This window comes from Bacillus sp. AK25, assembly GCF_048270685.1.
Taxonomy (GTDB): domain Bacteria; phylum Bacillota; class Bacilli; order Bacillales; family Bacillaceae; genus Bacillus; species Bacillus altitudinis.
The window spans coordinates 2,823,491-2,880,620 of record NZ_JBLUWC010000001.1; the positions used below are offsets into that span (position 1 = coordinate 2,823,491).

Genomic DNA, 57,130 nt, shown 5'->3' on the forward strand with positions numbered 1-57,130 from the left:
TTTGTTGAGATAATATTTGTTCGCTTCCACATACGCTTCTTGTTTCGGCATGGCGAAAAAGAACGTGTAAATGGTATACACCAATGCAGGAATCAAAAGAACAAGGAGACCAAGTCCAATGTATCGTTCAATCTTCCATTTCTTTTTTGGAATGGTTAAGAGCGTCTTTTCTTTTGCTTCAATGGCTTCTATTTTTTGTTGAATCAAAGCAGACAATTCTTCCAGCGACTGTGTATCACTTATTTCCTTTGCCTGCTCAGATAATTTCAACGTATCATGATAAGCCAAATATTCTTGAAACTGATATTCATGGTCCACCACTCGAAGAATGACGGCTTTGACCTCTTTTAACAAACGTTGTTGGTCGGTTTCATATGGCGGGATGCTTTCTTTGACCCCGTAATGCAAAAATGCAGGCGCTAAGCCTTGATGAAAAACAATGTTTTCAGGAGAAACAATAGGATGCAGCCGCTTCACGTCGTGTTTGCACACTGCATCGACAAGCTGGTATGAAAAAATCCATTTGCTTTTTTCATCCTTTGCATGGATGAAACGAAATTCCTGATAGGCAGGAGGCGGTTGAATCGAAATGATGACCTCACCTTCGGTTAATTGGATCTCTTTTTTAAATGAAGGATTGATGTCTTTAATCGGTGCCGCTTCTAAACCGTCTAAGAGTTTAATTGTCTCTCTTTGAAAAATGAAGGTGTAAGTGCCTTCCTCTTTTTTCATGACTGCTTCTAATTGTTCTTCTAAATAGGAACTCTTTTTATCTGCCATTTACAAAAGTCCTTTCATAGTATTTCCAGCCTGTCTCCTGTGGTGATTCCACAGTCTGACAGCTTATATTCGCCTGAAAACACAGCTTTCTTATTGACTACACGCACCCATCCGCCATCTCGTTTAGGTAGTGAGATTTGTTTTGCCTGCCAGGCGATATGGATGACTTGTTTAATATGTAAATAATTTGATAGTCTCAAATCAAACACACTGCCATCATAGTTTTTTAAGTCGATGGTAATATCGATATACACAAATTTCCACCTCACAAAATAGAAAGAGCGCCGGCATCAACTGACAGACTCGGCGCTTTTTCTGCTTTTCACACTTAGAAAGGAAATCCCTTTGATTAGCCGCGGATTTGGCTAGCGATGTCTTGGTCAGTGCTTTCAAGTGTATTTGCAGTTTGATCAAGCTGATTGCTGACATCTGTTAATAGATCAGACATTTTGATGAATGAAGGTTTAAGCTGCTCGTATTGATCAGCGAATGCTTCACTAGAAGCACCTTCCCACATTCCTTTTAGGTCAGAGATCATTCTATTTAGACGATCAACTTGGTTTAACACTTCTTGACTTTCAACACCATATTGCTTAGCGGTCGCTCTTAGTTCTTCTGGGGTTACGCGAATAATTCCTGACATATTCCTCATTACCTCCCGTGCATAGCCGCCATATAATGGGCTAATCCACTTATTTTTTGACGTTATTATTATAAAAACAGAAATGATACACAGTCAAACAAATCTGTTTTTATTTTACAAAATGAGTCTATGGAATTACTGTTTTTTCGCTCTTTATCTAGTATTTAACAATTTTTTGGTCATATATTCTTAATAAAAGGGCGTGCACTTCGATGAATCTTTCCGCCTATTGATTTTTTACTACATTATTATTGTACTATTTCTTTTTGTGATCAACGCATGACCAATGTGCTCATTTCTCAAGCTTTTTGTTTTTTTAATGATTATGGCATTTTCTTGTTGATTTACGTACCTGATTCTCTTCATAATGTAAGTACGTGAAATATTCGAAAAAGCAGGGGTTTTTTATGACAAAAAAGACAGATCCATTTAAGTATAGCCTTGATCGTTTAGAGGATGTGGCAGACCAAATAAGTGATGTGCTCAATTGCCCTATTACTATAGAAGATACTCATCATCGATTATTAGCCTATAGCACACATAATGATTTCACTGATCCCGCCAGAACTTCAACCATTATCTCCCGCCGTGTACCGGAAAAAGTCATTAATCGGCTTTGGAAAGACGGTATCATTCCTACACTCCTTAAAACAGATGAACCGCTTCGCGTACCTCAAATTGCAGAAGTCGGTCTATCCAGCAGGGTTGCCATTTCCATATGGAAAGACAAAGAGGTGCTTGGCTTTATCTGGGCAATTGAATCCACGCAGCCTTTTTCAGATGAAGAAATGGACCTTCTCAAGATGGCAGCACATGCCGTGAAAAACAAATTACTCAATTTACAAATTCGAAAAACGAAAACAGAAGAACGCAATCAGGAGCTATTTTGGAAGATGCTCACAGGACATATTCATGAAAAGGATGAGATGCTTGATCTCTTCTTGAGACTTGGGATGAGGTGTCCAGACACGTATGCGATTATTATTTTTCGCCTTCGTGATGAACTCACAGAAGATACGGAAAAGAAGCTCTCCTATCTGCTTGAAACAACGCAGCAAGTGCAGGTGCTTTTAACGACTGTTGATTTTAACGAATTCATTATTCTTGTCTCTCCAAAAACAGAACATCCGCTTCAAGATATTAAACAATTCACAAGCGGCATGCTAAAGCAGTTGTCTGATCGGTATCAGCTCCATGACGTTCAAGCGGCCATTGGTGGAATTTACGATCACATTACTCATATTCAACCATCCTATAAAGAAGCATTGGCCGTCTTAAAAACAAAAGAACGCTTTCCTGTGGAAACAGAACGATTAAACAGCTTTTCTGAACTGGGTATTTATCAATACTTAGATGTGCTGGCTGAAAAACGAAAGGGATCGTCTTATTCTAGTTACTCTTTATCAAAGCTTGAGGATTACGATCTCAGGCATCATTCCAACCTTGTCGAGACCCTTGAACGATTTATTGATTGTGACAGCAACGCCAATATCGCCGCAAAGCAGTTAAATATTCATATCAACACACTGAATTATAGACTGAAGCGGATTACAGACATTGCAGAAATTGATTTAAAAAACATGAATGAGAAAATGACCATTTATCTTGATATGAAGCTAAAAAACGTCCCTTTGTGAAATTTCACAAAGAGGCGTTTTTTAATTTTTTCATTCAACCGAAGAATTTTCTAAACTTTCAGGATACACTAGACATACAATATCAATAGATAAGCATAGGAGGAATTGATATGATCATCGGCATTCCGAAAGAGATTAAGAACAATGAAAACCGGGTCGCATTAACACCAGGAGCAGCATCTCAATTGCTTTCAGCTGGACACCAGATTTTAATCGAAACGAACGCTGGTTTTGGAAGCGGATTCACTGATGACGATTATGTATCTGTTGGTGCAGAGATTCTTGATCAAGCGAAAGATGTGTGGGCATCTTCTAATATGATTATGAAGGTAAAAGAACCATTACCAGAAGAATATTCATATTTCAGAGAAGGTCTGATCTTATTTACGTACTTGCACCTTGCAGCAGAGCCCTCCTTGGCTGAAGCATTAAAACAAAAAGGTGTAACAGCCATTGCTTATGAAACGGTAACGGACGGAAAATCACTCCCTCTATTAACGCCAATGTCTGAAGTAGCAGGTAGAATGGCTGCTCAGATTGGTGCTCAATTTTTAGAAAAGCCAAAAGGCGGAAAAGGCATTTTGCTCGCCGGCGTGCCAGGAGTATCGAGGGGGAAAGTCACCATTATTGGCGGCGGTGTCGTTGGAACAAATGCAGCGAAAATGGCGATCGGACTTGGCGCAGATGTCACCCTTATTGATGTAAATGCAGAACGATTACGTCAGCTGGACGATCAGTTTGGTCATCAAATGAAAACGTTAATGTCTAATCCTGTTAACATTGCAGATTCAGTGAGCGAGGCAGACCTGCTCATTTGTGCGGTTCTCATCCCAGGTGCTAAAGCACCAACCCTTGTCACAGAAGAAATGGTGAAACAAATGAAGCCTGGTTCTGTCATTGTCGATGTAGCCATTGACCAAGGCGGGATTGTGGAAACAATCGATCATATTACAACACATGATCAGCCTACTTATGAAAAGCACGGCATTTTACATTATGCTGTTGCCAATATGCCAGGAGCGGTTCCGAGAACATCGACAGTTGCTTTAACAAACGTCACGGTCCCATACGCACTGCAGATTGCAAATAAAGGCGCTGCAAAAGCGATCAAAGAAAACAAGACGATTGCTGAAGGCGTCAATGTGATGAACGGACATATCACCTATGAAGCTGTCGCTCGTGATCTCGGCTATGATTATGTGCCTGTTAGTAAAGCCCTTGAAACCTCTTCCATGACCGAAGCTTAATATCTAGCCCGCCCTTTTCAGGGGCGGGTTTTATTGTTAACCTAAAATAAAAATGAGTTGACAAAAGAACCTCTTCCCCTTAATCTATTTGTACAGATAAGACAGGGGGAAATATCATGCAAAAGAAGACAAGAACAGCTGACTTTGTGCTCGTCGGGATGTTTGCTGCGCTCATGGCTATCGGAGCCAATATCACATCCATTGTGCCATTTTTACAGGTCGGCGGAATCCCACTTACGATGCAGCCGTTTTTTTGTGTGCTTGCTGGTCTTTTGCTGGGCAAACGACTTGGCGCATTGGCCATGATTGTCTATGCTCTTGTTGGGATCGCTGGTGCACCTGTATTCGCACAGTTCTCGGCGGGTCTCGGCGTTATTTTAGGAAAAAGCGGTGGCTTTGTGTTATCATACATTCCTGCTGCATGGCTTGCCGGATTCATTCTTGAAAAAAGACAAAACCCTGGTTTTGGCCGCTTTTTATTTGCAGCCATTGCAGGAACGACCGTGATGTATGTGATCGGGACAACTTATACGTACATCGCATTAAATGTATGGCTGAACGCACCAATCTCTTATCAAACCACATGGTTCTTCATGATATGGTTTATGGTAAAAGACTACGCGCTGACCATCCTCCTTGCGATGCTGGCACCTAAAATTTATCGATCTGTTTCAAAAGCTACATCCTTTCGTAAAGAACAAACAGCTTCCTAATATCAGAAAAGGTTCCTCTACTCTACGAGTAAGGAACCCTTTTTTCATTTTATAAAATAATTGCCGCAAGCCAGCCGAACAAGACGAGCGGGATATTATAAAAAGCGAATGTTGGGACACATGTACCCCAAATGTGGTGATGCTGTCCATCCATATTCAGTCCAGATGTTGGTCCGAGTGTACTGTCGCTTGCAGGTGAACCTGCATCTCCTACCGCCGCAGCTGAACCAATAATCGCAATAGTCGCCATTGGGCTGAACCCTAAGTGTAAACAAAGCGGGACAAAGATCGTCGTAATAATCGGAATCGTTGCAAATGATGAGCCAATGCCCATTGTCACTAGCAGACCCACCAGTAGCATTAAAATAGCCGCTAAGCTTTGGCTGTTTCCGATTAATTGGGATGATGCCTTGACGAGAGATTCAATATCTCCCGTTTTCGTTAAAACATTGGCAAATCCAGCAGCGACAAGCATAACAAATCCGATAAATGCCATCATGTTCATTCCAGATGTAATGAGCGCATCTGCTTCATCTCGTTTCATCATTCCCGTTACAAACAAGACAAGCAAGCCTGCAAGCGCACCGAAGATCATCCCTTCGACTCCAAGGCTTTGAGAAAGATATAACTGAACGATAAGTGATACAAGGATCGCAAGTCCAGCAAAGAACAAGCTTTTTTTCGTATAAGCCGATTTTTCTACATCCGTAATGTCACGATTTTCATATGTTTTTGGCTTACGATATACAAAAAGTGAAACGATCAAACCAAGAAACATGCCCCCTACAGGAATCAGCATCGCATACGGAATGTCTGCTAAATTCACTGTCAAACCTGCATCTTTCATGTTGTCACGAAGCATTCCGTGAAAAATCTGTCCAAAACCGACCGGAAGCAAAATATATGGTGCAGTAAGTCCGAAAGTCATCACACATGCTAGCAGTCTGCGGTCAATTTGAAGCTCGTTAAACACCTTTAATAATGGCGGGATTAAGACCGGAATAAAGGCAATATGAACAGGAACAACGTTTTGAGAAAAACAAGATACGATCAAAATGACCAGAATAATGAGCACTTTTGATAATGTTTTTCTTCTTGAATCGCCTTCTTTTCCAAGAAGCTTCACAGCTCCTTCGACCATGGCATCAGGAAGACCCGTTTTCGTCAGTGCGGCTGCGAATGCACCTAATAGTGCGTAACTAATCGCCACTGTCGCATTTCCGCCAAGACCGTCAGTGAACGCTTGAACTGTTCCCCCTAGACCTAATCCACCTGCAAGTCCGCCCGCTAAAGCGCCAAGTGCCAGCGCAATCACGACATTGACCCGCAGCAAGCTTAATATCAACATTAAAACAACCGCTAAAACAACTGCATTCATGGTGAAACCTCCGAAATCCTTTAGTTTACTAATGTAGTAGATAATTAAAGTACCAACGTATGTTACCATAGAAAATTTACTTCGTCAAATGGCGTATGTCCTACATAAAAAGCTCTGCCAGTTGGCAGAGCTCAGATTGTTGACAAAGGGCTAAAATGAACTTGATTTTAGCCCTTTGTCTTCTTTTCAGCGTGATAGAAAACCTTTGCAGTCTAGGAAGGACGAGCATCGGCGCGGAGCGAATTTGACATTCGTGAGCACCGAAGCGCAGGACTGACACCGAATGCGAGGGTTTGTCTACACGCTGAGCTCTGCCAGTTGGCAGAGCTTCTGTCTTTATTTCTTCGGTTCAAATCGTTCCACAAATGTTGCTAATGATCTGACCATCACACCTGTTGCTCCTGTTGGACCAAAGCATGAAGGCTTTTCTGTCGTGGCTGTTCCTGCAATATCTAAGTGAACCCAAGGGGTGTCTTCAGCGAATTCCCCAATGAATGCACCTGCCATGATCGCATGACCATCACGACCTGGTGAGTTATTCAGATCAGCCATTTTGCTGTTTCTTACTCGTTTTTTATCTTTTTCGGTGATTGGCAGCTGCCAAATCATTTCCCCGCATTCTTCTGATGCCTCTTTAAACTGGGCATACAGTTCATCGTTATTGGTCATCACGCCTGTTGTTTCATTCCCAAGTGCCACAATGACACCGCCTGTTAATGTCGCAACATCCACAAGCACAGAGGCGCCATGCTGCTTCGCATAGGTCACACCATCTGCTAAAACAAGACGACCTTCTGCATCCGTGTTAAGCACTTCGATTGTTTTGCCGCTTAGTGAGACAATGACGTCATCTGGCTTCATCGCATCTGCTGAGACCATATTATCTGTTGAGGCGATGACCGCAATGACATTCTGCTCTGGACGAAGTTCACCGATGATTTCCATTGCGCCTAAAACAGAGGCTGAACCGCCCATATCTGTTTTCATCCCCACCATACTTGCTCTTGGCTTTAAGGAATACCCACCTGTATCATACGTAATGCCTTTACCGACAAGGCCGATGACGTCTGTCCATTCTTCCTTGCCTTGATATTTCAATACAATCAGCTTCGGTGGTTCTGTTGAGCCTCTATTAACGGCTAGAATACCGCCCATTCCGAGCTCTTCCATTTGTTCTTTATCTAAAATTTCAATCTCGAATTCATATTTATAAGCAAGCTCAGCCGCATAGGAAGCAAGATCAGAGGACGTGAGCATGTTCGGGGGCATATTCACAAGTGTACGAGCCGAATTGACCGATTGTCCGTAGACTTCGCCCACTTTCAGACTTGCCTGAATTTCGGCAGCATCATGATCCGTTGTTGCATAAACAAATTCGATAAAGCGATCCGGTTCATTCGTTTTATGTTTAAAATCTTGTAATTCATATGTAGCTAAAAGGCAGCTTTCAGAAAGGGCATGGGCTGCATCTTGAACAGGCAGATCCTTTCCTGTGAAAGTATCAAGCATAACCGAAACTGCTTGCTTTTTATCTTGATGAAGCTTTTTAAATAAATGCGCAAACACTTCCTTTGCCTCTTCAAACGTGTAATCTGACTCCTTCCCAAGCCCGACAAAATAAATGCGTTTAATGCCGGTTTCAGGGGATGGGAAAAATTTCGAAAGCTGATTTCGTTTAGATGAAATATCGCCTTCTTTTAGTAATTCAGTGATTCTTCCTCCATGTAACTCATCCATTTCTTTTGCTTTTCCTGATAATTGGCTCTTTTGAAAAAGTCCGATGGCCAGTGTATCTTTATGTTGCAACTCATTTGTCGAGAAAAACATATTTATCACACGCTCCTTCAATGAACTCCATATTTCACATTGGAACTTCTATTATATCAAAATTTATGTGCTGATACGATCATTGCCAGCCTGTCTTCCCTTGAAGAACATTTATATTTTGGCACGCGGAAGGGTATCATGAAAAAGCGGCAGCGATCCATAGCAGCTTGTCCATGGTCTCCTCGTTCCACATCTACTTTCTTTAATGTTATAATGAACATGGACTTGGCAACAGTTCTTACTGCCATCATTTTTTTATCTTACTAGGGTAAATACTTTATCATTTCGCACGTTATTTTTTCTTAAAGAGAGGATGTTTCTTGTTCATGAGCGTACTGACGAATTTTCCGCTGCTTGCCAGCCTTGCAGCCATCTTTTTTGCACAATTTGTAAAAGTACCGATTCAATTTATCATTTCTAGACGACTAGATTGGTCGCTCATTACAAGCACAGGCGGAATGCCAAGTTCACACTCCGCAGCAGTAACAGCACTCTCAACAGCAGTTGCTTTAGAGCACGGGCTAGGAACATCTATTTTTGCCATTTCCGCCATCTTTGCCATTATTACGATGTTTGATGCGACAGGTGTTCGCAGACAGGCAGGAGAACAGGCAACTGTCCTGAACAAACTGGTCACAGATTTTAACCGGTTTGTTGCCGAGGCAAAGAACTTCCCAAATGCGGAAGAAAAAGAGAAGCAAAAGAAATTGAAAGAGCTTCTTGGGCATAAGCCGATTGAAGTCTTCTTCGGCGGCTTAACAGGAATCTTGCTCACACTCATCTTAGATTATTACTTCATGTAGAAACGAAAAAGCTTTGGACCTTTTGAGATCCAAAGCTTTTTTATTCTTTATTGGCTTGAAACTGCTGCCGGAACACTTGCATCGATTCTGCTTCATTCAACTGATTTAAGTCTTTTTCTGTCAGCGTCCCTTCACCCTTTTTAATCACATAAACGTCCAGCACTTTTTTACCCCATTCTCTATACACATCATCAACCGTTTCATAATATAAATCAAGCTTATGACCTTTAATCGCTTTCCCAGTATCTGCGACTACACCATAGCCATAATTGGGGATAAACAGGACAGTTCCTATCGGAAAGACAGATGGGTCCGCTGCCACGGTTGAATATAAATCACGTTTTACTTTGACGCCTGAATATGTAATGCCATATGCATGATGTTCTTTCGTCTTACCTGTTGATTCTACTCCTGCTGTATAACCTGTGGCGACAACCTTTTGCTTCGGATAATCGTTCCAATTAAATGCTTCTTCGAGAGAAACAGCACGCAAATCATCACTTTTCACCGCCATCGTCTGCCTTTTTGGATGCTTTAAAAAAGAAGATACGTGCTTACCGGCATCGGTCTCTTTCACCCATGCAGCGAGATCACTTGGTTCTACGCCAGATATGCCCGTAAAGCTTGTCATCAAGGCAAGCATAAACAGACCTGTCATGAACAATCGTTTCATCCATGTTTTCATTTCTATTTGTCACTCCTCTACCCATCTATTTGTTTCCAAACAAAATGGAAACTATGCAAAGGAGAAACAAAAAAACCCACTTGCGTGTAGACAAGTGAGTTAAAACATTTGATAGCCTCTTTTACGAAGGGCATTGATGACAAAACCTGAGGCAATGGCACCAATTAGACCACTTAATAAAATGATGATATCTGCCGCAGCAAGAGAAACGATGCGGTCTCCTATCCCGGAAAAAGCAATGCCTGGTTCTCTTACATAAGCGATCATCTTTTGATTATTGATAATGAAAAGGCATACAATTGGATATAAAATTGCCATAATCCATGACATTCTCAGCAGCATATTCAGCAAAAAGCCAATGCCGAAGAATAACACGAAAAATAAAATAACTGAAATGATAACGACTGGTAAACTGATCACTTCATCTCCACCCCCAAATATCCCATCATTAGTTTAACTTGGAAATAGAGATGAAGTCAATCAATGGAAAAAGCCGTAAGATTAATGCTTCTTTCCTGTCCCTTTACATTCCTCACATGTTTCTGATCCGCCGAGCAATAACTGAAAATATCCTTTTCCTGAACAATACTGACAAGTTGACTTTTTTTCTTTCGTTTGTGCATTCATATTGCTCACTCCTTAATCTAAATTTTCTGATAATTCATCATAACATATTTTTCTGTCCAGTACCAAGTGAGAAAATATTCCGTCAAACATGAAAAAACGTGTACCACAGGGATACACGTTTTTGTCTATATCGGTTTAGAAGAACTTGAATTTTCCTTTTTTCAGAACAAGTCCTGGTCCGCCAACCATGAATAATGAACGGTTGTCGATGATTTTTTTCATTGCAGAAGCTTTTGTTCCTTGAAGTTTTTTACCAAACGCAACACCTACAGCGTCGTGTTCACCAAGAGAAGCAACTGTTCCTTTGATGTCTGGCTTAAAGCTTTCAAGCGTGCCACCTTTTACTAGTGCTGCAAGGTTTTTCGCTACTGTTTCACCTTGCTGCATCGCAATTTGTGCAGTAGGTGGGTATGGACGATTAATTTCTTCATTGATGATTAATGAGCAGTCACCGATGATGAATACATCTTCATTTTCTGGTACACGAAGATCTGGAGACACTTTTACGCGGCCGCGCATGTTTTCAAATCCAGCTTCTTCAACGATTGGGTTACCACGTACACCAGCAGCCCATACAACAGTTTCAGCTTTGATTTCTTCTGTATCATCGTCTTTTCCAACAATGATGCCCTCAGGCGTACATTCTTTGATCGCTGTACCGATTTTGAACTCAACACCTTTACCTTGAAGGTAGTTCATCGCATAGTCGATCAATTCAGGATCAAATCCTGGAAGAGCTGTTGGTGCAGCTTCTACACAGATAATACGCACGTCTTTTTGATCAATATCATACTCTTTGCAAAGCTCAGGTACACGGTTTCCAAGCTCACCAAGGAACTCAATACCTGTGAAGCCTGCACCGCCGACAACGATAGTTAGACGCTCTGGGCGCTTTTCAGCATCTGTATTATAAGTCGCAAATTGAAGCTCAATATGCTCACGAAGCTGACGAGCAGAGTTGATGTTAGAGATTGAGAATGCATATTCTTTCAGTCCTGCAATACCAAATGTTTCAGGAACAGCACCAAGCGCAACAACAAGGTAGTCATAAGAAAGTTCGCCATCTGATGTCACAACTTTCTTCTCTTCCTTATTAATGCTTTCAACTGTTGCTTGTACAAAGTTGACACGGGAACTGTTAATCACATCTTTGATTTGATAACGACAACGGTCATGATGAAGAGTACCTGCACTTGCTTCATGTAACCATGTTGTTTCGTAATGATAATTATGCTTGTTCACAAGAGTAATGTCCGCATCATTTGTGCCAAGCTGTTTTGTTAATCTTGTTACAGTCATTAATCCGCCATAACCTGCACCTAATACAACGATTTTCGGTTTATTCACTGGAATCACATCCACCTTTTTTAAATTTGCTGTAAAACGGATAAAGAATTACATATCGTTATTCTCAACCGCTTTGCGGCATTTTATGAAATTTAAACAAAAAATAAGTATGTGAAAATCTGAACTTTCACCTACAAAAAACGAAAGCATTTGACCGTTTCCGACAAAAATTCATAAAAAATTAATATTTAGTTCCCTTAACAATAATAGCGAGTTCTGCTCCTTTTTTCAAGGCTTTAAACTGAAAATCCTTAGGATAAACGGTCTTTCTCTCTTTTTTCCCCTTTTCACAGCATCGGCATCAAAAAACGACAAGTTTTTCAAAACAAGTCAAACGACGATATGTGTTATGATATGATATAGTGATAACAATTTTCATTTGGGAGGATTAAGGAATGCAAGAAGATTCTAAGGTATATGACATTACCGTTATCGGGGGCGGCCCAGTCGGATTGTTTACTGCGTTTTACGGAGGCATGAGACAGGCAAGTGTGAAAATCATTGAGAGCCTTCCTCAGCTCGGCGGTCAACTATCCGCTCTTTACCCTGAAAAATACATTTATGATGTGGCTGGTTTCCCAAAAATCCGCGCACAAGAATTAGTTGATAATTTAAAGGAACAAATGGATAAATTTGACCAAACCATTTGCTTAGAGCAAGCTGTGGAAACGGTTGAAAAACAAGCAGACGGTATTTTCAAACTCGTTACGAATCAAGAGGTTCATTATTCAAAAACAATCATCATTACAGCTGGTAACGGTGCATTCCAACCGAGAAAGCTTGAGCTAGATGCAGCAGAATCATTTGAAGGAAGCAACCTGCATTACTTCATCAATGACCTGAACCAATTCGCTGGTAGACGTGTTGCTGTTCTTGGCGGCGGAGACTCTGCGGTCGACTGGGCACTGATGCTTGAGCCAATCGCAAAAGAAGTATCGATTATTCACCGTCGTGATAAATTCCGTGCACATGAGCACAGTGTAGAAAACTTGCACAACTCGAAAGTCAATGTGCTGACACCATTTGTGCCAACTGAGCTCATTGGTGAAGAACGCATTGAACAAATTGTGCTTGAAGAAGTGAAAGGCGATAAAAAACAAGTACTAGATGTGGACGATGTGATCGTCAACTTCGGTTTTGTTTCCTCCCTTGGACCAATCAAACAATGGGGCCTTGAAATCGAAAAGAACTCTATCGTGGTCAAATCCACGATGGAAACAAACATCGAAGGCTTCTATGCGGCAGGAGACATCTGTACGTATGAAGGAAAAGTCAAATTAATCGCAAGCGGATTTGGTGAAGCACCAACTGCTGTGAACAACGCCAAAGCTTACATGGACCCGAAAGCCCGTGTACAGCCGCTTCATTCCACAAGCTTATTTGAAAATAAATAAGAACGGATCAAAAAAAGGAGTCCCATCTGCGGAACTCCTTTTTTGTTTATTTAAAAATCCCAATATAGGCATTCGCCATTCCAAGTACCATTGCAGCAAGTAGCACCACAACAATTCCTGCCACAACCAAAATCACCCGATCCTTCACACGTTCCTTTTTCGGAAGCGGCTTGTCTATCCCGCAAGATGGACATGTTTTGGACCGATACGGAATCAGTTCATGACAGTTCCTGCAATTGATTTGTTCACTCAAACCTCAGCAACCTCTTTTCTGATGACAGTTTATGTTTGGTTCTCATGATACTCTTTTCGAGTGGAAATAGCCAGTTGTGAGGACAAGCTGTAACAAAATTGAGCGATTTACAAATTGTTTAATAAGGAATTGAATCAATGAAGGTTTGATTGGTTCAACCGATATAAGAAGGAGAAGATCGTCATGAAGGATAGGTGGAAAGATGATAAAGCGTTTCATGATTAGTTTAAGCTTGTTACTGATAATTGGTGGTTCAGTTGAAGTGTTTGCAAAAGACTATAACAAACATTATGCTCAATTCGCTGCCGGATCGAATATGGATGTTGATCAGCTAGAACCTTTTTTAACACATGTGTCCACTTCCATTTTAGATGCTGGTTTGAGTGATCGAGAAATCAAACAGATACTCACCAACGTTCAAAAAATGAATAAAAACAATGAAACAAAAAGAATGGGCATCTTTGAAGTGGTTTATCTTGGAGAACGAGCCAAGATGAAAATTGAGGTTGAAGTCCATGTGGAAGATGGCAATAAAGAAGTGGTGATCTATATGTTTAGCACCCAAGAGTTGGTGGATGTCTTGGATAAAGAACTATTGAATATAGAAGAAGCCATTTGAGAAAGAGACGCTGAATGAGTGTCTTTTTTTCATTTTTTACACCTTCATTGATCCCTTTCTATTGACCCTCACGTAACGTCATACTTTATAGTGAATATCATAAGGAGATGTGTTGAATATGAAAGTAAAAGAAGTCGCTGAATTGTTTGATATTAGTATTCGTACACTTCATCATTATGATCAAATTGGTTTGTTGACCCCAAAAGAAGTCACGGATGCTGGTTACCGGCTTTATTCAGAAGAAAACCTTGAAACACTACAGCAAATATTATTTTTCAGAGAACTGGGATTTAACTTAAAGGAAATAAAAGAAATCATAAACAATCCGTCATTTGATAAACATGAAGCATTTATATTACAACGAAAAATGTTGATGGAAAAACGAAATACACTCGATAGAATGATTGAAAATATTGACAAGACGCTAAAACATATAACAGGAGAAATTCACCTAACAAATAAAGAGAGGTTCAAGGGAATGAACATGAAATTCAACCAATATGAAGAAGAAGCTCGCTGTCGCTGGGGGAATCAGTCCATTGATAACGTGAACTTCAAATTAAGTCGATTGTCGAAAGATGAACAACATGATTTATCTTTGAGATGGGATAGAGTTTTTCAAAACTTAGCATCCCTCCGCAACCTCACTCCTCAATCCAAAGAAGTACAAGCCGCCATCAGAGAATGGTATGAATTTTTAAATCATCACTTTACTCAATACTCCCTCGAGGCATTTTATGGATTAGGTCAACTTTATATTCAAGATGAACGATTTACAAAAAAGATAGATCAATCTGGTGAGGGCTTGGCTTCATTCATGAGTGAAGCCATGAAAGTATTTGCTGATCAACAGAAAAGAGGTCCCAGCGATGAACATCATCATTGAAGATACAATCGCTCAATACGAAAAATTGTTTTCGCTAAAAGAAAATAAAGAACACTTTTTTCGATACAACATGATGAGGCCTTTTGAAAAGATGTGGAATATGATAAACGTTCCGTTAAGAGCTACTCAAAAAAATGGCTATGATGTCATCATGGCAACCAATATGCTTGGCTATCTTGATGTTTCACAAACACAAACTGGTAAACAAGCGTTAAAAATACTACAAGAAATTCAAGCTCTTCAAATGGCAAATACCACCTTGAACTATTGTATGAATTTTATCAAAAAACACAACCTTCATATAAATTCTGATGAATTGAGATTTGGTCTATATATAGCTGATCCGAAAAAGCTAGAACAACAAAAAGGGTATTGTGGCTTTGGAGGAATTCCGGGATTTATCCAATGCTCAATATATCCGAACTCTTATAACATCCCACGGATCCCCGCTCTAATTGCGCATGAATTCCATCATAATATTCGTTTTTCCTATTTTGAATGGGATTACGGAAATGTAACGGTTGGAGATTACTTAATTATAGAAGGTTTAGCTGAATCATTTGCAAAAGAACTTTATGGTGAAAAGATGCTAGGGCCTTGGATCACTTCTTTTGATCAACAGGACTTAGAATATTCAAAAGAAGTGATTAAAGACGCTTTATATACGAAAGGGTTTGCTGAGGTCAGTAGTTATATGTTTGGTGATAACATTGCAAAAGAACAAGGATATCAACCTGTCGGATTATCACCCTTTGCAGGCTATGCAGTAGGTTATCAAGCTGTACAATCTTTTATGAAAATGAATAATATAGGAATTGAAGAAGCAACCGTACTTGATACAAATGAAATTTTAAAAAATTGCGGATTATTTTTTACCTAAACATTTTAATGAATTTCAAAGCAAATCGGTGTAATAATGAATTCTAATTATCGTACGAAACATACTGTATGTTCATGCTATATCTAATCATTTCAAATAGACTTGTTGAAAACCTTGCTAGAATTTCAAGCACTTTTAAAAAAGAACATAAAAAAACCTCCTCAAATTTATGATCTAATTGAGGAGGTTTTTATTCAAAATGGATTTACAGAATTCATTGATACTGAAATTCTAACATTCTTCCGGCGTACCGGTATTGGTAGCTGTTCTGAACGAAGAACCGCATCCGCATGACGCAATCGCGTTCGGATTGTCAATCGTGAAACCGCCGCCCATTAGTGATTGTTTGAAATCAATGATGGTGCCGTTCATGATGTCAAGGCTTTCGGAGTCGACAAGAACCTTGATGCCGTGCTGTTCGAACTGCGTGTCTTTCTCTGAGACTTCATGGTCAAAGCCCATCCCGTATGAAAGACCGCTGCAGCCGCCGCCTTTTACGCCCACTCGCAGGAACGCACTTTCTTCTTCATGTTCTTTCATCATATCTTTAATCTGCAATGCAGCAGCTTCTGTAATCGTTACTGGTGTACTCACGATCATCCCTCCTTTTGACTGGATGTTTCTTTTCAATTATAAACGTGATGTTGCCTTTTCTCAAATAAATGGTTTAGAGATAGAATGTGCCGTCACAAATTGTTTCAGCAGGTCCTGTCATCAGCACATGGTCATTGTCTTTCCAGCGAATGATGAGGTCTCCGCCAGCTAGATGAACGGTCATATCCGTTTCTTTTTTCGCATGTCCATTGACAATCGTTGATACAGCCGCAGCACATGCTCCTGTTCCGCACGCTTGCGTAATCCCTGATCCTCTTTCCCACACGCGAAAATGCAGTTCCGTTTCACTAACACGTTCCACAAATTCTACATTGACGCCTTCTGGAAACATGTCATGCTTTTCAATGATTGGCCCAAGTGAATCAAGCGGCGCCTGTTCAATGTCTTCTAAATAGAAAACGATATGGGGATTCCCCATTGAAACAGCTGTTCCATTTAAGGTCGTCGTGCCAAAATCAAGCGGTTCATTAATCGTTGTACTGGCCGGTTCACCAAGCATCGGCATCGCTTCTTTTTCAAAACGAGGTTTACCCATATCAACTGTCACTAACTGAACGTGACCATCCTGCACATGAACGGTCGCTTCAACGAGTCCTGACAATGTCTCAATCTGGAACGTTGTGGCTGTTACGATTTGATGCTCATACACATATTTTGCCACGCAACGCAGACCGTTACCGCAGTTTTTCCCCTCTGATCCATCATTGTTGAAAATGCGCATCTTCACAGGCGCAACATCTGATGGGCAAATGAGGATCATTCCGTCTGAACCGATACCTGTATAAACAGAAGAAACGCGGATCGCTATCTCTGACAGCTGCTCTTCTGGAAGCTGTTCCTTCATCTGATTGACGTATATATAATTGTTTCCTAGTCCGTGCATTTTCGTGAATTGAAATGATGTCATGAGCGTCCTCCAAAAATGTTGTTTCTTTATAGTATAAAAGGAGTCGATTCAGGAGACAATCTTATCATCCCCCGTTTTTCATACATAGAAGCTCTTTGCTGCCATGGCAAAGGGCTTTTATTATGCATATGCCTTTTTTTCTTTCGTGTGATGCTTCATTTTGATGATATTTTATTAGCATAACATATTGGATGCGCTTTCTACATTTTCTCCTGAAAATGGAAACTGAATATATGAAAAAAATGCACCTCATGACCCATGTGGTGCACTTAAAACATGTCGTTTTCCTCTATAAAAGCATAAATACGCTCGACTAGCTGCTCTGCATTTTCTCCAGAAACAAATTCTCCATTCACAAGCGCAAATGGGGAGTCCATACATTTGCCGCAGTAGCTTAAACAGCCGTATTCCATTACATCTAAGTTTGGGTCTTTTTCTAGCTTCTCTTTTGCTTCTTGAGACCCTTGTGCAAGATTACTTACACAAAATTCGATCAGTGGAAACACTGTGCTTCACCTCACATTTGCCTTACTATCCTACCGAAATTCCTTCTATTAGTCAAAACATGAGCTTCAATAAATCATTACGCCTATTCCCCGTAAAATGTTTTACTATTTAGGACTAAGTAATGAATATGTAGGTTATTTTGAAACAATTATTGTGGTTTCACAGTAAATTCGATATAATTTTATTTGGTATTTTAACTTAAAGTTTTTTAGTATAAGTGTTTTTCAATGTCTAGGGGGAAAAGGAGAATCGTCATGAAAAATTTAGTCTTGATCGGCGGAGGTTACGGGAATATGCGGGTTCTCCACCGCTTATTGCCAAATCAATTACCTGATGATGTTACTATCACATTAATTGATCGAAATCCTTACCACTGTTTAAAAACAGAATATTATGCACTTGCTGCTGGAACGATCTCTGATCATCACATTCGAGTATCTTTTCCAGAGCATCCGAAGCTGGATATTCAATACGGGGAAGTAGAAAAAATTGATATTGAAAACAAACAGATCTTATTTAGCGACCGTGAACCGATTCCATATGATGATACGGTAATCGGACTCGGCTGTGAGGACAAGTATCACAATGTCCCTGGGGCGAAAGAACATACATACAGCATTCAAACCATTGATCAGTCAAGGCTTGCGTATAACAAATTAAACAATTTGAGCGCAGGTGCAACAGTTGGCATTGTCGGTGCTGGACTTAGCGGGGTAGAGCTAGCCAGTGAACTGCGTGAAAGCCGCTCTGATTTAAACATCATTCTTTTTGACCGCGGAGAACTGATTCTTTCCAGTTTCCCAAAAAGATTAAGTTTATATGTACAAAAATGGTTTGAAGAAAACGATGTAAAGATCATTAACTGCGCCAATATTACAAAGGTTGAAGAAGGAGTTGTGTACAACCATGACGATGCCATTGAAGCAGATGTCATCGTGTGGACAGCAGGAATTCAACCAAGTAAAGTCGTGCGAGATATGGATGTTGAAAAAGACGCCCAAGGCCGTGTCGTCTTAACTCCTCATCACAATCTCCCTGGAGATGAGCATGTCTATGTCGTAGGTGACTGCGCAAGCTTACCGCATGCACCAAGTGCACAGCTTGCCGAGGCACAGGCAGAGCAAATTGTGCAATCTCTACAGAAACGCTGGAAAAACGAGCCACTTCCTGATGCTTACCCGCAGTTTAAGTTAAAAGGCGTACTCGGCTCTTTAGGGAAAAAAGCCGGCTTTGGCTTAGTGGCGGATCGTCCACTTGTCGGTCGTGTTCCAAGACTCTTAAAATCTGGACTTCTTTGGATGTACAAGCATCACAATGGATAAAATGATGTGAATTTTTTCTCAAAGCTCCTTCTAATGAAGGAGCTTTTATTATGAAACGGCATGTACCGATGGATGGTTCACTTTGATAGGAGCAAGCGCAAGGATGCAGTCTTTACGAAACGTTCTGATCGTCTTCTTCGATAAACAATACGCTTGTATGAACTGTTCAGTTTGACGATGTACAATGATTTTTCGTTTCGAGCACTCTCCAGTTTTCTTCATATAAATCATATCAATCGGTATTTGTTGATGAAGAGATTGTTTTAGTAAATAATTCATGATGCTCACGCTCCTTTCCTCTCATTATAACCGAACAAACGTTCTAATTCAACCTAAAAAGGAACGTTTGTTCTATTTATTTTTCTAAAAAAAGAACAGCTCATTCACTGCTCTCTTCGTACCCGTATTTCTCCATTTCTTGATAAATATCTTTTAATTTCGGATTGCCCTCTCCTACAATTTGATCCTCAACAAGGACAAGCGGATAAAAGAATTCATCATCAAGAATTCGTTCAGATAATTCTTTTTGGCGTTCGTTTTCAGGCGGGTGCTCAATATCGATATATGTGATGCAAAACGGCTGATTTGGATATTTTCGTTTTAATGCTGCATCTAACCACTCAAATGTATCTTTTGAAGAAGGCAGATTCACGCAGCTAGCGCACAGGACATCTCTTCCATATACATAAAGGTCAACGGTTTTGTTCATTTGACAAGCCCCCCATTCTTTCTTTATTTTAGCTGAATTTTCTGTATGAAAAAAGTCAAAATCACTTTTTGTTTCAAGATGAGATTGTGCTATAATGAGAAGGAAACTTTGAAACCAATCAATAGATTTTTATCGTCCAGATGAATATAATGGTGATATGTTGTGAAAGGAGCGATTATATCTAATGACTGAAGTCGAAATGAAAGACCAAGTACAGGAAGTACTGGACAAACTTCGTCCATTTCTATTACGTGATGGTGGAGACTGTGAGCTTGTAGACATTGAAGATGGCATTGTGAAATTACGCCTTCTTGGTGCATGCGGCAGCTGCCCAAGTTCAACCATTACATTGAAAGCCGGTATTGAGCGCGCATTATTAGAAGAAGTACCTGGCGTTGTAGAAGTTGAACAGGTTTTCTAATTCATATATGACATGAAAACGACCCTTACTGGGTCGTTTTTTGATTAGAATAATTTCTCTCTAAACCATTCTTGAATAAAAGTCAGTCTTTGAATACGCTGCCCAGGGTGGCCGCTTCTCGATAAATCATGAGAAGCCTTCGGGAATTTGACTAATCTCGTGTCTTTTCCAAGTTCCTTCAATGCCACAAAAAGCTGTTCTCCTTGATCGACTGGACAGCGGTAGTCTTCATCACTGTGCAGGATGAGAAGCGGTGTATTCACCTGTTTTACATACTTTAGCGGCGAACGATCCCATAGCTTATCAACAGAGTCATAAATATCCCCATCAATCTGCCATTTTGTAAAGAAATAGCCGATATCACTGATGCCATAAAAGCTAATCCAGTTCGAAATGGAACGCTGTGTAACAGCTGCACGGAAACGGTCTGTCTGTCCGACAATCCAGTTGGTCATAAAACCGCCATAGCTGCCGCCTGTTACGCCAAGCCTTTTTTCATCAAGGAAGTCATAGGCTTCGAGCACATGATCAACAGCCAGCATGACATCCTCATAATCAACGTCTCCATAGTTGCCTCTTACCCGGTCTGTAAACATCTGTCCGTATCCATGACTGCCATGAGGATTGATGTACACAATCGCATACCCTTCAGCGGCGAGCATTTGAAATTCATGAAAATACGTATGACCGTACATCGCATGCGGCCCACCATGAATTTCTAAGATTAGTGGATATGTCTTCCCCTCTTCCATCTGAGCAGGCTTCATCAACCAGCCATGTACAATGTCTCCTTCTTTTGACTGGAAAGAAATTGGTTCAGGTTCGGATATGACATGTTCCTTTAGAAAGTCATCATGCTCAAACGTGATTTGCTTGAGTGAGGATTCCCCTAAAGTCAGCTCATACAGCTCACTAGGCGAGACAGGTGAAAGACGGCTGATCAGCATTTTTGATTCGTCTGGATGAAGACTGAAATTCGTCACATGTTCTGCCTCTAAACGAACGGGATAGGCTAAGCCTTCAATAGAGAAATAATAAATTCCGGTACTCCCTTGATCAGAAACAAGCGCATAAAACCCCTGACTATCCTTTGTCCATTGTGGAAGCTGATTGGCCTCACCCATAACACTATCCCCTGCCATACAGTTTCCTACATACATATCGAGCATTTCTGACAATTGAGCGGTCTTTTTCTCCTTCAGATCATGCAGCCACAATGACAGGAAGGTCGCATTTTCAAATTCACGTTCGTGTCCAATGTACAAAAGGCTTTCTCCATTTGGAGAAAATGATACAGTCGTGTAAGCGCCTGTTGATTGGGTGATTTTCTTGGATGTACCGTCCTCTAATGACAGGAGACAGATATCACTTATGTAAAACGTCTGAGGATTTGATTGAATATACGCAAGCCACTTCCCGCAAGGAGAGATGACATGATTCACATGATGATGCGGCTCACTCGTAAGCATCTCTACCTCGCCGGAACGGACATCGATTTTTACAATTTGCGTCAGACGCCCGTCTAAAAAGCCTCTGCCATCTGCTTTATAAGTCAAATCATCATATACGGCCGGAGCAAAGTCATCGCACTCTTCCTTTTTTTCATCATGAACAGATTCATCTTGTTTTAATGAGACCGCTGCATAAATGAACGCTCCATCCGGTGAAAATACAGGTTGAGAGACGCCGTACGGAATATTCGTTAAGGTACGAATTCCGCCGCCATCGCTCTGAATGAGTGCGAGCTGAGGAACTTCCTTTGGCTTCTGCAAAATAAACGCAAGCTGCTTTCCGTCTTTTGACCATGCTGGTTGATGATGCTTTCCATCATCAAATGTCCATTGAGACAGCTCCCCTGTCTCTTCATCTCGAACCCATAAATGAATATTGTAATCATCCTTTTTTTCATTCACCGATACTTTTGTAAAAACAGCCTTTTTTCCATCTGGTGAATAAACTGGATGAGAAACAGACACGATTTGCGTTAAATCCTCTGCTGTTATCAATTTCTTCATCAATAGATCGCCTCCTTTTATGTATCAAAAAATAGTTCGCTTCTCTAAATAATAATCCCTGCTTTTGTTATGAAAAACAAGGATAAAAAAAGAACGTGCGTCTTCACAGCACGTTCTTCATTTGATTCACAGAATGATGCTCGACGACGACACCTTCTACTGGCACCGTCAGCACATCCACTTCACAATGCGGGAAATTTTGGGCAAGCTGCTTTTTCAGCGCTTCTCCCTTCCCTTTTTCCACTAAGGTCAAAATAGTCGGCCCAGCACCGCTTAATGCCGTTCCATACGCGCCTTTTAATGAAGCAACGTGCTCCACCTTGGACAGCTCTGGGACAAGCATCGTGCGGTATGGCTGATGAAATAAATCTTTATTCATCATTTCCCCTACAAGCGGCCAGTTCTGCGTCATTAAGGCGGCGACAAGGACGTTACTCACTGCACTCGCACTCACGGCCTGTTTATAGGAAAAATCCTCTGGCAGGACATCACGGGCATCCTTTGTGAGCACTTCATAAAAAGGAATCACGACGACGACATCTACATCCACATGCTGCACTTTAACGGCATGTGTCTTGTCTTCTTCATGAAGACCGATGAGTAAACCACCGAATAAAGAGGCACCCGCATTATCGGGATGACCTTCTACCTCACTTGCAAAAAAGAGCTTCTGATCATCGGTCATCTTTAATTCAAGCAACTGATTGGCGAGCTCAATTGCGGCGACAATGGCAGCAGCGCTGCTGCCCAGCCCCCTTGCTAATGGAATATCACTCCACACTTTGACATGAACAGGCGGGAGTGTTTTTCCAAAGTCATCTGCGACCTTTTTAGCTGTTTGGTAGATCAGGTTATCGGTGCCTGATGGAATACCAGACACGACATCAGTTTCTGCTTCAAACAGCCAGCTATCGTGGTCATAGACCGATAGCTTTAAATAGCGGCTAAGCGCCATTCCGACTGAGTCAAAGCCTGGTCCTAAGTTGGCAGTGCTTCCCGGTACTGTGATTGAAAAAAGCATGGAGGCGTTACTCATACGCGTGCGGCCTTTTCTAAATGTTCCAGAATTTGATCTTCATCTGCATCCAGTGTGACCGGTTTGATGTGCGAAATATCAATCGCAGTATTTGGATCTTTTAATCCGTTTCCTGTCAGTACAGCGACGACTTTACTGCCTGGCTTAATTTCTCCAGATTTCACTTGTTTGAGTACACCTGCAATTGATGCACAAGACCCTGGCTCTGCAAACACACCTTCTTCACGTGCGATCAATTGATAGGCATGAAGAATTTCTTCATCTGTCACTTCATCAATTTTCCCGTTCGATTCATCTGCCGCTGCTACAGCTTGTTTCCAGCTTGCAGGGTTTCCGATGCGAATGGCTGTTGCAACTGTTTCTGGCTGCTCAATGACTTCATTTCGAACGATGGCTGCAGCACCTTCTGCTTCAAAACCACGCATGACTGGCAGTCCAGTGCCTTTTTTCTCATGATATTCTTTGAAGCCTTTCCAGTACGCTGTAATATTCCCCGCATTTCCAACAGGAATCGCCAGTACGTCCGGTGCGGAGCCTAGCTGCTCACAGATTTCAAATGCCGCTGTTTTTTGTCCTTCAATTCGGTATGGATTGACGGAGTTAACAAGTGCGATCGGTGCTTTTTCACAGATGCTGCGGACAATTTTCAACGCATCATCAAAGTTGCCGTCAATGGCAATGATTTCTGCTCCGTACATGACAGCCTGCGCCAGCTTACCGAAGGCAATTTTTCCATCTGGAATGATGACAATACATTTCATATCAGCGCGCGCCGCATAAGCTGCTGCTGCTGCAGACGTATTCCCTGTCGATGCACACATGATCGTATCATTGCCTTCTTCTTTTGCCTTTGCGACGGCCATGACCATCCCGCGATCCTTAAAAGAACCTGTAGGGTTGACGCCTTCTGTTTTCACGTGAAGCTCAATCCCTAGCTTTTCTGAAAGCTTTGCGAGATGAATCAGCGGTGTATTTCCTTCATTTAATGTTAGTTTAGGTGTTTGCTCGTTTACTGGTAAGAATTCTTGAAATTCTTCAATAAGTCCATTCCACTTCATCAGCTTAAACCGTTCCCTTCTACTCGATACGTGCTCTTCACTTGAACCACCACGTCGAGATCGTTTAATGTTTGCAGGATATTTGAGAAATCTTCTTCTGATGTTTGATGTGTAATAATCACAATTTCAGCCAGCTCATCATGCCCTTTGACAGGAAGCTGAAGGATCTTTTCAAAGCTGATGCCTCTTTCAGAAAAAATCGATGTAATGCGGGAGAAAGCTCCGACTTGATCTCTCACATGTATTCTTAAAAATTGCTGAGCAAATACTTCGGATGATGATTTGATTTTCTTCTCAAATTGCGGTGCAATAAATCCACTGCCGTTCACACCAAGACGCATGTTCTTCATAACAGCGACTAAATCTGAGACTACAGCTGTTGCCGTTGGCAGGCTGCCTGCTCCAGGTCCGTAAAACATCGTTTCTCCGACAGCACTTCCGTAAACATAGACAGCATTAAATTCATTGTTGACGGAAGATAACGGATGATGATCAGGAAGTAAAGTTGGCTGTACGCTGACCTCCACTTTCTCTCCGTCCCTTTGGGCAATTCCAATCAGCTTCATTGTATAGCCAAAACGTTTACTGAAATTAATGTCCTCATCCGAGATGTCCGAGATGCCTTTCACTTTCACATCCTCTAAGTCTACATTCATGGAAAAGCCAAGTCTTGCCAGGATGGCCATCTTTCTTGCCGCATCTAGCCCTTCTACGTCCGCCGTCGGATCGGCTTCTGCAAAGCCAAGATCCTGCGCTTCTTTTAATACATCTTCATACGCACTTTTATCGACATTCATTTTTGTTAAAATAAAGTTCGTTGTCCCGTTCACGATTCCCATCATTTTTGTGATGCGGTCAGAGGCTAAACCTTCCTCTAGTGTACGCAAAATTGGAATCCCACCTGCGACACTTGCTTCATAGTATAGGTCACAGCCGTTTTCTTTTGCTACATGTAAAAGCTCTGTGCCATATAGCGCCATTAAATCCTTATTAGCTGTAATGACGTGTTTCTTCTCATTTAATGCATCTATTAAATATTGTTTTGTCTCTTCAATGCCGCCCATTACTTCAATTATGACGTCGACCTCTGGATCTCGAATCACATCGTATACTTCAGTTGTGAAGACCTCTCTTGCCACATCCACATCTCTTTTTTTATCGGGATTGCTCACAAGCACTTTTTGTATTAATACCGGACAGCCGATCTGGTGCATTAATTTATCCTGATGATCTTGAATAATCTTAACGACACCGCTCCCCACTGTTCCTAATCCTAGTAGTCCAACTCGAATTGCCTTCACCTGAAATTCCACCTTTCTCCGTAAATGTCCTCTCTAAAAAGACATTTGTTAACCTAACACAGACATTCAATGTACACACATTATAAAGGGGTATCCTCATTTTGACAAGGTAATAAAATAAGAGAATATGAGAATGAAACCGCTTAACAGCTATTTATATCAAGATTCTATATTTTCAAAATATTTTTGTGAGAAAAGCTCCCGAAGCCGGGAAGCTTGAGATTACGCCTGAACTGGCGTTTTGGCTTGCTGACCTTGCAGGACAAGCGCAATATTTTCAGCACATAAATGCATCATGTTTTTTCTCGTTTCAACACTTGCACTTCCGATATGAGGAAGCACTGTCACATTTGGTAATGTCGTTAACGGGTGATCTGGGCTGACTGGCTCCTTGCTAAATACATCCAGACCTGCTCCTGCAATTTTTCCTGTCGTGACAGCATCATATAAAGCATCTTCGTCTACCGTCTTCCCTCTTGAAACGTTGATGAAGTAAGCCGTGTTCTTCATCTGCTCAAATGCTTTCTTATTAAACATTTCTTTCGTTTCAGGCGTTAAAGGCGTCAAACAAACGATGAAATCAGACTGCGTAAGCAGCTCATCAAATGCGGCATAGGTCACACCTAGCTGCGCTTCTGCTTCTGGCTTTCTTGAACGATTATGATACAGAACATTCATATCAAAACCTTTTGCCCGCTTGGCCAGTGCGGTTCCAATACTGCCCATTCCGACAATCCCTAACGTTTTATGATGAACATCAGCACCGGCTAGAAGAAGCGGTCCCCAGCCTGTCCAGTTCCCATCCTTAATCCAATCACTCGCTTCGACAATTCGTCTTGCTGACGCCATCAAAAGCGCAAAAGCTAAATCAGCCGTCGATTCTGTTAAGACGTCCGGTGTATGACATACCGTGATCCCGTGCTTTTTAGCTGCCTTTAGATCAATATTGTCATAGCCGACCGCGAGATTCGCGACCACTTTTAGATTTGGAGCATTTGATAAAAGTGCCTCATCTACTTGATCTGACAGCATCGTGAGCAGCCCATCTGCTTGAGCCGCTTGTTTTTCTAACTCTTCTCTTGGACACGGCTCATCCTCGCTCGTCCACATGTCAATATGAGCGACTTCTTTTAATGGTGTAAGTGTTGTTTCATCAAGCTTTCTTGTGATATAGACATAAGGTTTCGTCAAGAAGAACACTCCTTTGGTTGATTTCTTTAAGCATAACGAAAAACGCCTCAAGAGAAAAGAGACGTTTCGTCTGTTCACTGAAACTTCAAATCAGCGGATTGATGAATCCATCCAACAGGAGGAATGAGATGCCCACCGCTGCGCATGGCACTCAATTCTTGAAACACCTTGAGAAAATATTCGTAGCGGTTCGCATCATTTAAAACGTAATCTAATCGTTCTTCATAATAAGATTTTTCATTTTCTCCTGACATATAATAACCTTCGACAATTTCAAAATAATGAAGCGGAAACAGAAGACGGCTGTACAGCAGACGCTTTGAAAATGATGAAAGAGGCGTAACCTGCTCATATTGCTGCAAAAAGGAGAATCCCTCTTCAATTAAATCCTCCTTATGCTGGACAAAGGTTTCTCTTAAATATTCTGCGATGTCTCTTGTTGGATGGTCAAATACCCAGTCAACAGGTAAACGAAGCGGCTGCTCATGTGGCCAGGTCATACGTGAAAAGCGCTGATGACAAACAGTACCTGAATCACATTCTTTTGGTTCATCATCAAGCTCTGTATCCACTAAATATTGAATTGCATTTTCCGTTAATCCGAGATAATACGGAAAGGATTCAATAAATTTCTTTTCAAATCGTTCAAGTGGTTTTTGATGCATTTGCTGCATCCAAAAGCCTTCCAGCTGGTCTAAGCGTTTTGCCCATAATTCCTTCCAAGCTCCGACACGTTTTGTTTCAGACACCTCATAAGGAAACCCTCTCCCCCTGACATGAAAGGCCGCCAGCTCTGATGCGTGCTGAAATGAGCGGCTTGTAACCCGCGGTGCTGCCTTTAATAGAGCGTACAGTTCTTTTCCATGGGTAAAAGTCGGTTTCTCTTCGTTTGTTAATTCAAACACGGCAACGTATGGGTCACCGTCATTCAGTAAATACTGACTGATATGATAAAGCTCTGTGAGTTCTTCTTCTCGCAAATGAGACACGGGAACAATGATGAAGAGGGCTTTCGCCGTTTGAAAGCTCTGATAACTGCCATATGGCATAAATTGACGCACATCAATACCAAATGTGTGATAAATGGTTTCTTTCATGATTTCACCTGCGTTCATAAAATCAGTCTCTTATCATATCGTAGTCGCAGGTTGAGGGATTTATGAATACTATTTACTATCCGAAGCTTTTTCACACGTTGTGGACAAATTACGAGGATTGGGTGAGGAACATGCCGCATCATCATGAGATGAACGAAGTAGAAAAAACAGCAAGACGCCGTTTACAAGAACGAGGCGTAACCATTCAAGATATAGCAGACCTTGTCTTCTTTTTACAGGAAAAATATCATCCTGGCTTAGACATGACAGAGTGCATCCACAATGTGGAACGTGTCATCGCAAAACGTGAAGTCCAAAATGCCATCTTAACAGGCGTTGAACTAGATGTTCTCGCTGAGCAAAAAAAGCTGACAGAACCGCTGCAATCCATTCTTGAAACAGATGAAAGTCTATATGGTGTGGATGAAATTTTATCCTTTGCCATCGTTAATATTTATGGCTCCATCGGCTTTACGAATTACGGATATATCGATAAAGAAAAACCAGGGATTCTTGGGAAACTCAACGATAAATCCTCAGGCGAATGCCACACCTTTTTAGATGACATTGTCGGTGCTATTGCTGCGGCAGCATCAAGCAGACTGGCACATAGTGCGAGAAATGCAGAATAAAACAAAAAAGAGGACGTGCGTCTGACGCTTGTCCTCTTTTCATTAAAATAATCGTTCAATCCACTCAGATAATGAATCAATGACATAGGTTGGCTGTTTGTCATATTTCTGAAGCAGCTCTTTTGTCGTGACGCCTGTATGGACAAGCAGTGTATCCATCCCTGCATTCATCCCTGCCATAATATCGGTATCATAATTATCGCCCACCATGAGCGTCTCTGACACATCTGTCCCGAGCACCCGCATGGCCTGTTCCATAATGATAGACTCTGGCTTTCCGATAAATGTTGGCTGCACTGTTGTTGTAACCGTCAGCACAGATGTTAACGATCCATTTCCAGGTAACAGCCCTCTTTCTGTCGGAATGGCAATATCTCCATTTGTTGAAACAAATTGTGCACCTTGACGGATCGCAATGGCTCCTACCGCTAGTTTTTCATATGTAATACCGCGGTCTATTCCAACGACAACGAAATCAGCGTCTTCTTGACCAAACGACAAGCCTTTTTCTTTGATGGCCTGCTGAATGCCTTCTTCTCCGATCACATACACCGAGGCATCTTTCTTTTGTTCTGCGATATAGTTTGCCGTCGCCATACTTGTTGTAAAGACTTGTTCTTCCGTTGCTGGAATATCGAATGAAACCAGTTTCTCTGCTACTTGCTTCGGCGTGCGTGAAGAGTTATTCGTGACAAACAAATAAGGGATGTTCAACTCATTTAACTTGTGAACAAATTGCCCCGCCTCTTCAATCTTTTCTGTTCCTTTATACATCGTCCCGTCTAAATCAATTAAATAGCCTTTGTATTTCATGCTGCTTACAACTCCAATGGTTTATTTAAACGCTGATACTGGTCCAAGCTCCTGCTCCAAGTAAGTGCGAATTCGATTCGGGAAGACTTGCAGCGCCTGTTCTACCTCACTGATGACCTGCAACAAATCGTGATGAACCACTTCTTGGTATTGCTGAACAAGTGTTTTACGGCACGAGACCAGTTTTTTCAGGTGAGTGCCTTCTTCTGTTGGTACAACTTTTTCGTCCACAAGAATATCCATGATGTCGTCATAGCTTCCTGGGTCCCGCATGATAAAGCCGTCAATCATATCATTTCCTGTATCAAGAATACATTCGACGAGCAAATGAACAATTCGTTCCAGCGCTTTTTTTTCTAAAGGGCTTGACCATGTTTGATGACTGCGCATCAAATTATATTGCTCCTCAAAAAAACGTAATGTCTCTTCAATCTTCTTTCTGTCTACGAAATACATCATGACGCTCCCCTTTGCGTTATTTTCTAATCCGCTTTAAGACAAAATAGGCACAGCCAAAATTACAGTATTCATAAATGTATTCATCGAGTGTACTGATTTTTGTATCGAATGTGGCCTTTTGGTTTTGGTCATCAAAGAACCCCTTCAGCCTAAGCTGGTTATAGCCCCAATCCCCCACAATATAATCATACTTATTTAAAATATCTGAGTACCTTGCTTTAAACGCTTCCTCATCAAAGCCGTCTTTGATTTCTCTGACAAGATCAAAGGTAGCATTCTGAATGACGATCATCTTCTCACCTCTTTTTAAACGATCCATCTTTAATGATAATTCATTGGAACAACTCCATCAATTGCTAAAGCATGTTTTTTCCGATTTAGCCGAAGCTAAAGAAAAAAGGAGGTCACATTTATGATGAAACAACTGACAGCCACTATTCTCCTATGCATGCTTTTAGGCGGGTGCGGCTTTCAATCAGGCATGAACCGGCAAGTGGATGAAGATTCTTCCAGCAAGACAATCCGCCTGTCTGATCGTCATGAAGGAAATAATTCCAACATGCCAGAAGCAGATACGAATCGAGCAGGCTATGTTCGTTATCAGCGCCAGCAAGTAACCGATCAGAAGGAAAGAACCCCTGCTTTAAATCGTGAGCATCTTGCCCACGTGATTACAAGTTTAGCCATCCAGCTGCCAAATATAAAGGATGCAGCAACACTTGTCACAGACGAGGATGCCCTCATTGTGTATCGAACAGGCAACAAAAACCGAGATGAATCAGCCGATCAAGTGAAAAAAACAGCGGTTTCTGTTCTCCCTCGTTATTATCATGTGTACGTCTCTGATAACCCAGAGCATTTTCAATCCATTGCCAATTTTTCACGTCTTCAAACCAATTCACGTGATTTTGATCAAATTTTAACGAAAACGATTCAACAAATGAAATACTCTCCTCAAGGCGGAGATATTTCAACGAAAGAAGATGCCAATGGTATGACGAATTCCGATCGGACCATGAGACGAAACGCACCTTACGGCCAAAATTAATACGAGAAAAAACGCCAGAGAGCTCTGGCGTTTTCTTTGTTATGCTTGCGCTTGACGCTTCTTAGACGCTTCGTTTACTTGTTCGTCTGCATGATAAGAAGAACGGACAAGCGGTCCAGCTTCACAGTGGCTAAAGCCTTTTGACATGGCAATTTCCTTCAGCTCTGCAAACTCATCTGGATGGTAGTATTTTTGCACTTTCAAATGCTTTTTCGACGGTTGTAAATACTGACCAATTGCCATGATGTCAACGTTATTAGCAAGAAGATCATCCATAACTTCAATGATTTCTTCCTTCGTTTCACCAAGTCCAATCATAATGCTTGATTTCGTTGGAATGTCAGGCTGCATTTCTTTTGCACGACGCAAGAATTCCAATGAACGATCGTATGTAGCCCGTGCACGAACTCTTGGTGTTAACCTGCGTACTGTTTCAATATTGTGATTTAAAATATCAGGGCGTGTATCCATTAACGTTTTCAAATTATCATAATTGCCACCCATGTCTGAAGGGAGAACTTCAATTGTTGTGAAAGGACTTTTTCTTCTAATGGCACGAACAGTTTCAGCAAATACGCCTGCTCCGCCATCTTTTTGGTCATCCCTTGCAACCGCTGTTATAACAGCGTGCTTTAAATTCATCAAAGCCACTGAATCTGCCACGCGTTCTGGCTCTTGCAAGTCTAACTCAGTAGGAAGTCCGGTTTTCACCGCACAGAAACGGCATGCGCGCGTACAAACAGATCCGAGGATCATAAATGTAGCAGTTCTTCTCACTGCCCAGCATTCGTGAATATTCGGACATTTCGCTTCCTCACAAACGGTATGCAGGTTGTTTTCCCGCATCATTTTTTTCAAACCGGTATAGTTTTCATTCGTATTCAGCTTAATTTTAAGCCAGTCCGGTTTTCTTACGTGCTCTTCCTTCTTTGCCAATTCCATCATCTCCATATGAATTCGTTAAAGGTGCATATACAATCATCTTCCTGCTATATACGATGGATGCAGCTGTTGCCGCAAAAAATTGAATCTTCGGCCTAAGGCCTTTTCTTTAGACACTTTAACATAGTACAGATTGAACAACAAGGGAATGAGCTGCAAAAATACCCAAAAGACTCCTAAAATAACAGAAGAAAATTACTAACATTTTCTTCTTATGAAATAACGTGATCAAACCACACTAAACGGTAGAAGAGATGTTCGAAGAAAGGAGATGGACGTTTGTGAAAGTGGTTTTAGCGATCATCATCGCTCTTTCAATGATTCCCGCATCAGTCCATGCACAAGGGACAAACAAACAGCCCGATGAATTAAAACAGCGAATGGCACTGTATGAAAAGATCGCCTTCACCACACAGGTCCCGTGGTATGTACTTGCTGCGGTTGATCAGTATGAACACAATATCCGCAAAAGCAGAAGAGATTTACCAAAACAAACAGGTGTGATTGGCATCTACATTCCCCGGGAAATGTGGATAGGACCAGAAAATCCAAATAAGCAGGATACCTCTCCATTAAGCATTAAAGTGTTCGACGGTATTGGGCTTGATGGTAATGGGGATGGAAAAGCAGAAATCGATAACGATGAAGATGTCCTGTTCACGTTTGCTCAATACTTGCTCCATTACGGCAGCAGCATCGATCAATTAAAAATCGCGCTGTGGGATTATTACGGACGTGATCAAACCGTTGGAATCATTTCATCTTTTATGAAGCTCTATCAGCATTACGGCCATCTTGATCTCGGAAAGCATGCATTTCCTCTTCCGGTTGGCGCTGACTACAGCTACAGGAGTACATGGGGTGATGCGAGAGGCTTTGGAGGCAGAAGAATTCATGAGGGCACTGATCTTTTTGCTCATTACGGTCTTCCTGTTCGTGCGACATCGTACGGCGTGATTGAAATGAAAGGCTGGAATCGCTTTGGTGGCTGGCGGATCGGCATTCGAGATATTCATAATCATTATCATTATTTTGCCCACTTAAATGGCTTTGCAAAAGGACTCAAAGCTGGGCAGATTGTTGAACCTGGTCAAGTCATCGGATCAGTCGGAAGCTCCGGTTACGGTCCACCTGGCACAGCAGGAAAATTCCCGCCACACCTCCATTACGGCATGTATAAAGACAATGGACGAACTGAATGGTCGTTTGATCCTTACCCTCATTTAAGGGCATGGGAAAGAGCCGAGCGGAAACGTCGATAAATAAAAGGAGAAGTTTAGCGATACCGCTTGCTTCTCCTTTTGATATGTATCAACATTTCCCCAGTCATCACTTGTCTACTGTTACTGCTTATGCTTTTCTTTCAATCCTAAAACTAAAAAAAGAATACCCATGATGAAAAAAAGGAGATACACAACTGTTACTTCAAGTGGAATCATGTCAAACATCCCTCTAAATAAGTCGACACTCAAACTGTCACTCCCAGCTAATAATATCGATGCTGACATATATTTAGCACTAAATACAATGGCAAATACTAAAAAACAAAACCCGCTTACATGAATTTTCTTCATATCAATCAAATCCTCCTCTCACTTTAAAATAACTGACGATCATGAAAAATCAGCCTTCAGAATAGCTACACTATTCAAAAAGTAAAACATTGAACATTTATCATGGCACGTGATCCGTATGGAATCAAGTGGTTAATTAGGATAAGATGAACAGATCACATAAAAAGTCTAAGCATCGCAGCCAATGAAAGATTACTTCACAAAGAGTTAGGGGGTTGTTTTTTGAAAAGAGGAATGACCTTTACCATTCCAAATGAATACGGAGTCTTCCTTGGAGAAGTGCTAAAACCGATCGACATCACCAAATTCAGCTGGCGAATCGATACCGAAGACTCGAATATACTAGTTGATAGCGAAAAAGATGAAGAACTTTTTCCTGAAGGTAAAACAGAAATGGACGGTATAGAACTCAAACACCTCATTGAAAACAAGACGTATTATATGATTTTCGCCGATTTACAAGCATATCCAAAAGGGACATTGTCTCATATTAAAACCTATGAAGAATTTATTGAAAGCCAATGCGAGCTTGTTCTTTTAGTGGCCGATTGCTCCTATGTCACGATCTATTGCAAAAATAAGGGAACACTCGAATGGCTATACAAGAATGCAGTCGAATGTGGCTTTGAAGACGTGACCTATATCACCGATGAAAATGATGCAAGGACAAGACTGTCTGTTTCGTAACAACAAAACGTTCATCACAAAAACACTATATGCAATCACAGCGTATGAAAAAAACAGCCCAATTCGTCCATTGGGCTGTTATTCTTTCTTCTCCTTTTTCTCTGGCAGAACAATCGATGGAGCGCCTGAATTTGTTCCGCTGCCATTATAATAATCTGGGACGTCTCCTTGAACGGCTTGGATGGAGACAGGCACGGAATTTTTGACGACGATGGTTTCTGAGGCGAATGGGATGATGACTCTCACCTTCACCTCAATGAGCACACTAATATCAATCAAGGCATTGTTAATGCCGTATGGCTTGATGTTTTTTTCAACGTCTGTATGCGGGTCACCAATGACACTAAATCGTACAGGCACTTTTGGTCCTAGGTTGGCGATAAGTGCATTTCCGGACGCTTGCCCAAGCGGAATGTTATATATAATGCCGTCATGTCCATCTGTTTGATCCTTTAATGCTTCTTTTGCCTCTTTTTGAAAATTCCCCTTTTCAATGTCCTCTAGATTTTTTTGAAGGTGACGTGACAGGTCAGCCATTGCTTTCGATGTTGCTTGCGCATTGAAGTCGATAGTTGTCACTTTTCCGTTCTCACTTGTATTCATCACAACCATATCTTTCATATTCTCCTGATCATCTGCAAAATCCTGAACAGAATATTGGATGAGATGATTGGCGATTCGTTCTGTTTCTAGTTCAGCAATGTGAATCAACGTTGGTTTAATGGAACGATTGATGAAAAATAGGCTAATGACAGTTGAGAGCACAAAAAATAATACGGCAAGCAGCATGACGTAACGAAATGGCAGAGGGCCCTTTTTATAGGGGCGATAACGGCGGTTCAATCTCAATAAAAAATCCCCCCTTCTCCATTACAAGTGTATGCAGACAGGCGGGGGGATAGGAATCATCTGTACATTTTATTTCACCATTTTTAATAATGCATCTCTTCCAATTGTGCCAGCATGAATGCCGAGTGACTCAGCGGCATATGTCACAGATTCTAAAGGTGCATCCAGCAATTGCTCGATGGTTCTTACACCGACTGCTCTTCCTGCGATGATTCCTCTATCTGCAAGCTTTTCATTTAGGAGCCCGACATCAAGTGCACCGCACATAATATAACCATGCTCATTTGTCACTGCCATGAAATTGGTCTTTGGCAGTTTGACGGTGACGGCTGTAAAGGAATGGCCATCAATTGTAATAGGTGTTAAATTCACCATATCCCTTCACTCCCTTCAACACAATCTATGTGAAGGGAGGGCAAGTGTTGTTAGGCTGGAGCGGATTTCACTTTGCGTCCTTCAATCGCCAGCTCAGGACATCACGTAAAAATTCCGGCATGAAATATTCGATGTGTCCATGGTCACGTATATGAGGAAAAAGAGAACCAAGTGTATACATATCCACTGTGCCAACCGTATAGGAATCATCTTCTTTGACGAGTTGATCGTTTACATAGACCTCTTTTACTCGTTTGGTTTCGCCCTCTTCTAATGAATAAGTCAAACCGCTGTATAGCATTTTCCCCATCAGTTCGCCTCTAAAGCCAAAGCCTTTGATGCGTAGCTGTTCCATTTTTTCTTCACAGCCACGAGACACTGTTTCGACCAATTGCTTCCCAGTAAGCGTCACCCGGATTGGATTAATTGGGTGCGGGCATATCCGGTGAATGTCTTCTCTAGTGACGATGCCAGCCTCTAATGAATCAAGCACCATCCCTGCATTCATCATGCCGATATCTGCCTCGCACCATTCTTTAATGGCATCTGTTAAAAGTTGCGGAAGCTGGGAGTCATCAAACCACTTTGTTTCGAGCTTTGATTTAATGGATGTCACTTTTTCCTGCATGAGTGACTTCGCTCTTCTTTCAGCTTTCTGTAAAGTCGTGATCGCTTCATCGGATTCACTGATCAGCTGGTCGACTGATTGCACCGTCGCTTTTTTCTCGATGAGCTCGCTACTCGCTGTATCAATGGTCAGCTCGACACAGCCAATATAATGCCCATACTTTTCAGCACATGCAAGAAGAACGCCATTATCCATCTCGCCCTGTTCTAAAAGATGATGCGTATGTGAGCCTAAGATGATGTCGATTTCCGGAAAGTCATGGGCTACCTCTCGATCATGGATGATGCCAAGATGGGAAAGAAGAACAATGACATCGGCTTGTCCTTTCACTTCTTGCAGCATCTCCCGTATGCTCTCAAATGGGTCTGTAATGTCCCAGCCCAGCTTTTCATAGACAGGTGTATACGCAATGGTCACCCCTAAGACGGCGATCTTCAGTCCATTTTTCAACGTGATCACTTCATAAGGCTTTGCCCACGATGGTCTTTTGCCTTTTTCAAATAAATTAGATAAAATCACCGGGAATTGCGCTTCTTTGTACAATTGGTCGAGCTGCTCATGAGGCAACGTAATGCCTTCATTATTACCAATTGTGACGCCATCATAGCCAAGCTGATTGAGAAGTTTGACATTCACTTTTCCATAATCAGCTTCTGATACAAGGTTTACTCGATCCATATGATCGCCAATATCAAATAAGAGCATCTGATCGTGAACTTGACGCTTTTCTTCAATATAAGCTGCGATTTTTGGCCAGTTTTCAAAGTGGCTGTGCAAGTCGTTTGTATGATATAACCATAGCTTTTGCAGCATGTTGATCTCTCCCTCAAGTTGTCACTGAACCGTCTCGTTCAAGTTGAAAGCCGCAGCTCTCGTTTAACTAAATAAATCTAACTGCTTTGGCGATAAGCTTGAATACGTCAAATCCAGCAAATCAATCATTTGCTGGCCATTCGTCGCCGCATCTCCGCCTGAGTTATTATTAAATACGACATATACATCTTTCGACTGCTGATGCAGGATGTCGAGGTTCTTTTTCCATTCCTTTAGTTCAGCTTCATTATATAAATATAAGTAACGAACTTCACGCCAGTTCTCATGATCTGCCGGGTAAAGCCAGCCTTGTTTATTTCTTCCGTGGAAACGGACCAATGTTTTGTCACGGTGTGTGGCTTTTATGACTGGCGGTATAGACCCTTCTCCGACTTGCGGTTCATCACAGACGGAATGAATCCACCCTTCTTTCTCCATAAAGGATAAGGTTTGTTCATAAAACTCGTCTGAAAACCAAGTTCGGTTTCGGAATTCGAGTGCACAAGGAATGTCCCCCATCTTCTCCTTACACCATCTTAAATAGTGGACATGCTCCTTTTTGCAATCAAACCATGGTGGAAATTGAAACAGAACCATCGCCAGTTTCCCTGCTCGAATGAGAGGAGTCAGTGAAAGAATAAAGGCATCAAACATTTCTTCCTTTGAAGCAAACGGGATCTCGCCTCTTTGATGCCCAGTCATTCCTTGATATGCTTTCACAACAAATTGAAAGGCGTCTGGCGTATCTTTTATCCATTTTTCATGGTTGCGCTCAGGCTGAACAGCATAAAAGCTTGCATCCAGTTCCACAATGGGAAACGTTGATGCGTAGTGAAACAGCTTTTGAGAGCTGCCGATTCTCGGCGGGTACAGACTGTCATGATCTCCCCAGCCAGTTAATCCGATATAAATCATCTATCTCACCTCTTGCCGCTTGCTTGTCTAAACGGATTTTCCCATTGAAAGTCTTTGTTTCTTGGGATACCCATCTTTCTGAAAGAAATTCTTCTGTCTACAACATATCATATTTACCCATTTTTCTGAATGAAGATGACTGATGTGATGTTGCCCTGCCATCTTTTTTGTGATATTACATCACAACTTTCTATCTAAATTGAATGAAGCTGATAACATAAAATTGATATCAGAGACTTTGACAGCGATTGTCCATTTTTTTATTCATCTTCACCAAAGGCTTCAGCTCTAAAAAAGGAGAATGAGTGGATATGAACATTGTCGATCATCATGTTGAAGCATTGCAAAAAGTGGCCCAAAGAATTCATCAGCCTGTCTATTTGATCAATCAGTATGGACGTATTCTTTTCACCTCACCCCAAGGTATGACAAATCCAGATTGGATACAAATGCTCCGCTTGTTTCACAGTACGCAGCAGCATTATTTTTCTATGATTCATTCAAAAGAAAGCGTTTCTGTTTTTCCTATCTATATACACGAACAAGCTTGTGATTATTTAGTCGTTCCCGCCTTCATTCATCCTCAAGACGATATGGAGCTACATTTGACCATTGTACAAGCTGTAAATGCCATGTCCATTTTGCGAATCAAACAACATGCCATCAAGCAATCGACAGAGCGAGCCAAAAATGAATGGTTTCGCAAATGGATGGAGGGCACGATTTCCTCAGAGCAAGATGTCACCCGCCTAGCACGCATGTTTGGATTAAACACAACGATTCCCTATCTATGTATTGTCTGTCAACTTGATCAGAGCAGTCATTTCTCTTGTTTCCTTAAGCAGCAAACCCTTGTAGATGATGTGTTTGCTTTACTTGAAAGCACCCTTTCGCACTGTCCATTTTCCGCCTTTCTTTTTGTCAAAGGAGATATCGGCATCTTCCTTATAGAAGAGACTGGCGGGTGGCAGGCAATGAACAAATCGATCTGCTCTTTTTTAAAACAAATGCAGATCCTTATTAAACAGCATGTGAATGCCACCATTTCCTTTGGGGTGAGCTTAAGCGATTATCTCATCACCGATCTGCCAAAAGGATTCAGTGAAGCTGTCCATGCTCTGCAATCAGGCCAGCTCTCATTACGAGCTGAATATATTCAGTTCTATCAAGCAAAAGATGTGTCAGATTTACTGAAGCTCATCCCACCAAAAGATTTAACAACATTCTATGAGCGGTATCTCCACCCATTATATGAACAACCACAAGTCGATCCAAACCTTCTCCACACCTTATCTGTTTATGTCGAAACACATTGCCATATTTCAGAAACAGCCAAACGTTTATCTGTTCATCGCAACACCGTGATATATCGACTGGAGAAATGTGAAGAACTGCTCCAGATCAGCCTAAAAGATCCTGACGCAACATTGCGCTTGCGCTTAGCTTTGCGGATTCAAAAGCACCTTTCATCCGATTCCAATTGAATCTTTTTTTCTTACGCCTCATATATTTTGGAGGAGAAATGTGAATGACAAGGAGTGGTGTCAAATGGATGAGGAGATTCGTCACATCCCGCAACCGATTCGAGACGATGGGGCCGGCGCAACCGATTTAGGCCCGCGAGACGTTCTGCGCGATTTGGAGAACCCAGATATGTTCGTTCCCCCTAAAACGGATGCGGGGACGATTCCCAATTTAAAATTTTCATATTCTGATACACATATGCACTTGAAGCATGGCGGCTGGTCGAGGGAAATTACCGAGCGAGAGCTGCCTGTTTCAACAACGATTGCTGGTGTGAACATGCGGCTTACGCGCGGAGGTGTTCGTGAGCTTCATTGGCATAAGCAGGCGGAATGGGCATATATGATTTTAGGCAAAGCCCGGATCACATCTGTTGATGCAGAAGGACGGAATATGATCGCTGATGTAGAAGAAGGAGACTTGTGGTATTTCCCGCCCGGTATTCCGCACTCCATTCAAGGTCTTGAGGATGGCTGTGAGTTTCTCCTTGTGTTTGATGATGGTGCTTTTTCTGAATTTGATACGTTCACCATCACAGACTGGTTTGCTCATACACCAAAAGACATTCTTTCTGCTAATTTCGGCGTGCCAATCAAGCTGTTTGACCGCATTCCACATAAACAACGCTATATGTTTCAAGGCTCTTCACCGGCATCCATTGAAAGCCAAACAGTCTCTGATCCATACGGCGGCATCAAACCGCCATTTACCCACCAGCTCCTTCGTCAAAAACCAATCGTGACCTCTGGTGGAACCGTACGAATCGTCGACTCACGCAATTTTCCAGTATCTAAAACCATTGCTGCTGCACTTGTGGAGGTAAAACCTGGCGGGATGAGAGAAATGCATTGGCACCCAAATAATGATGAGTGGCAATACTATTTAACTGGTACAGCTAAAATGACGGTTTTTGGAGCAAGCGGGACAGCTCGTACCTTTAATTACAGAGCAGGTGATGTTGGTTATGTTCCTTTCGGGATGGGGCATTACATACAAAACATCGAGCAAACGAGCCTTTGGTTTCTAGAAATGTTTAAAAGCGATCGATTTGCTGATATTTCATTGAACCAATGGATGGCCTTAACCCCTCCTCAATTAGTGAAGGAGCATTTGCATGTAGACGATGCATTGATTCATGCGTTGCATAAAGAAAAATCACCAGTTGTGAAGTATGAGCGATGACGAAAAAAACCGATCCATTTGTGCTGATCGGTTTTTTCTATGCTGTCTTTACGATACGGCATGGGAAGGTTGCTGCGCTTTTTTCGCCCATAAAATAGAAGCAATGAAACTCATACAAAGCACCAGCGTTCCAAACATAAATGGCAGCTCAATATTCACATCAAATAAAATACCCGCAAGACTTGGCCCGACGATATTCGCAAGGCTCATAAAGGAGGTATTGAGGCCGCCTGCTACCCCCTGCTGATTCCCTGCCATTTTAGAAAGTAATGTATTGAGAGCTGGACGAACAAACGAGGTGGCTGATAAAAATAAAATGGAGCCCGTAAAAATGAGCCAAAAGGAAGGAGCAAAGCGGCAGGCGATTAGCATAAATGCCGCGGCTAAAAGGGCATAACGGACGACACGCATTTCGCCAAATCGTTTCACAAAGGTATTTACTAAAGCACCTTGAACGATGACACCCGCAAGTCCAGCTACCGTAATGACAAATGCAATATCCTTCGGTGTAAAGCCATGTTTTTGGTCCACATATAAGCCAAAGATCGATTCAAAATGAATGATTCCGAAATTCAAAACAAAGGCCAAGATAAACAAAAAACCGTATGGTGTTTTTAAAGCCTGAATCATCTGCGTAAAAGGATTGAAATGAAGCTCTTTATTCAATCGTGCTTCTTCCTGCTTTTCCTTTGTTAAAGTTTCAGGTAAGAACAAGAAAGACAACAGCGTCGACAGGGCTGCAAAAGAACCAGCGATGAGGAAAGGAAAAGCAATCCCAAACTCAACCAAATAACCGCCCACACCCGGCCCAATGACAAAACCAAGTGTCATCGCCGCACTAAAAAGCCCCATCCCTTTCCCTCGGTCCTTTTCACTTGTGATATCAGCAATGTAGGCAAACATGGCGGGCATCAGCAGCGCACCAGCAGCTCCGCCTAAAAACCGAGACACAAACAGCATCCAAAGCTGATCGGCAAATGCAAAAATAAATTGAGCTACCGTAAAGCCGGCAATCCCGGCAATAATCAGTTTTCTGCGTCCAAACCGATCAGTCAGCGCTCCAGCGACGGGTGATAAAGCAAATTGTGTGAGGCCAGTTGCAGCAACGAGGAAACCAAGTGTTTTCCCAGTTGCGCCAAAGGCTTCAATATAACTTGGCATGACAGGAACGATCAGACCAAATCCAAGCATGGCAATAAAAATATTGAGCATCAAAATGTACAATCTGCCCATTTTTTTCATATTAAAACCTCTTTCTTCAAAATAAATGAAAATGATGACAAAAATGATAAGAACTTCTTCAGTATAGCGATATCGCTCTCTATAAGTCTAGTTTTTCAAAAAACAGCGTTTTTTCCCAAATAAAAAATACCCGCTGGTGGCGAGTATTTTGAGAATCCCTTTTTTATTCAGCTTGTTCATAGATGGAAAGAGCCGCCTGTAACCCAGCGCCACAATTGATGGCTGCACCGTATTTCATCAAGATGGCTTCAAGGCCTGCTAAAACAAATAGAATATTTTCCTTTCGGCAGCTATAGCCCATTGACCCAATTCTCCATATCCGTCCTGCAAGCGGCCCAAATGAACTCGCAATTTCAATTCCAAAATGATGAAGAAGATCAGCCCGGACCGCTTCTCCGTCGATATCACTTGGAATGACGATACACGTCACGACCGGCATTTTGCAGTCTGGATCACCAAATAATTCAAGCCCCATCGCTTCAAGGCCTGCCATTAAAGCCTTCTCATGAAACAAGTGGCGCTGAAAACGTTCCTCCAGACCTTCCTCTAGCACAAGTCGAACCCCTTCTCTCAGTGCATAAAGCATCGTTGTCGCTTCTGTATGATGATTTAACCGTCTCGGGCTCCAATAATCTTGCAGCTGGCTTAGATCAAAGTAATTGCTTTTGATTGGAGAAATGTCTACCTGTTTTTGCAGTTCGTCCTGTGTTGCAATCCCTTTTTCTACTTTCTTTCTCGATTGTACGACGTCTGCCATTCGTTCATTATATGTGATCGGTGACATCCCTGATGGAACAGACAAACATTTCTGCGATCCCCCAATTGCCGCATCGATTTTCCATTCGTCTACCTTGACCTCGACACCACCAATTGTCGCCACAGCGTCTACAATAAAAAGCGCATCAAGCGCTCGGCATGCTTCACCAATTTTCTCAAGCGGCTGTAATCTTCCGGTAGATGTTTCACCATGAACCATCGCAACAATTTTCGGCTTGACTTGATGCATCTCTGCGATGATGTCGTCTTGATTAAAAACCGTTCCCCATTCACATTCCATTGTATGTACCTCAGCACCATAGCGCTGTCCAATTTCAATCAGCAAATGACCGAAGCGTCCAAAAACCGGAACGAGCATGACATCTCCGGGCTCGATCACACTGGCAAGCACAGCTTCAATTCCTGAGCGGGACGTCCCATCAATTGGATAAGCCCATTCATTTTCTGTTTGAAAAAGCGATCGTAATAAGGTCATCGTTTCATTCATGATCTCTGTAAATGCAGGATCAAATTGACCAAGAATTGGTGTACTCATCACCCGAAGGACTCTTGGATCTACTTCGACAGGTCCTGGTGTCATAATGGTTCTAATAGGTGTGTGTAGTTCTTTCACGTTATCCATCCTCTCCCTTGCTGTGTCCATCCTTATATGCCCACTTATACAGCAATGCTGATAAAATAGCAATCTCTTTTCTTACGAATTGGTTACATAAAATTTACGATAAATCCATTTATTTCTTTATGGCAATATGATAGAACTAAAGAGTATACATTCCCTATGAAGGAGGAAATAGAATGAAAAGATCTTTATTTGGAACTGTGGCCGCCGGAATCATGATTTTCGGTACATTTGCCGCTCCGCTGCTTCCCGCTGCAAGTGCTCAAGGCTTTACTCTGAATGAACCGAGTCAAACCATCACCTTTTCCCCGTTACAGCTACAAACCGAAACATCTGCTCAACATGCGAAAACAACCGCTTCAAGTCAAATTGATTCCTATTACCAATCTGCTGCTGGCAAATCTGGGCCTGCTCTTAAGAAAGCATTACACGATATTATTGATGATCATACGCAGCTATCCTACAGCCAGGTTTGGGATGCATTAAAGAAAACGGATGAAGATCCAAAAAATCCAAGCAATGTGCTCTTGCTCTATAGCGGTATCTCCAGGTCAAAGCAAGCAAATGGAGGAAACGTGGGACAGTGGAACCGGGAGCATGTGTGGGCTAAATCTCACGGCAATTTTGGGACGAGCCAGGGACCTGGTACAGATCTTCATCACCTTCGGGCAACAGACGTACAAACGAATAGCACACGAGGAAATTTAGATTTTGATATAGGCGGAAATGAATACAAGGGAGCGCCGGGCAACTTCTACGACAGCGACTCATTTGAACCTCATAGCCGGGTGAAAGGAGATGTAGCAAGAATGCTCTTTTATATGGCCGTCCGATATGAAGGCGATGACCGCTTCCCAGATTTAGAATTGAACAACAAAGTGAATAATGGAAGCGCCCCTCTTCACGGCAAAATGTCTGTCCTCTTGAAATGGCACAAGCAAGATCCAGTCGATCAAATCGAACGGAATCGTAACGAAATCATCTATCAAACGTACCAGCACAATCGCAATCCTTTTATTGATCACCCTGAATGGGTAAGCGATATTTGGGAATAAAAAAGAGAGGCACTGCTATGAGCAAGCAGTGCCTTTCTTTTTTTCAAGCGGACAGACGAGACAATAATTAAGGCTCTCTGATTTTTTCTCAAGCTTATAATACATACAGCAAGTCTTTCGATTTGATGTGTCTAGCAAACTTTCATCTAAATTTAAGCTGTGCTGAAAAGGATTTTGCTTCGCTCCGAAAAGATCACCCGATGCCTTCTTCAGAAACAAATAATCCTCCCGTACGCGCTCTTTCATTTTAGGCTCTTCCGTTTCTCGCATCATGCTACGGTAAAGAGAATTGATACGTACCGCTATATTTTCCCATAAAATCGAATACGGAAGTCTTGAAGTACGTTTCAATACATCTAAAAGTGGTGTGACACACTGCGTAAATAGCATGCGGACGACCTGTTCTCTCCACTCATGACGATCTCCTTCTAACTGAACAAATGAACAGAGCGTTTCATCTAGCTCAATTTTACGATCTTCTCTAAAGACACACGCCTCTGGTGAAAACCGGTAGACAGCATCATACATCGTCATCAAGTACAAAGTAGAACTAACAGCTAAATAGGCATAGCGTTTTGAAAACATGGACGCCGCCACTGCTATATTCGGTGCATGCATCGCTTCCTTTTCAGCTTCTAATAAACGTCTGATAGATGCTTCTGAAAAAAGCGCAGCAAGTGTGCGATCAGATGTCATTGGTCCATTTGTGATGTGTACCCCGAAATCAAGTAATTCTCTCTCAACCCACTCTGGCTTCATATCAAAACCCCCATCTTTCGTTTAACGATTTCGCTGTTGATATAACAAATAAATAAAGAACGGTGCGCCAATCGCCGCCGTAAACACACCTGCCGGGACATCTAACGGAAGAAAGGCCGTTCTCGCAACTAAGTCTGCCAGCATCACGAGAATACTTCCAACAAGCGCAGATGCTGGAACAAGCGCAATAAAGGAACGACCGATGATCATCCTTGCAACATGCGGCGCCATCAGTCCGACAAATTCAATACCACCTGCGAATGCAACGGCAATACCGGCTAATGTCACACTCATCAGTAGAAAGAATAACCGCTTCGCCTGAACCTTGACCCCGAGACCTGTTGCAAGATCATCTCCAAGCTCCTTCACATTCATCGTTCTTGCAAGCACCATGACAATCGGTAAAATCATCAATACCCAAGGAAGCATTGCGATGACGTCCTTCATTGTAGAACCATATAAACTGCCCGTCAGCCAGATGTATGACTTGGTCGTGGTCATCGTATCGCTGAGCACAAGAGTAAACGTCACACACGCCTTCATAATGGCGGAAATCCCAATCCCCATCAAGACGAGCGTGATCGGCTTGACGCCTTTTTTCCATGAAAGCAAATAAATCAGGCATGATACCGCAAAAGCGCCTGCAATGGCCCACAACGACTGATAAGCAATAGGCACAGTGCCCATCCAAAAGACGATGAACATAATGGCGCCAAACGACGCACCGCTCGTAATTCCTATGATGTCAGGCGATGCAAGCGGATTTCGAATGAGACCTTGTAAAATAAGCCCCGATACCGCAAGTGCCGCTCCCACTAAAACCGCAAGCAGGGTCCTTGGAATCCTCAACGTATTTAATACAAACGTATTTCCCTCGCCTTGTCCGAAGATATGCAGCAGCACATCAGTAGGCGGAATAAAGCGGCTGCCCATACAAAGGCTCAGAATAAATAAACCAAAGGCAATGCCTGTCAATAATAGTAAAATCAAAAACGTCCGCTTTGAAAATTGAAATGAAATGCGTCCGCCCTTTGAACGCACTGTATATGTTTTAGCCACCTGTCTTCAACCCCTTGCGCACGAGATAAACAAATAGAGGCGCTCCTGCTACCGCCGTCATGACACCAATCGGTACTTCCTGCGGCATGATCAGAAAACGAGCGGCAAGGTCTGCGACAAGTAAAAGCGACGCCCCTACAACGGCACAATACGGCAGTACCCAGCGGTGGTCAGGTCCAACGAGCTTTTTCACAATATGCGGCACAAGAAAACCAACAAATCCAATGGATCCTGCAACAGCGACGGAACCTCCTGCTAAAAAGACGACGAGTACCCCCATCGTCATCTTCAAAAGAAGCGTACGCTGGCCAAGCCCTTTCGCAATATCATCACCCGATAAAAGGACATTGATCGAGCGGCCAAGAAGCAGCGCCACCACAGTCGCCCCAAGAATATAAGGCAACACAGGCAGCAGCATATCTATACTTCTTCCTGACACTGAACCAGCCATCCAGAACAGGATGCTTTGAATGGACTGTTCATTCACGATTAAAAGTCCTTGAGTAAAGGACGCAAACAGAGCAGATATCGCAGCACCTGCGAGTACAATTTTGACTGGTGTCAGTCCGTCTCTTCCAATGGAGCCTAGAAGAAAGACGAGCATACCTGCAATGGCAGCGCCTAAAAAGGCCGTCCACATATAACCTGTTAACGACTCGGTAGAAAAGAAAACAATCGAAATCACAATAAAAAAGAGTCCACCTGCATTAATACCTAAAAGATCTGGTGCAGCCAGCGGATTTCTCGTCAATGCCTGCATGAGTGCACCTGAAATCGCTAGACTTGATCCAACAACCGTCGCAATTAAAGCTCTTGATAATCTGGATGTCATGACAATCACACTGTTTGGATCTGACTCATCAAACTGAAGAAACGCATGGATGGTGGCTTTGAGGGAAATTGAGGTTTGCCCAAGAGAAATACTGAGCATAAAAAAGACCAACATCAACACGATGAATCCAGCAAATAGCAGTGCCTTGCTCGAATCCTTTTTTAATAAACTTCTCATCTGATTCCCGCTTTCAATCTGTTATGGAAAAAGGAGAAAATGGTTTTTCACATTTTCTCCTCTGCTACACTTATTTATCAAGCCCTAGACGATCATAAATATCATCAAGCATCATGTTTGCAGCGGTGATACCGCCAGCCATGTTCCAAGTGATTTCATCCACTTTATGCACTTGTTTCGCTTTCACTGCATCAAGCTGCTTCCATAAAGGATGACTTGTCCACTCTTTATATGCTTTTTCAACTGCTTTATCCTGATCATCCATGAAGTAATAGATCACATCTGCATCCATTTGTGGAATGCTCTCTTTGTCTGTAAGTGTAATGATATCTTGCTTTTTATCTTTGACATTTTTTGGACCTTCAAAGCCTAGCTCTGTTAAAATTGAACCTGCAAACCCAGTTTGATAGATTCTTGCATGATCTGCACGGAAGTTCACCACAGACACACTCATTGGCCAGTTTTTAATGTCTTTCTTTGCTTTTTCTTTGAAGTCAGCGACGCGGTCATCCCACTTCGTCAGCAATTCTTTTGATTTGTCTTGCTTGTTTAACGCTTCACCCATTAAATTCACTGTGTCTTTAAACGTGAACACTGTTTCTGTTGCAACAGTTGGAGCGATTTCTTTCAGCTGATCAAAAATTTGCTCGTGACGGATTTTTGATGCAATGATCAAATCTGGCTTCAGCTTTTCAATTTCTTCTAAGTTTGGTTGTGTTTCCTGCCCAACAATTTTGACACCCTTTAAATCATCTCTTAAATATTTATACGTAGGTGCTTCAAGCCAAGATTCTACAACACCCACTGGTTTAATGCCCATAGCGACGGCTGCATCCGTTGCTCCTTGATACAACGTCACCACACGTTTAGGCGATCCTTTAATTTCAGTTGAACCGATAGCGCTTTCAACGGTTCTTGTTTTCTCATTACTATCTGACTTGCCTTCGCTGCTATTACTGCCACAAGCCGCAAGTAATATGATGGAGAGCACAACTAATAGCGACCAAAAAGATTTTTTGAACATGTACCTCACCTATCCATTCTATATGTAGTCATATCGTTTGATAACGATTCTCATTATCACACTATGATTTTATCATAGAAAAGGATGGTGTCAATGTAAATTTTTAAGAAAAAGGTAGAGTGTTGACTAGTTGTTCAGGTTAATTGGAACTTTTCCACATTTGGATTGTATGCCCAATCTTTTTTCCCGATTCTAGTAAAATGGACAAATGAGTATGGTTTTCTATCACTTGGTAAACAGATTGATTTTTCACCTGCTGATTTGGAAGCGCCAGATATGGATGAAATTTGTCTACGTCGTATAACTCATCCTCGCTTCCAACAAACATGCCATAAGGCTGATCCAGCCTTGCAAATTGTTTTTGAGGTGCAGATGGCGTTAAGGCAAGAGACATATTGATGGTAATGCCTGTTAAAAGAAGTGGATCTTGTGCAATCACCCATGCTGGGTAGTGAAATCGTACAGCTTCTGAATGCCCCATCAGCCTTCCTTTTGTCATCGCAGAAAGCACGAATTTCCAAACTTGAACTGTGGCAAAAGGGACTTGATTAGACTTCGCTGTTTCAGATTTGTAGCCAAATTCAGGAGCAATAAAAAAGTAACCGTCTACTTTTCTTTTTTCATCCCAAGATAGATATTGAAGCAGCAATCCAGCTCCAGAGGAATGACCACAAAGATAAAGTGCTCCTTCGTGCTGCTGTTTGATGACATCCACAACTTGCGAAATATCTTGCCATACGTCAGTGACTTTGGGTGTATCCCCCTTCTTTCCTTCAGAATATCCGTGGCCTCTCAAATCCAGCAAAAACACATTCACGTGAAAATCATGTTGCAATGTATAGGCAATATGCTCATAACCAGCCAAGCTGTGAGCGCCTCCGCCATGAATGATGATCACATTGGTCTGCGTGTTTGTTTCTGATAAAAACGGATAATAAGCAAGACGTATGCCGTCATGTGATTGAATGAACTGTCTTTCTGGAATAGCTACAGGAGCTACTTCCTGCATACTTGTAAATGAGAACGGTTCTGTTTCGTTCATAATTAACTTTTGATCCTCCAATTAGAAACGAGAATGGCTAGAGCATTGCTGGCCATCCTCATGTTCGCATCCTATTTTGTCATATCCCTCAAAGGGAACGTCTTGCTCTCAATAATAGCGACAATTTGTTTTAACGCTTGGTTCGCTTCGGGAATAGGGAAGACAGGAAAGACGTGATTCATTTTTGGGTATTCGATATAGTTGATGGGAACACCCTGCTTGTCTGCCATCTCTTTGAATTTCCGGGCATCTGGGAGAAAGAATTCATGAGTGCCAATAAAAACAGAAATTCGTCCTAACGATTTGATTTCTCCATAGATTGGACTGATCAAATGATGTGTTTCATCTGTATCACCTGCATAGGCTTTGCCCGATTCGATTAGTAAATCTAGGTTGAGCATTGGCTCTTTTGGAACCATTTTAGCGATATCAGGATGACTTAATGTCACATCAAGCCATGGTGATAATAGAATCATGTTTCCAGGTTGCGGGAGACCTTTTTTTGCTAAGTATTGAGCAAAGGCGAGCGATAAACCGCCGCCAGCAGAATCACCCATGATGACGATTTTTTCTGGTGTTCCTTTTTCTAAAAGAGCTTGGTAAACTGGGAGAACACTCTCGATTGCATCCATATACTGATGATTCGGTGCTTTAGGATAAACTGGCACATACACCGTACTATTTAATTGCTTCGTCAATCGATCCAAGAAACGCCAATGCCATACGAGCGGCTGCTCAATATAGCCTCCTCCATGTAAAAATAGCACCTGATGATCATCTGGCTGCACATCTGATTTCAACATGTACGTATCGACTGAAAACGTGCTGCTTTTGGTGATGTGATATTTCTTTTTCAACTTCTCAGGCAGCACATAAGGTAATTGATTCGCCATTCTTCGTTCTTCTAAATACCCCTCAACATTTAGTTTCTTCTTTGTAAGTACAAGTAACCATTCAACAAACAAACTTTGAATACTTCGCATACGATCGACCCCTATAGATAGAATGATGACAATCAATGTCTAGGAAAAGAATGGTTTCTCTTTTTCTAAAGCATAACATAAGAACTTGTGAATCCGTTAACTGCTTTGGACAGATTACTTTTTCGATACATCTATTCATTTATGAACACCTGTCTATTTATATTATATTTTCTAGATACATCATCATCAATTGTCAATCTTTCAATCATTGTTCATTAATCAACACATATTCAAAAACTGTTCATTTAAACACAAAAAAGACGAGTGTTGACCACTCGTCCCAGATTGTTGACAAAGGGCTAAAATGAACTTGATTTTAGCCCTTTGTCTTCTTTTCAGCGTGATAGAAAACCTTTGCAGTCTAGGAAGGACGAGCACCGGAGCAGAGCGAATTTGACATTCGTGAGCACCGGAGCGCAGGACTGACACCGAATGCAGGGGTTTGTCTACACGCTGAGACGAGTGTTGACCACTCCTCCTTCTTCTTCCTCACTTCACTTCCTCATGCTCATGAGCAGTATCTCTTTTGCTCGCGATAAAGAGTGCACAGGTCATTGCAAGTATGGCCAGTGCCCACCAGAATGTCGATACCGCCTCTTCATGATCAATGATAATCAAACGGATGACAGCTGTGATGCCAATATAAATGAAATAGCGAAGCGGAAAATGAAAGTTGGATTTAAAGTATTTAATAATTAAGGCGATAAATTCAAAATACATAAAGAAGATCAGCAGCTCGCCAAGCATTCCATAATAGCTTTCTCCTTTGTTAAACAATGTTTTATAGACGAATTGCACGATGTACCATGTTTCACTAATTAAGAGTACGCTTAGCGCAATCGCTAGAAAGAACAGGCAGATATTCAGAAGGGCTTGCAGAAGATCAGGTACCTTTTGGAAATTGTTGAATCGTTTCATCAGATTGTTTCCCCATTCCATGATGTTGTTTTTGCTCTCTACATTTTGGTATTCCAAAATCGCAGTACGATGTAGTAGGTATCGTGTTTTTCTACACTTTCAAACTGTCCATGCATTCGGGACATCATCCGCTTGATGCTTCGTTCCCCGAGTCCATTGCTTTCCGGTATGATGTCTGTCTTTTTTATCGCATTGCTCACATGGATTTCAAAGACATCTTGGTCGGATAAAAAAGTGATCTGAATGTCCTTTTCAGGATCTGCGTATTTACGTAAGTTAGACATCACATTATCAAATACTCTGCCAAGCTCCTCGACATTCACATTAATATAGCTATCCGGCATTTCGCCTACAATATGGACCGTGAAATTCTCCTGATGCAGCAGGGCGACCTGATCTGATAGAAGATCATAAATCACTTCTTTCACTGCAACGGTTTCAAGCTCTGACTCGTGATCTTTATCTAGCAGGAAATAGGCAAATAGATTGTCAGACAGATTCTTTAATTGCAGGGCTTTTCCATACGCACTCGCTATATATTGCTCCTTGCGGGTATCCGCTAGAGCCTCCTCTTTTTTCGCAAATTCAAGATTCATGATGAGTGATGTCAGCGGGGTCCTCATATCATGCGACATTTCGGTCACCAAGCTGCGGCTCTCTTCCTGCAGATCATCAATAGCCTGAAGCTTGTCCAAAAAGGCTGTTCTTAAATCCTCAATACTCTTTGCAATCATGGCCAATTCATCATGCCCCTTCACTGTCATCTCATAATCGAGCTCACCGCCTTCAAGAATATGAATCTCTTCACGGATCGTTTGCAAGTACCGCAGACTTCGGCGAATGCCAACAAGCACAATCATGAGAAAAATGAGTGTTGCACCAAGCAGTTCTAGTGTAAAGGCGAGATCGTGATATCGAGAGGAGTAAAATCCGTCTACCATAACCCTACCTTCTCCGTCGCTAAATTGAACCGGGTAAGAATGACGCTTTGCGTAGTCGGTCACCTTTTCTTTCCCATAGGCCGATTCGTCAGCGACAGAGTAAATCGAGTCATATTGAAGCACTTCATCCTTGTAAACAGTGAGATTAATATAATCTTCTTTTTTCACCCACTCACCGAATGCTTTTCGATCCGTTGAAGTCAGCTCATGTTCTGAAACGTAGCGGCTGAATGTTCGAATGTATCTAGCAGATTCTTCCTTATAGTACTCATCCGAACTTAAATATCCTTCAATCAGGTGATCAGTGATCTTTTGCAGTGTCAAAAAGACAACACCACTTACGATAGCAGCGACCAAAATGAGCAGTGACAGCTTTTTGGTCAGCGTATATTTACGATGTGCCAAACCGGTATCCTCTCCCCCATTCTGTTTTGATATACACGGGACGAGCCGGGTCATCTTCAATTTTGGCACGCAGCTTTCGGATATGCACCATAACCGTATTGTTTGAACAATAAAAATAAGGCTGGCCCCACACGCTTTCATAAATATTTTGAGCAGAAAATATTTTGTTTCGTTTGTTCATGAGCAGTTTTAATATCCGATATTCTAAATCAGATAACTTGATTTGCTGCCCACTTTTCCACACTTCATTAAATTCCTCACTCACCCTCAGGCTACCACCAACTAAATAGGTTTCTTCCTGTTCCTTTTTTTCCTGATAGATGGTATATCTGCGCAATTGCGCCATGACCCTAGCGTGAAGCTCCTCTTCTGAAAAAGGTTTTGTCATATAATCATCTCCGCCAGCGAGTAATCCTTCTGTTTTATCCAATGTACTTGATCTGGCTGTCAGAAATAAAATGGGAACGTTTGAGGAGGCTCTTATTTGCTGGCACGTTTCTATACCGGAGATACCTGGCATCATGACATCCAAAATCACCAAATCCAGCGAATCATCTATAACATGCAATGCCTGCTTGCCATTCATGGCTCTCAACACCTCATACCCTGTACGTGTCAGAGTTTCTTGCAACAGGTCACCAATATCCTGATCATCCTCTACAACTAATATTCGATGGGTCATATCTCTCTCACCTCATCCTCCATGACTTCATTCTTATATGTTATTACTATATATCATCTAGCTATGTGAAAAGATACACCATAAATCTTAAGTGTTTATGAATATGATCAATTGCCATCAAGTTGTCACATTTATTTTCAAAAAATTGGATCTTCATAAATGATTAAGAATTGGCCTGTATATTGATTTATTGAAGGATCTATCTTTAGATCCAATACATGAAAAGGAGCATTAATATGAATGTAAGCAAAGTAGAACACGGACAACCAATGAGTCTTAAAGAACGGGTGCATTTCTTGGACATCGTACGAGGATTCGCCTTAATGGGAATTATTTTGGTCAACTATTTTTTGATTGTGGATTCGGTCAAGGGATTTGAGATGGAGTCTAATGATGTATTTCACAACTTGGTGAATTGGTTCGCCTCAGGGAAATTCATTACGTTATTTTCTTTTCTATTCGGGGTTGGGTTTATGATTTTTATGGATCGAGCTGCTCAGAAGGTGGACAGCCCGAACAAGTTGTTTGCTCGCAGATTAACCATTCTCTTAGGGATTGGTCTTCTGCATGTCACGTTTGTATGGATTGGAGATATTTTAACCTATTATGCTGTCGCGGGCTTCTTATTGCTTTTCTTTTACAAACGCACAGCCAAAACCATCCTGTACTGGCTGATCACACTCTTTGTGATTCAATTGCTCACGCCTCTTTTCTCAATGCTGCTCAACACCATCAGTACAGAATCATCAGGCAAGCCGGATTTTGCTGATTTCGAGCTGACTAGCCACAACAGTCTGACTTATTTAGCATCTATTGGTGACCGGTGGGCCGATATGGTCACGATGGCTTCCAGCTCATTTTCCACTGTCTATTCGATGTTCTTCATGTTTTTACTTGGTGTGTATTTTGTGAAAATGTCGTTTTTCAAAAACATGGAGACGAAAAAAGCGATTTGGAATCGTATTTGGATGATTTGTACAATCGCTTTTCTTATCACACAAGGCAGTACGATTATGACAGCGGTCACCCCTTTTGAACATACGCCATGGATGAACATTGTCTCTGCACTTGAGCAAAATGGGGGATTGACTGGCAGTATGTTCTATATGAGTTCACTTGCGATGCTGTTTTTGCACGTTCCTCAGCTGCGAGGTGCTTTGATGGTTTTTACCAAGGTCGGACGGATGTCACTGACCTGCTATTTGCTTCACTCGATCATTGGAACAGTGCTTTTTCTGAAATATGGAGCCGGACTTGCAGATCATCTTCAACCCGCTGGTACGTTCTTCATGGCTATTTGCGTGTATGCCTTCCTTGTCCTTTTCAGTACGTTATGGTTAAAGCGATTTAAGTCTGGACCGATGGAATTTATCTGGCGTCAGCTGACGTATGGAAAGATCAATGACAAATCGAAAACAAATACATTTCAGGCGGCGAAGTAATAGAAAAAAGGCGAATTACGACAGTTCGCCTTTTTTTAATGTGTTAAGTTTTTTGTGATTCAGATACAATCCGTTCATTTTTAATATTGATCCATCATTTCTTGCAATTGAGTCAAATAACTCTCTTTTAATTCATCGGGGTATTCAATTTTGATATGTTTCCCAAATGAGATCAAATAGTGAGTCATATACGATAATTCTTCTTGGTTGTATCCCCCTACAATATAAGGCGTATCATCAATGGTCTCCAATCTCATATTCGGATAATGATTCTTTAAAAACTTCTCTTTCCCTTGTTCCGTTAATCGACATTTAAAAGAGATATCATGATAGGTTTTTTCGTACTCGAGCTGCAGTGCTTTTAATTCTCCCTTCGTAAAAGTGTCTTTCGTTTTTTCTTCGATCATCAAGTCCGTCATACAATCACATCTGTAGATGCCCCACTTTTTATTCTGAACATCATATGCTTCGGTGAACCAAATCCCATTTCGATAAAACAACTCAAGAAATTGTAGCCTGATCCTTTTATGTTCATATTGAGTGTATGTCATCTTCACGATTTGATCTTCCATCATTGCCTGCAATATCAAATCCAAATGATGTTGTTCACTCACTGGTGCGACATGATAGTAATGAATCACATCCAAAATCTCCGTGATCCGATGTTTTCTCTCATCAGACATTGTAGCAAACAGTTTTTGGCGAATCTGTGAGTAAGACTTTTTAAATGGTGTTGCTGACAACAGATCTAAGGCTTTAAGAGCAAAAAAAATGGCTTGAACTTCATCTATTTGAAAATAGATCGGAACCAATGGAGATTGATTCACGATCCGATATCCTCCATGTCTGCCATTTTCAACATAAAAAGCTAAGCCCATGGACTCTAGCTCTTCCATATCTCTTAAAGCCGTACGTTTAGAAATGCCAAATTCAGTTTCTAAATCTTTTAATTGAAATGAATATTTATCACTTAAAAAAATAAGCTCTTGGTTTAAGCGTTCTGATTTTTTCATTTGATTTTCCTTCTGAAAAAGGTGACATGTTTTGTCACCTTTATATTTTATACTCAGTTTATCAAAAGAAAAGGAGCATGCATATGAAAACATTCATTATTAACGCGCACCCTGATTTCACTCATCAAGAAAGTTATTCAAACAAACTGCAAACACTATTTTTAGAACAGTTCAAAAAAAGATTCCCTCATGAGGAGCCAACAATTTTACATTTATATGGAACTGAAATTCCTCGTATCGAAAAAGACCAGCTGCTACGTATTTGGGATAAGCAGGCATCTGAACAATCATTAACAGCTGCGGAGGAAAAAATCGCCGCTGCTTCATCTGCTTTATTGGCCCAATTCAAAGCACATCATCGAATTGTGATCGTGTCACCTGTTCATAATTTCAATGTGACGTCACGTATGAAAGATTATATAGATAATATCTTCATTGCTAGAGAAACGTTTAAATATACAGAAAATGGTTCAGTTGGTCTGATGACTGATGATTATCGTGTACTTTTGCTTCAAGCAAGCGGCTCAATTTTCACAAATAACGATCGCTACACACCTCTGGAATTCTCACATTACTACCTAAAGGAAATATTCCAAAACTTGATGGGTTTTCATCAATTTCATATTGTCCGGGCACAAGGAACAGCGATTTTAGATCAAAGGACTATCTTACAATCTGCATCTGATGATATGACGAAAACCTTAGATGCGTTTTATGCACCTCGTTAACCTCTATTTTTTCAAGACCCAGAACGAAAAATTTTGCTCACTTGTCATCAATCTTATTTTTTCGTTTTGGGGTGACTCCTATCTGCTAGTACAAATATTATTGATGACTAATGCTGCCGTTTCACTCGGATGGCTAAGAGGGAAATGGTGGCCATACGGAACAAAATCAACCTTCCCAAGATGCGATGGCGCAGAATAGCCTCTGTCATACTCCCCCCAAATCATGTGAAGATGATCCTTTGTGACTTCTTTAAAGTCACCTTGATCGGTTTTCAGTAATAAATGGTTAAGCTGAACCGTCGTATTTAAAATTCTAGGAGAAGTAAAGCTGTTTCTGATTTTTTCAATATAATGTTCAGGGATGCTCTCCGTGCTTTCAAACAAACCATTTCTTAACACATAACGCTCTATCAAATGAGTCGTTGCCAATCTTAATGTCCATTTGTTCAGAAATTGAGGAACATGTAGTGATTTTGCCTTTTGTTTAGCAACAGGCGGCTGAAGTAAAGTGATTGAATACTTCTTATCTATGTACTTTTGTGTCAAAGCTTCTAGAAGAATAAACGCACCGAATGAATGGACGATTAGATGTGCACCATTCGTCGCTTTCTCTACTACTTTTTTCACTACATTTAAATAGATATCTAGAAGATGTTTCTCTCGTTTAAATGGAGAACGCCCCAAACCAGGAAGGTCCAAAATCCATACAGGTTGACCTGTTTTCTCATGAAGCTCTTGTGCTAAAGGAAATAAATCTTCTCCATCACTCAATAAACCATGTAATAAAATAAACGGCTTCCCCTCTCCTTGTAATTGGTAAAGGGTGTTATTATCGCATAATGTTCGTTTAAATAAATGTTGGTGCTCACCATTTTGAGCCATCATTCGATAATCTAGATCCGCTACTACAGCAGGGAAAAATGTCATGACACTCGTCTTCTTAAACCAATCTTCTCCCATTATTTTTTTCACTGAAACATTTGAGAACGTTCGTTTTGTCATAAAATTCAATCCGTCAGAAGGAATGTTTGTGAGTTTACTGACGCCACTCTTCATGATAGCTTTCATCAGTGGCATAGGAACAGAAATGCTA

Annotated in this window: 61 protein-coding genes and 1 pseudogene (1 of these 62 only partly in view); 19 read left to right on the top strand and 43 right to left on the bottom strand. The window is 41.6% G+C overall.

The window, feature by feature from the left end; genetic code table 11:
- The 3 genes from essB to ACNO7B_RS14755 form a co-directional block, all read right to left on the bottom strand.
- On the bottom strand, positions 1–780 hold a 780-nt coding region (essB, locus tag ACNO7B_RS14745), incomplete at its 3' end, for a type VII secretion protein EssB (protein WP_417901642.1).
- 14 nt (positions 781–794) lie between these two features.
- Positions 795–1,034, bottom strand: a complete 240-nt coding sequence (locus ACNO7B_RS14750; RefSeq protein ID WP_008345897.1) for an EsaB/YukD family protein — start codon at positions 1,032–1,034, stop codon at positions 795–797.
- Positions 1,035–1,129: 95 nt separating this feature from the next.
- Positions 1,130–1,423 (bottom strand): WXG100 family type VII secretion target, encoded by a 294-nt coding sequence (locus tag ACNO7B_RS14755; RefSeq protein ID WP_003213769.1) that lies wholly within the window; start codon positions 1,421–1,423, stop codon positions 1,130–1,132.
- Between the two features lie 407 nt (positions 1,424–1,830).
- Here ACNO7B_RS14755 and ACNO7B_RS14760 point away from each other — a divergent pair, with 407 nt between their 5' ends.
- The 3 genes from ACNO7B_RS14760 (at position 1,831) to ACNO7B_RS14770 (ending at position 5,020) form a co-directional block, all read left to right on the top strand.
- A complete protein-coding gene (locus ACNO7B_RS14760) occupies positions 1,831–3,060 on the top strand; it encodes a PucR family transcriptional regulator (protein ID WP_007500450.1) in 1,230 nt (409 codons plus the stop codon).
- Positions 3,061–3,170: 110 nt separating this feature from the next.
- Positions 3,171–4,307: an alanine dehydrogenase gene (gene ald / locus ACNO7B_RS14765; RefSeq protein WP_007500447.1), complete on the top strand. Its 1,137-nt coding sequence runs from the start codon at positions 3,171–3,173 to the stop codon at positions 4,305–4,307.
- Between the two features lie 116 nt (positions 4,308–4,423).
- Positions 4,424–5,020, top strand: coding sequence for a biotin transporter BioY (locus ACNO7B_RS14770; protein WP_007500444.1), 597 nt, complete (start codon positions 4,424–4,426; stop codon positions 5,018–5,020).
- A 49-nt stretch (positions 5,021–5,069) separates the two neighbouring features.
- Here ACNO7B_RS14770 and ACNO7B_RS14775 read toward each other — a convergent pair whose 3' ends face one another.
- Positions 5,070–6,398, bottom strand: coding sequence for a Na+/H+ antiporter family protein (locus ACNO7B_RS14775; protein ID WP_417901643.1), 1,329 nt, complete (start codon positions 6,396–6,398; stop codon positions 5,070–5,072).
- A gap of 336 nt (positions 6,399–6,734) precedes the next feature.
- Positions 6,735–8,225: a leucyl aminopeptidase gene (locus tag ACNO7B_RS14780; protein ID WP_417901644.1), complete on the bottom strand. Its 1,491-nt coding sequence runs from the start codon at positions 8,223–8,225 to the stop codon at positions 6,735–6,737.
- Positions 8,226–8,551: 326 nt separating this feature from the next.
- On the opposite strand from ACNO7B_RS14780, the gene ACNO7B_RS14785 reads away from it, so the two are divergent.
- Positions 8,552–9,028, top strand: coding sequence for a divergent PAP2 family protein (locus ACNO7B_RS14785; RefSeq protein WP_008346791.1), 477 nt, complete (start codon positions 8,552–8,554; stop codon positions 9,026–9,028).
- Between the two features lie 40 nt (positions 9,029–9,068).
- On the opposite strand, the gene ACNO7B_RS14790 is transcribed toward ACNO7B_RS14785, so the two are convergent.
- From ACNO7B_RS14790 to ACNO7B_RS14805, 4 genes are all read right to left on the bottom strand, one after another.
- Positions 9,069–9,713: a 3D domain-containing protein gene (locus tag ACNO7B_RS14790; protein WP_017358926.1), complete on the bottom strand. Its 645-nt coding sequence runs from the start codon at positions 9,711–9,713 to the stop codon at positions 9,069–9,071.
- 99 nt (positions 9,714–9,812) lie between these two features.
- Positions 9,813–10,133 carry a YuiB family protein gene (locus ACNO7B_RS14795; RefSeq protein ID WP_003212933.1) on the bottom strand — a complete coding sequence of 107 codons (321 nt, stop codon included), beginning with the start codon at positions 10,131–10,133 and terminating at the stop codon, positions 9,813–9,815.
- Between the two features lie 81 nt (positions 10,134–10,214).
- Positions 10,215–10,340 (bottom strand): YuiA family protein, encoded by a 126-nt coding sequence (locus ACNO7B_RS14800; RefSeq protein WP_008346797.1) that lies wholly within the window; start codon positions 10,338–10,340, stop codon positions 10,215–10,217.
- A 135-nt stretch (positions 10,341–10,475) separates the two neighbouring features.
- Positions 10,476–11,693, bottom strand: a complete 1,218-nt coding sequence (locus tag ACNO7B_RS14805) for an NAD(P)/FAD-dependent oxidoreductase (protein ID WP_162149727.1) — start codon at positions 11,691–11,693, stop codon at positions 10,476–10,478.
- 389 nt (positions 11,694–12,082) lie between these two features.
- Here ACNO7B_RS14805 and yumC point away from each other — a divergent pair, with 389 nt between their 5' ends.
- Entirely contained in the window at positions 12,083–13,081 is a 999-nt protein-coding gene (yumC, locus tag ACNO7B_RS14810) for a ferredoxin--NADP reductase 2 (RefSeq protein WP_008346801.1), read from the top strand.
- A gap of 46 nt (positions 13,082–13,127) precedes the next feature.
- Here yumC and ACNO7B_RS14815 read toward each other — a convergent pair whose 3' ends face one another.
- Entirely contained in the window at positions 13,128–13,334 is a 207-nt protein-coding gene (locus ACNO7B_RS14815; protein WP_008346803.1) for a hypothetical protein, read from the bottom strand.
- 202 nt (positions 13,335–13,536) lie between these two features.
- On the opposite strand from ACNO7B_RS14815, the gene ACNO7B_RS14820 reads away from it, so the two are divergent.
- The 3 genes from ACNO7B_RS14820 (at position 13,537) to ACNO7B_RS14830 (ending at position 15,719) form a co-directional block, all read left to right on the top strand.
- A complete protein-coding gene (locus tag ACNO7B_RS14820; protein ID WP_417901645.1) occupies positions 13,537–13,953 on the top strand; it encodes a hypothetical protein in 417 nt (138 codons plus the stop codon).
- A gap of 118 nt (positions 13,954–14,071) precedes the next feature.
- The gene (locus tag ACNO7B_RS14825; RefSeq protein ID WP_417901646.1) at positions 14,072–14,839 is read left to right on the top strand and encodes a MerR family transcriptional regulator; all 768 of its coding nucleotides are present in this window, start codon (positions 14,072–14,074) and stop codon (positions 14,837–14,839) included.
- The gene (locus ACNO7B_RS14830; RefSeq protein WP_417901647.1) at positions 14,823–15,719 is read left to right on the top strand and encodes a DUF2268 domain-containing protein; all 897 of its coding nucleotides are present in this window, start codon (positions 14,823–14,825) and stop codon (positions 15,717–15,719) included. The genes ACNO7B_RS14825 and ACNO7B_RS14830 overlap by 17 nt, the downstream gene beginning before the upstream one ends.
- A 231-nt stretch (positions 15,720–15,950) precedes the next feature.
- On the opposite strand, the gene ACNO7B_RS14835 is transcribed toward ACNO7B_RS14830, so the two are convergent.
- The 3 genes from ACNO7B_RS14835 to ACNO7B_RS14845 form a co-directional block, all read right to left on the bottom strand.
- Positions 15,951–16,313, bottom strand: coding sequence for a HesB/IscA family protein (locus ACNO7B_RS14835; RefSeq protein ID WP_417901648.1), 363 nt, complete (start codon positions 16,311–16,313; stop codon positions 15,951–15,953).
- Positions 16,314–16,386: 73 nt separating this feature from the next.
- The gene (gene dapF, locus ACNO7B_RS14840) at positions 16,387–17,241 is read right to left on the bottom strand and encodes a diaminopimelate epimerase (protein WP_052320790.1); all 855 of its coding nucleotides are present in this window, start codon (positions 17,239–17,241) and stop codon (positions 16,387–16,389) included.
- A gap of 269 nt (positions 17,242–17,510) precedes the next feature.
- On the bottom strand, positions 17,511–17,747 hold the full coding sequence (locus tag ACNO7B_RS14845) for a YuzB family protein (RefSeq protein WP_008346813.1): 237 nt from the start codon (positions 17,745–17,747) through the stop codon (positions 17,511–17,513).
- A 255-nt stretch (positions 17,748–18,002) separates the two neighbouring features.
- On the opposite strand from ACNO7B_RS14845, the gene ACNO7B_RS14850 reads away from it, so the two are divergent.
- Complete coding sequence (locus ACNO7B_RS14850; RefSeq protein WP_099496724.1) at positions 18,003–19,070, top strand: NAD(P)/FAD-dependent oxidoreductase; 1,068 nt, start codon at positions 18,003–18,005, stop codon at positions 19,068–19,070.
- Positions 19,071–19,118: 48 nt separating this feature from the next.
- Here the strand turns inward: ACNO7B_RS14850 and ACNO7B_RS14855 are convergent, their stop codons facing one another.
- Together ACNO7B_RS14855 and ACNO7B_RS14860 are read right to left on the bottom strand one after the other, a co-directional pair.
- Positions 19,119–19,349, bottom strand: coding sequence for a hypothetical protein (locus ACNO7B_RS14855; RefSeq protein ID WP_057079127.1), 231 nt, complete (start codon positions 19,347–19,349; stop codon positions 19,119–19,121).
- A gap of 100 nt (positions 19,350–19,449) precedes the next feature.
- Positions 19,450–19,779 (bottom strand): YuzD family protein, encoded by a 330-nt coding sequence (locus tag ACNO7B_RS14860; RefSeq protein WP_417901649.1) that lies wholly within the window; start codon positions 19,777–19,779, stop codon positions 19,450–19,452.
- A 121-nt stretch (positions 19,780–19,900) separates the two neighbouring features.
- Here ACNO7B_RS14860 and ACNO7B_RS14865 point away from each other — a divergent pair.
- A pseudogene (locus ACNO7B_RS14865) lies at positions 19,901–20,200 on the top strand (NifU family protein).
- A 44-nt stretch (positions 20,201–20,244) separates the two neighbouring features.
- On the opposite strand, the gene ACNO7B_RS14870 reads toward ACNO7B_RS14865, so the two are convergent.
- The 6 genes from ACNO7B_RS14870 to yutH all read right to left on the bottom strand — a co-directional run bounded on the left by ACNO7B_RS14870 (position 20,245) and on the right by yutH (position 27,916).
- On the bottom strand, positions 20,245–22,215 hold the full coding sequence (locus ACNO7B_RS14870; RefSeq protein ID WP_417901650.1) for a prolyl oligopeptidase family serine peptidase: 1,971 nt from the start codon (positions 22,213–22,215) through the stop codon (positions 20,245–20,247).
- A 103-nt stretch (positions 22,216–22,318) separates the two neighbouring features.
- Complete coding sequence (gene thrB / locus ACNO7B_RS14875; protein ID WP_007500423.1) at positions 22,319–23,251, bottom strand: homoserine kinase; 933 nt, start codon at positions 23,249–23,251, stop codon at positions 22,319–22,321.
- Positions 23,248–24,309: a threonine synthase gene (thrC, locus tag ACNO7B_RS14880; protein ID WP_008346825.1), complete on the bottom strand. Its 1,062-nt coding sequence runs from the start codon at positions 24,307–24,309 to the stop codon at positions 23,248–23,250. Before thrC ends, thrB begins: the two co-directional genes overlap by 4 nt.
- The gene (locus tag ACNO7B_RS14885) at positions 24,309–25,610 is read right to left on the bottom strand and encodes a homoserine dehydrogenase (protein WP_017358915.1); all 1,302 of its coding nucleotides are present in this window, start codon (positions 25,608–25,610) and stop codon (positions 24,309–24,311) included. The genes thrC and ACNO7B_RS14885 overlap by 1 nt, the downstream gene beginning before the upstream one ends.
- A 222-nt stretch (positions 25,611–25,832) precedes the next feature.
- The gene (locus ACNO7B_RS14890) at positions 25,833–26,801 is read right to left on the bottom strand and encodes a 2-hydroxyacid dehydrogenase (RefSeq protein WP_417901651.1); all 969 of its coding nucleotides are present in this window, start codon (positions 26,799–26,801) and stop codon (positions 25,833–25,835) included.
- A 74-nt stretch (positions 26,802–26,875) separates the two neighbouring features.
- A complete protein-coding gene (yutH, locus tag ACNO7B_RS14895; protein WP_035389301.1) occupies positions 26,876–27,916 on the bottom strand; it encodes a spore coat putative kinase YutH in 1,041 nt (346 codons plus the stop codon).
- 113 nt (positions 27,917–28,029) lie between these two features.
- Here yutH and ACNO7B_RS14900 point away from each other — a divergent pair, with 113 nt between their 5' ends.
- Positions 28,030–28,530 carry a phosphatidylglycerophosphatase A gene (locus ACNO7B_RS14900; RefSeq protein ID WP_024719755.1) on the top strand — a complete coding sequence of 167 codons (501 nt, stop codon included), beginning with the start codon at positions 28,030–28,032 and terminating at the stop codon, positions 28,528–28,530.
- Positions 28,531–28,572: 42 nt separating this feature from the next.
- Here ACNO7B_RS14900 and ACNO7B_RS14905 read toward each other — a convergent pair whose 3' ends face one another.
- From ACNO7B_RS14905 to ACNO7B_RS14915, 3 genes are read right to left on the bottom strand one after another with little or no spacing between them, the layout of a single operon-like run.
- Positions 28,573–29,343: a TIGR01457 family HAD-type hydrolase gene (locus tag ACNO7B_RS14905; protein ID WP_410684590.1), complete on the bottom strand. Its 771-nt coding sequence runs from the start codon at positions 29,341–29,343 to the stop codon at positions 28,573–28,575.
- Between the two features lie 21 nt (positions 29,344–29,364).
- Positions 29,365–29,799, bottom strand: a complete 435-nt coding sequence (locus ACNO7B_RS14910; protein WP_017367989.1) for a DUF86 domain-containing protein — start codon at positions 29,797–29,799, stop codon at positions 29,365–29,367.
- Positions 29,800–29,818: 19 nt separating this feature from the next.
- Entirely contained in the window at positions 29,819–30,094 is a 276-nt protein-coding gene (locus tag ACNO7B_RS14915; protein WP_008346837.1) for a YutD family protein, read from the bottom strand.
- 120 nt (positions 30,095–30,214) lie between these two features.
- Between ACNO7B_RS14915 and ACNO7B_RS14920 the strand changes: the two genes are divergently transcribed.
- Positions 30,215–30,850: a YhcN/YlaJ family sporulation lipoprotein gene (locus ACNO7B_RS14920; RefSeq protein WP_007500413.1), complete on the top strand. Its 636-nt coding sequence runs from the start codon at positions 30,215–30,217 to the stop codon at positions 30,848–30,850.
- Between the two features lie 39 nt (positions 30,851–30,889).
- Here the strand turns inward: ACNO7B_RS14920 and lipA are convergent, their stop codons facing one another.
- The gene (lipA, locus tag ACNO7B_RS14925) at positions 30,890–31,786 is read right to left on the bottom strand and encodes a lipoyl synthase (RefSeq protein WP_008360456.1); all 897 of its coding nucleotides are present in this window, start codon (positions 31,784–31,786) and stop codon (positions 30,890–30,892) included.
- Positions 31,787–32,109: 323 nt separating this feature from the next.
- Here lipA and ACNO7B_RS14930 point away from each other — a divergent pair, with 323 nt between their 5' ends.
- Entirely contained in the window at positions 32,110–33,054 is a 945-nt protein-coding gene (locus ACNO7B_RS14930) for a M23 family metallopeptidase (protein ID WP_410684641.1), read from the top strand.
- Positions 33,055–33,135: 81 nt separating this feature from the next.
- On the opposite strand, the gene ACNO7B_RS14935 is transcribed toward ACNO7B_RS14930, so the two are convergent.
- Positions 33,136–33,366, bottom strand: a complete 231-nt coding sequence (locus ACNO7B_RS14935; protein WP_008346846.1) for a hypothetical protein — start codon at positions 33,364–33,366, stop codon at positions 33,136–33,138.
- A 222-nt stretch (positions 33,367–33,588) separates the two neighbouring features.
- Between ACNO7B_RS14935 and ACNO7B_RS14940 the strand changes: the two genes are divergently transcribed.
- Positions 33,589–34,053, top strand: a complete 465-nt coding sequence (locus ACNO7B_RS14940; RefSeq protein ID WP_410684587.1) for a DUF2691 family protein — start codon at positions 33,589–33,591, stop codon at positions 34,051–34,053.
- 78 nt (positions 34,054–34,131) lie between these two features.
- On the opposite strand, the gene yunB is transcribed toward ACNO7B_RS14940, so the two are convergent.
- The 4 genes from yunB to ACNO7B_RS14960 form a co-directional block, all read right to left on the bottom strand.
- The gene (gene yunB / locus ACNO7B_RS14945) at positions 34,132–34,902 is read right to left on the bottom strand and encodes a sporulation protein YunB (RefSeq protein ID WP_017367991.1); all 771 of its coding nucleotides are present in this window, start codon (positions 34,900–34,902) and stop codon (positions 34,132–34,134) included.
- A 69-nt stretch (positions 34,903–34,971) separates the two neighbouring features.
- On the bottom strand, positions 34,972–35,277 hold the full coding sequence (locus ACNO7B_RS14950) for a YunC family protein (protein WP_007500404.1): 306 nt from the start codon (positions 35,275–35,277) through the stop codon (positions 34,972–34,974).
- A gap of 67 nt (positions 35,278–35,344) precedes the next feature.
- The gene (locus tag ACNO7B_RS14955; RefSeq protein WP_417901652.1) at positions 35,345–36,718 is read right to left on the bottom strand and encodes a bifunctional metallophosphatase/5'-nucleotidase; all 1,374 of its coding nucleotides are present in this window, start codon (positions 36,716–36,718) and stop codon (positions 35,345–35,347) included.
- Positions 36,719–36,781: 63 nt separating this feature from the next.
- The gene (locus ACNO7B_RS14960) at positions 36,782–37,633 is read right to left on the bottom strand and encodes a DUF72 domain-containing protein (RefSeq protein ID WP_417901653.1); all 852 of its coding nucleotides are present in this window, start codon (positions 37,631–37,633) and stop codon (positions 36,782–36,784) included.
- A gap of 311 nt (positions 37,634–37,944) precedes the next feature.
- On the opposite strand from ACNO7B_RS14960, the gene ACNO7B_RS14965 reads away from it, so the two are divergent.
- The gene (locus ACNO7B_RS14965; protein WP_410684583.1) at positions 37,945–39,117 is read left to right on the top strand and encodes a PucR family transcriptional regulator; all 1,173 of its coding nucleotides are present in this window, start codon (positions 37,945–37,947) and stop codon (positions 39,115–39,117) included.
- Positions 39,118–39,181: 64 nt separating this feature from the next.
- Positions 39,182–40,339 carry an oxalate decarboxylase family bicupin gene (locus ACNO7B_RS14970; RefSeq protein ID WP_417901654.1) on the top strand — a complete coding sequence of 386 codons (1,158 nt, stop codon included), beginning with the start codon at positions 39,182–39,184 and terminating at the stop codon, positions 40,337–40,339.
- A gap of 48 nt (positions 40,340–40,387) precedes the next feature.
- Here the strand turns inward: ACNO7B_RS14970 and ACNO7B_RS14975 are convergent, their stop codons facing one another.
- Together ACNO7B_RS14975 and ACNO7B_RS14980 are read right to left on the bottom strand one after the other, a co-directional pair.
- Complete coding sequence (locus tag ACNO7B_RS14975; RefSeq protein WP_074041924.1) at positions 40,388–41,581, bottom strand: MFS transporter; 1,194 nt, start codon at positions 41,579–41,581, stop codon at positions 40,388–40,390.
- A 163-nt stretch (positions 41,582–41,744) separates the two neighbouring features.
- Positions 41,745–42,980 carry a pyridoxal-phosphate-dependent aminotransferase family protein gene (locus ACNO7B_RS14980; RefSeq protein WP_417901655.1) on the bottom strand — a complete coding sequence of 412 codons (1,236 nt, stop codon included), beginning with the start codon at positions 42,978–42,980 and terminating at the stop codon, positions 41,745–41,747.
- A 173-nt stretch (positions 42,981–43,153) separates the two neighbouring features.
- Here ACNO7B_RS14980 and ACNO7B_RS14985 point away from each other — a divergent pair, with 173 nt between their 5' ends.
- Positions 43,154–44,032 (top strand): endonuclease I family protein, encoded by an 879-nt coding sequence (locus ACNO7B_RS14985; RefSeq protein WP_417901656.1) that lies wholly within the window; start codon positions 43,154–43,156, stop codon positions 44,030–44,032.
- Positions 44,033–44,047: 15 nt separating this feature from the next.
- On the opposite strand, the gene ACNO7B_RS14990 is transcribed toward ACNO7B_RS14985, so the two are convergent.
- The 9 genes from ACNO7B_RS14990 to ACNO7B_RS15030 form a co-directional block, all read right to left on the bottom strand.
- Entirely contained in the window at positions 44,048–44,791 is a 744-nt protein-coding gene (locus ACNO7B_RS14990; protein ID WP_417901657.1) for an IucA/IucC family C-terminal-domain containing protein, read from the bottom strand.
- A 21-nt stretch (positions 44,792–44,812) separates the two neighbouring features.
- Complete coding sequence (locus tag ACNO7B_RS14995) at positions 44,813–45,850, bottom strand: FecCD family ABC transporter permease (RefSeq protein ID WP_035389316.1); 1,038 nt, start codon at positions 45,848–45,850, stop codon at positions 44,813–44,815.
- Positions 45,843–46,859: a FecCD family ABC transporter permease gene (locus ACNO7B_RS15000; RefSeq protein WP_007500383.1), complete on the bottom strand. Its 1,017-nt coding sequence runs from the start codon at positions 46,857–46,859 to the stop codon at positions 45,843–45,845. Before ACNO7B_RS15000 ends, ACNO7B_RS14995 begins: the two co-directional genes overlap by 8 nt.
- A gap of 70 nt (positions 46,860–46,929) precedes the next feature.
- The gene (locus tag ACNO7B_RS15005; protein ID WP_046526530.1) at positions 46,930–47,883 is read right to left on the bottom strand and encodes an ABC transporter substrate-binding protein; all 954 of its coding nucleotides are present in this window, start codon (positions 47,881–47,883) and stop codon (positions 46,930–46,932) included.
- A gap of 139 nt (positions 47,884–48,022) precedes the next feature.
- Positions 48,023–48,925: an alpha/beta hydrolase gene (locus ACNO7B_RS15010; RefSeq protein ID WP_046526529.1), complete on the bottom strand. Its 903-nt coding sequence runs from the start codon at positions 48,923–48,925 to the stop codon at positions 48,023–48,025.
- Positions 48,926–48,996: 71 nt separating this feature from the next.
- Positions 48,997–49,908 (bottom strand): alpha/beta hydrolase, encoded by a 912-nt coding sequence (locus ACNO7B_RS15015; RefSeq protein ID WP_035389322.1) that lies wholly within the window; start codon positions 49,906–49,908, stop codon positions 48,997–48,999.
- Between the two features lie 489 nt (positions 49,909–50,397).
- The gene (gene psiE, locus ACNO7B_RS15020) at positions 50,398–50,826 is read right to left on the bottom strand and encodes a phosphate-starvation-inducible protein PsiE (RefSeq protein ID WP_060832622.1); all 429 of its coding nucleotides are present in this window, start codon (positions 50,824–50,826) and stop codon (positions 50,398–50,400) included.
- 38 nt (positions 50,827–50,864) lie between these two features.
- Entirely contained in the window at positions 50,865–52,172 is a 1,308-nt protein-coding gene (locus ACNO7B_RS15025; RefSeq protein WP_191219087.1) for a sensor histidine kinase, read from the bottom strand.
- On the bottom strand, positions 52,159–52,854 hold the full coding sequence (locus ACNO7B_RS15030; protein WP_417901658.1) for a response regulator transcription factor: 696 nt from the start codon (positions 52,852–52,854) through the stop codon (positions 52,159–52,161). The genes ACNO7B_RS15025 and ACNO7B_RS15030 overlap by 14 nt, the downstream gene beginning before the upstream one ends.
- 236 nt (positions 52,855–53,090) lie before the next feature.
- Here ACNO7B_RS15030 and ACNO7B_RS15035 point away from each other — a divergent pair, with 236 nt between their 5' ends.
- Positions 53,091–54,296: a DUF418 domain-containing protein gene (locus ACNO7B_RS15035; RefSeq protein ID WP_417901659.1), complete on the top strand. Its 1,206-nt coding sequence runs from the start codon at positions 53,091–53,093 to the stop codon at positions 54,294–54,296.
- An 80-nt stretch (positions 54,297–54,376) separates the two neighbouring features.
- Here the strand turns inward: ACNO7B_RS15035 and ACNO7B_RS15040 are convergent, their stop codons facing one another.
- Complete coding sequence (locus tag ACNO7B_RS15040) at positions 54,377–55,309, bottom strand: helix-turn-helix transcriptional regulator (RefSeq protein WP_417901660.1); 933 nt, start codon at positions 55,307–55,309, stop codon at positions 54,377–54,379.
- 83 nt (positions 55,310–55,392) lie between these two features.
- Between ACNO7B_RS15040 and ACNO7B_RS15045 the strand changes: the two genes are divergently transcribed.
- The gene (locus ACNO7B_RS15045) at positions 55,393–56,037 is read left to right on the top strand and encodes an FMN-dependent NADH-azoreductase (protein WP_024719774.1); all 645 of its coding nucleotides are present in this window, start codon (positions 55,393–55,395) and stop codon (positions 56,035–56,037) included.
- A gap of 78 nt (positions 56,038–56,115) precedes the next feature.
- On the opposite strand, the gene ACNO7B_RS15050 is transcribed toward ACNO7B_RS15045, so the two are convergent.
- Positions 56,116–57,130 carry the 3' portion of an alpha/beta fold hydrolase gene (locus ACNO7B_RS15050; RefSeq protein WP_417901661.1) on the bottom strand. It continues 842 nt past the right edge of the window, so the window shows 1,015 of its 1,857 coding nt (coding positions 843–1,857); its start codon lies off the right edge, out of view — the gene reads right to left on this strand; its stop codon occupies positions 56,116–56,118.

What these genes read in the sequence shown, in the direction of transcription:
- ACNO7B_RS14755 (WP_003213769.1), bottom strand. Translation starts at nt 1,423, where the DNA reads ATGTCAGGAATTATTCGCGTAACCCCAGAAGAACTAAGAGCGACCGCT.
- ACNO7B_RS14760 (WP_007500450.1), top strand. Translation starts at nt 1,831, where the DNA reads ATGACAAAAAAGACAGATCCATTTAAGTATAGCCTTGATCGTTTAGAG.
- ald (WP_007500447.1), top strand. Translation starts at nt 3,171, where the DNA reads ATGATCATCGGCATTCCGAAAGAGATTAAGAACAATGAAAACCGGGTC.
- ACNO7B_RS14770 (WP_007500444.1), top strand. Translation starts at nt 4,424, where the DNA reads ATGCAAAAGAAGACAAGAACAGCTGACTTTGTGCTCGTCGGGATGTTT.
- ACNO7B_RS14775 (WP_417901643.1), bottom strand. Translation starts at nt 6,398, where the DNA reads ATGAATGCAGTTGTTTTAGCGGTTGTTTTAATGTTGATATTAAGCTTG.
- ACNO7B_RS14780 (WP_417901644.1), bottom strand. Translation starts at nt 8,225, where the DNA reads ATGTTTTTCTCGACAAATGAGTTGCAACATAAAGATACACTGGCCATC.
- ACNO7B_RS14785 (WP_008346791.1), top strand. Translation starts at nt 8,552, where the DNA reads ATGAGCGTACTGACGAATTTTCCGCTGCTTGCCAGCCTTGCAGCCATC.
- ACNO7B_RS14790 (WP_017358926.1), bottom strand. Translation starts at nt 9,713, where the DNA reads ATGAAAACATGGATGAAACGATTGTTCATGACAGGTCTGTTTATGCTT.
- ACNO7B_RS14800 (WP_008346797.1), bottom strand. Translation starts at nt 10,340, where the DNA reads ATGAATGCACAAACGAAAGAAAAAAAGTCAACTTGTCAGTATTGTTCA.
- yumC (WP_008346801.1), top strand. Translation starts at nt 12,083, where the DNA reads ATGCAAGAAGATTCTAAGGTATATGACATTACCGTTATCGGGGGCGGC.
- ACNO7B_RS14820 (WP_417901645.1), top strand. Translation starts at nt 13,537, where the DNA reads ATGATAAAGCGTTTCATGATTAGTTTAAGCTTGTTACTGATAATTGGT.
- ACNO7B_RS14825 (WP_417901646.1), top strand. Translation starts at nt 14,072, where the DNA reads ATGAAAGTAAAAGAAGTCGCTGAATTGTTTGATATTAGTATTCGTACA.
- ACNO7B_RS14830 (WP_417901647.1), top strand. Translation starts at nt 14,823, where the DNA reads ATGAACATCATCATTGAAGATACAATCGCTCAATACGAAAAATTGTTT.
- dapF (WP_052320790.1), bottom strand. Translation starts at nt 17,241, where the DNA reads ATGACATCATTTCAATTCACGAAAATGCACGGACTAGGAAACAATTAT.
- ACNO7B_RS14850 (WP_099496724.1), top strand. Translation starts at nt 18,003, where the DNA reads ATGAAAAATTTAGTCTTGATCGGCGGAGGTTACGGGAATATGCGGGTT.
- ACNO7B_RS14855 (WP_057079127.1), bottom strand. Translation starts at nt 19,349, where the DNA reads ATGAATTATTTACTAAAACAATCTCTTCATCAACAAATACCGATTGAT.
- ACNO7B_RS14860 (WP_417901649.1), bottom strand. Translation starts at nt 19,779, where the DNA reads ATGAACAAAACCGTTGACCTTTATGTATATGGAAGAGATGTCCTGTGC.
- ACNO7B_RS14870 (WP_417901650.1), bottom strand. Translation starts at nt 22,215, where the DNA reads ATGAAGAAATTGATAACAGCAGAGGATTTAACGCAAATCGTGTCTGTT.
- thrB (WP_007500423.1), bottom strand. Translation starts at nt 23,251, where the DNA reads ATGAGTAACGCCTCCATGCTTTTTTCAATCACAGTACCGGGAAGCACT.
- thrC (WP_008346825.1), bottom strand. Translation starts at nt 24,309, where the DNA reads ATGAAGTGGAATGGACTTATTGAAGAATTTCAAGAATTCTTACCAGTA.
- yutH (WP_035389301.1), bottom strand. Translation starts at nt 27,916, where the DNA reads ATGAACGCAGGTGAAATCATGAAAGAAACCATTTATCACACATTTGGT.
- ACNO7B_RS14900 (WP_024719755.1), top strand. Translation starts at nt 28,030, where the DNA reads ATGCCGCATCATCATGAGATGAACGAAGTAGAAAAAACAGCAAGACGC.
- ACNO7B_RS14905 (WP_410684590.1), bottom strand. Translation starts at nt 29,343, where the DNA reads ATGAAATACAAAGGCTATTTAATTGATTTAGACGGGACGATGTATAAA.
- ACNO7B_RS14910 (WP_017367989.1), bottom strand. Translation starts at nt 29,799, where the DNA reads ATGTATTTCGTAGACAGAAAGAAGATTGAAGAGACATTACGTTTTTTT.
- ACNO7B_RS14915 (WP_008346837.1), bottom strand. Translation starts at nt 30,094, where the DNA reads ATGATCGTCATTCAGAATGCTACCTTTGATCTTGTCAGAGAAATCAAA.
- ACNO7B_RS14920 (WP_007500413.1), top strand. Translation starts at nt 30,215, where the DNA reads ATGATGAAACAACTGACAGCCACTATTCTCCTATGCATGCTTTTAGGC.
- ACNO7B_RS14930 (WP_410684641.1), top strand. Translation starts at nt 32,110, where the DNA reads ATGATTCCCGCATCAGTCCATGCACAAGGGACAAACAAACAGCCCGAT.
- ACNO7B_RS14935 (WP_008346846.1), bottom strand. Translation starts at nt 33,366, where the DNA reads ATGAAGAAAATTCATGTAAGCGGGTTTTGTTTTTTAGTATTTGCCATT.
- ACNO7B_RS14950 (WP_007500404.1), bottom strand. Translation starts at nt 35,277, where the DNA reads ATGGTGAATTTAACACCTATTACAATTGATGGCCATTCCTTTACAGCC.
- ACNO7B_RS14955 (WP_417901652.1), bottom strand. Translation starts at nt 36,718, where the DNA reads ATGCTGCAAAAGCTATGGTTATATCATACAAACGACTTGCACAGCCAC.
- ACNO7B_RS14960 (WP_417901653.1), bottom strand. Translation starts at nt 37,633, where the DNA reads ATGATTTATATCGGATTAACTGGCTGGGGAGATCATGACAGTCTGTAC.
- ACNO7B_RS14965 (WP_410684583.1), top strand. Translation starts at nt 37,945, where the DNA reads ATGAACATTGTCGATCATCATGTTGAAGCATTGCAAAAAGTGGCCCAA.
- ACNO7B_RS14970 (WP_417901654.1), top strand. Translation starts at nt 39,182, where the DNA reads ATGGATGAGGAGATTCGTCACATCCCGCAACCGATTCGAGACGATGGG.
- ACNO7B_RS14975 (WP_074041924.1), bottom strand. Translation starts at nt 41,581, where the DNA reads ATGAAAAAAATGGGCAGATTGTACATTTTGATGCTCAATATTTTTATT.
- ACNO7B_RS14980 (WP_417901655.1), bottom strand. Translation starts at nt 42,980, where the DNA reads ATGGATAACGTGAAAGAACTACACACACCTATTAGAACCATTATGACA.
- ACNO7B_RS14985 (WP_417901656.1), top strand. Translation starts at nt 43,154, where the DNA reads ATGAAAAGATCTTTATTTGGAACTGTGGCCGCCGGAATCATGATTTTC.
- ACNO7B_RS14990 (WP_417901657.1), bottom strand. Translation starts at nt 44,791, where the DNA reads ATGAAGCCAGAGTGGGTTGAGAGAGAATTACTTGATTTCGGGGTACAC.
- ACNO7B_RS15000 (WP_007500383.1), bottom strand. Translation starts at nt 46,859, where the DNA reads ATGAGAAGTTTATTAAAAAAGGATTCGAGCAAGGCACTGCTATTTGCT.
- ACNO7B_RS15005 (WP_046526530.1), bottom strand. Translation starts at nt 47,883, where the DNA reads ATGTTCAAAAAATCTTTTTGGTCGCTATTAGTTGTGCTCTCCATCATA.
- ACNO7B_RS15010 (WP_046526529.1), bottom strand. Translation starts at nt 48,925, where the DNA reads ATGAACGAAACAGAACCGTTCTCATTTACAAGTATGCAGGAAGTAGCT.
- ACNO7B_RS15015 (WP_035389322.1), bottom strand. Translation starts at nt 49,908, where the DNA reads ATGCGAAGTATTCAAAGTTTGTTTGTTGAATGGTTACTTGTACTTACA.
- psiE (WP_060832622.1), bottom strand. Translation starts at nt 50,826, where the DNA reads ATGAAACGATTCAACAATTTCCAAAAGGTACCTGATCTTCTGCAAGCC.
- ACNO7B_RS15030 (WP_417901658.1), bottom strand. Translation starts at nt 52,854, where the DNA reads ATGACCCATCGAATATTAGTTGTAGAGGATGATCAGGATATTGGTGAC.
- ACNO7B_RS15035 (WP_417901659.1), top strand. Translation starts at nt 53,091, where the DNA reads ATGAATGTAAGCAAAGTAGAACACGGACAACCAATGAGTCTTAAAGAA.
- ACNO7B_RS15040 (WP_417901660.1), bottom strand. Translation starts at nt 55,309, where the DNA reads ATGAAAAAATCAGAACGCTTAAACCAAGAGCTTATTTTTTTAAGTGAT.
- ACNO7B_RS15045 (WP_024719774.1), top strand. Translation starts at nt 55,393, where the DNA reads ATGAAAACATTCATTATTAACGCGCACCCTGATTTCACTCATCAAGAA.